Raw genomic sequence first — 56,907 nt, forward strand, 5'->3', positions numbered from 1 at the left:
TACTCCTCCCGGCCGATTTCGGCGGCTTCGAGGACGGCGAGGGCGTCGGGGACGAGGACGGCGGCGGAGTAGTAGGCGGAGACGAGGTAGGAGATGATGGCTTGTTCGTTGATGCCCATGAAGCGGACGTTGAGGCCGGGTTGGTATTCGTCGGGCAGGCCGGTTTGGTGGAGGCCGACGACGCCTTGGGCTTGTTCGCCGGTGCGCATGAGCAGGATGGAGCTGGTGCGGGTTTCGGTGACGGGGATTTTGTTGCAGGGCAGGATGGGGATGCCGCGCCAGGCGGGGACGTGGTGGCCGCCGTAGTCGACGCTTGCGGGGTAGAGGCCGGCTTTGGTGCATTCGCGGCCGAAGGCGGCGATGGTTTTGGGGTGGGCGAGGAAGAAGCCGGGGTCTTTCCAGACGAGGGTGAGCAGGTGGTCGAGGTCGTCGGGGGTGGGTGGGCCGGTGCGGGTGGGGACGCGTTGGGCGAAGTCGGCGTTGTGGAGGAGCCCGAAGTCGGTGTTGTTGATCAGTTCGTGTTCCTGGCGTTCCCGCAGTGCCTCGACGGTGAGGCGGAGTTGTTGTTCGATCTGGTTCATGGGCTGGTTGTAGAGGTCGGCGACGCGGGAGTGGACGCGCAGGACCGTCTGGGCCACCGATAGTTCGTATTCGCGGGGGCGGGCTTCGTAGTCGACGAAGGTGGAGGGGAGGACGGGTTCGCCGTCGTGGCCGGAGGCGAGGGAGATTTCGGCTTCGCCGTGGTCGTTGCGGGCGGTGTCGCTGTTGCGGGCGAGGTAGCTCGCCAGGTGGGTTTGGAGGGTTTGGGAGCGGGCGAGGACGTCGTCGAAGTCGTGGCGGGGGAGGGTGAGGACGGTGGTGGTGGTGACGGCTTTGGCGGTGAATTCCCAGATGCCGTCGTGTTGGGTGAGGGTGGTGTCGCCGAAGTAGTCGCCGTCGGCGAGGGTGCCGAGGACGACTTGGTCGCCGTAGGCGCCGGTGCCGGTTTTGGTGATTTTGCCGTGGGCGATGAGGTGGACGTGGTCGGCGGGGGAGCCGAATTCGACGAGGGTGTCGCCGGGTTGGTAGTCGTGTTGGGTGAAGCGGGCGGCGAGTTCGGTGAGGACGTCTTCGTCGTCGTAGCCGCGTAGGGGGGCGAGTTCGCCGAGTTCGGGGGGGATGACGCGGACCTGGGCGCCGGTGGTGGTGAAGGTGACGCGGCCGTCGCCGACGGCGTAGGAGAGGCGGCGGTTGACGCGGTAGGCCCCGCCGGAGACTTCGACCCAGGGGAGGAGTTTGAGGAGCCAGCGGGTGGAGATGCCTTGCATTTGGGGGACGGATTTGGTGGTGGTGGCGAGGGTGCGGGCGGCGGCCCGGCTCAGGCTCGACGGCGCCTGTTCGTCGGTGTTCAGGGCATCCACCGGGTCGGTGACAGTCACAGCGAAAACCACCCAATCAGTTCGCTTCGGCACGCGCCCGTCCCGCGGGCGCGCCGGTCAAGACGTGCTATTTCTCGATTTCGCGCGGTGACATGGCGCCGCGAAATCAACATAGCAACCGCGCCGGGCCGCACAATGACACGATCGGGTCACCGGGATAAGCGCCGGGAGCCGGGCTTGATCATTCCGGGACGGCCCGGTCACCGGCTGTTCCCGGTCGTCACTCGGTCGTGAAGATCGCGCCCCGGCCGCGTAATACGTGGTCGCGGGGGGTGCGGCGGAACCGGTCCGCGGGCGCCGGAACTGGGCCGAACCGGCGATTCGGGGTCCGATGTGCGGCCACCAGGATGAATTCGGCAATTGCCGGTTGTCCCGCCGGAAATTGGTCGCTAACTTGAGCGTTCCCCGGCGGTGGAATGCGCCGGGTGGACTTCCCGCGCGCACCGCGGGTGAAAGGACCCGGATGAACATCTTCGTGGCCGGCACCCTCTGGGTGGCCGGCGCGGCCGTGGTGGCGGGCGTGGTCGCGTACCTGGTGCGCCGGTTCGGCTGGGACGAGGGCCGGCCCGACAACAACGACGCGGCGGGTCAGGTGTTCACCATCGTCGGCGGCCTGCACGCGGTCCTGGTCGCGTTCGTGCTGATCTCGCTGTTCGACTCGGTGAGCGATGCGAGCCAGAACGCGCAGACCGAGGCCGACAGCCTCGTCGCGGCCACCTGGGCGGCCGACGCGCTGCCGGCCGAGACGAAGGACCGGGTGCACCAGCTCGCCGCCGCGTACGCGCGGACGGTCGAGGAGCAGGAGTGGCCGCGCCTGGCCGACGGCGGCCCGGTGCCGGCCACCGGCGCGACGCAGCTCGACCAGATGCGCCAGGCGGTGGCGGCCGCCCCGGCCGACGACGACTGGCTGCTGGACCGCAAGACCGAGGCGAGCAACCAGCTCTGGTCGGTCTACCAGGCTCGCGAGCAGCGGCTGTCCCACTCGGGCGCCGGCGGGGTCGGCGCGGTCGTCTGGTTCGCGCTCATCCTCGGCAGCCTGATCACCGCGATCCTGCTGCCCAACCTGTTCGGCGGCACCCGGCTCGCCGCGCACATCATCATCGTGTCCACCCTGGCCGGCACGATCACGTTGCTGCTGTTCTCCATCTACCAGCTGCAGAACCCGTTCAGCGGCGGTGCGAAGGTGGCGCCGGAGGCGTTCACCTCGGCACTGGAAAGGCTGGTTTGACCGGCACACGGGCCCGCTGGGCGGCGATGCTCGGCGTGGCCGCCGCGGTTTCGGCGCTGCTGGCGGCGACGGGCTGGCTCGCGCCGCCGTCGGCCGAATCACCGGCGGCCGCCCCGCGCGGCTGCACGATCCTGCAGGCGGAGAACGTCCGCGAAGGCGCGCCGACGACGCTGCGGCTGCTGGCGCTGCCCTCCGGAACCACCCGGCGGCTGACCCAGGCCGGGTACTGGATCAACGCGATGGGCTACTCCGCCGCGCAGGACGTCGTCTACGGCGTCGCCGACGGCACCCGCGCCGGCCGGTACAACTACGGCGCCCACGCGGTCCGGATCGACGCCGCCGGCGTGGTCACCGACTTGGGCGTGATCGGCCGGGCGGGCGCGCGGCGTCCGGTGTGGAGCCTGGTCACCGGGGCCACCGCGGGCGCGATCGACGGCGACCGCTGGTACGTGCGGCAGGGCAGCGATCTGTACACAGTGGACATCCGCCCCGGTGGGCCGGACTACCTGCGGGTGGTGCACCGGACGGCGTTGCGGCCGGTGTCGCTCGCCGTCGGCGTCGACGACTTCGCGTTCGACCCGGCGGACGGCCTGCTCTACGGCGTCTCGGTGACGTCGTACGGCGACAGCCGGGTGGTCACGCTCGACCCGGCGACGGGCAAGGTCGCGGTGGTCCCCGGGCTGGAGTTCCCGCGCGGGGGCGCGTACGGGGCGGTGGTGCTGGGGCCCGGCGCGCTCTACGCCACGGCCAACCAGGACGGGCAGCGCAGCGTCACCTACCGCCTCCCGCGCGACGGCTCGGGCCAGGCCGTCGAGGTCGCGTCGGGCCCGCCGCTGGTGAGCAGCGACGCGGCCGGGTGCTACACCGAGGCAGCTCCCCCGCCGCCTCCACCGCCCCCGCCGCCGTCGTCTCCGCCGTCCTCGTCCTCGCCCTCGCCGTCCCCGACGCCGTCGCCCACGCCGTCGTCGAACCCGCCCACGCCGGCCCCCGAGCCACCGCCGCCGTCGCGGCTGCCGCCGGTGGAGCGGCCGGTCGTCGTGCCGCCGTCGCCGGTGCCCCCGCCGCCGCCGGTGGTGGTCACGCCGCCACCGGCCACCCCGGAGCCGCCACCGCCGACGCCGTCGCCCGCACCGCACGTGCGTCCGACGAAGAAGGCCGAGGTGGTCGCCTCGGACAGTGGGCACCGGACCCAGCAGAAACGCCGCTGGGGCCTGACGGCCCTGATCCTCGTGCTCGGCGGCGGCGCGGCGGTGTCCCACGTCCGGCGGCACCGGTGACGGGCGGGGTCAGTACTTGAACTGGTCGACGTTGTCGGCGGTGATGAGCAGCGGATCGCCCAGCAGAACGGTTTTCGACGGGGCGTCGTACTTCACCGCCGGCAACTCCAGGCTGACCTTGTTGACCGGGCTCAGCGGCTTGCCGTCGGCGACCTGCTTCGCGGTCCACGCGGTCAGGTAGCCGAGCGACTCGACGTTCCACAGCACCGACTGCGAGCAGGAGCCGTCGAGCAGGTACGGCTTGATGGCCTGCGGCGTGCCGACGCCGACGGTGAACACCTGGCCGATCTTCTGCGCGTCCCCCACGGCCTTCGCGACACCGGGCGCGGACGTCGTGCACTCGCCGACCAGCCCGGTCAGCCCGGGGTGTCCGCCGATGAGCTGCTTGGCCAGCGCCGTCGCAGCGTCTTCGTCTTCGCCGGCGTACACGGTCTCGACGAGCTCGGCCTTCGGGTAGCGCTTGGCCGCGTACTCCTTCTGGACCGCAATCCACGAGTTGAGGTTCGCCGCGGCCTGACCACAGGAGACGATTGCGTACTGGCCGGTGCCGCCGGTCTTCGCCATCAGCGCGTCGACGAGGGCGGTGCCGATGCCCCGCGCACTGGCCTGGTTGACGAACACCTCGCGCTGCGTGCCCGGCGCGTCGGTGTCCGAAGTGAGCACGTGGATCCCCTTCGCCCGCGCCTCGGCGATCACCTGCGCGAGCGCGGCCGGGTCGTTGGGCGCGACCACGATGACGTCGACCTTCTTCGCGATCAGCTCACGCAGGATGGTCACCTGCGCGGCCGGGTCGGTCGTCGACGGCCCGGTCGTGTGCCACACGACGCCGAGCTGCTTGGCCGCCTCGAGGCCGCCGGTGTCCATCGCCTCGAAGTACGGGATGCCACGCACCTTGGGCACGAACTCCACCCGGGTCGGCACGGGTGCGGAGGTGCTGCCCAGCTGGTCCGAGCAGCCCCCGAGCGCGAGCGCCGCAACCAGCGGCAGCGTCGCGACCAGCCGGGAGGTCTTCGTCGGCCCTCGCATCCCCACCCATTCCTCGATGCCTTCGATCGGTCTGCGCACGGTGAAGACCAAGGGCGAACGTAGGGCCCCGGGTAACTGTGGTCAACGGGATGTGCGCAAAGGGTTACGGAAGTGAGTTCTGCCTCGGGGGTCTTCGGTGGAAGATCCCCTGGTCGGCCGCGTTCGCTACGTTGAGTGACGGGCGAGCGTCCATCCGTGTGCGGGCATCGCAGCACGCCGCAAGCCCCGAGTGATTGCACTAGCCGGTGGGGCTTTGTGACGCACGGAACGAGCGCGTGGTACCCCCCAGGGGTATAGTCCCCGGTATGAACGAACAGCACGGGGCTTCGTGGGCGACAGCGATCCAGGCGACACTGCACTGCCTGACCGGCTGTGCCATCGGTGAGGTGCTCGGCATGGTGCTGGGCACGGCGTTCGGCCTGCACAACGCGGCGACGGTCGTCCTGTCGATCGTCCTGGCCTTCGTCTTCGGTTACGGCCTGACCATGCGGGGGGTGCTGAAGTCGGGCCTCGGCCCGGCGGCGGCGTTCAAGGTCGCGCTGGCCGCGGACACCGTGTCGATCGCCGTCATGGAACTGATCGACAACACCGTGGTCGTAGCGATCCCCGGGGCGATGGACGCCGGGCTGGCCAGTTTCCTGTTCTGGCTGTCGCTGGCGCTTTCACTGGCGATCGCGTTCGTCGTCACGGTGCCGGTCAACAAGTGGATGATCGGGCGCGGCCTCGGCCACGCCAAGGTGCACGCACACCACCACCACTGAACGGCAACTGGTTGGCGAGTACCGCCGCCGCCACTGAACGGCAACTGAACGGCAACTGGTTGGCGAGTACCGCCGCCGCCACTGAACGGCAACTGAACGGCAACTGGTTGGCGAGTACCGCCGCCGCCACTGAACGGCAACTGAACGGCAACTGGTTGGCGAGTACCGCCGCCGCCACTGAACGGCAACTGAACGGCAACTGGTCGGCAGCAGCGCCACCGCCACTGAACGGCAACTGGTTGGCAACAGAACCGCCGCCACTGAACGGCAACTGGGTGACAACTGAACGGCAACTGGAAGGCAAGTAAGGGCAAGTATCAGGCAACTGTGTCCGGGGAGGTGGCGGCCTCCCCGGGCGTCGCTACACGCTCGAGAGGTCGATCGCGCGGTCGACCCGGCGCCGGTCGAGCACCCGCAAAATCCCTTCCAGCAGGTAGTAGTCGGCGTAGGGCAGGGACACCTCGATGCCGTCCTCGGCCGGCCGGTTGCGGGTGCAGCGCGCGACGATCGCTTCGGCCCGGGGCGACTTCGTGGTCAGGCACGTCCGCGACACCGCCGTCAGGATGCGCAGCGCACTTTCCCGGTAGTGCGGACGGTGCGTGAGCTCGGCGAGGTCGAGCAGGCCGCACGCCATGATCACGCCCGCGGAGGCGTCCTTGACGTCGTCCGGCGCCTGCGGGGCCAGGTAGTCCCACACCGGCACGTGGTCGGGAGTGAGCCGGGACAGCGCGTAGTCCGCGAGCCGCCGGGCCGTGGTCAGGAACTCGGCGTCGCCGGTGCGGCGGTGGATCGTCGTGAAGCCGTAGACGCCCCACGCCTGCCCGCGCGACCAGCACGACGCCGGGCTGTAGCCCTGCACGGTGTTCGGCCCGATCGGTGCGCCCGTGACCGGGTCGAAGTCGAACACGTGCGGCGTCGACCCGTCCGGGCGGACGAAGTTGCGCTGCGCCGTCTTCGCGTGCGCGACCGCGATCTCCAGGTATTTCGGGTCCCCGGTTTGCTGGCTCGCGAACGCCAGCAGGTCCAGGTTCATCATCGTGTCCATGATGACGCGGCCCGCGTTGTTCGGGTCGGTGAGCGAGCCCCAGGCGCGGATGAAGCCGCCCGCGGGGTTGTAGCGCTTGATGAGCGACGACGCGGCCTGCACCGCGCCCGCCCGCCACTTCTCGTCGCCGGTGAGCCGCCAGGCCGTCACCCACGAGGGGTAGAAGAGGAACCCGAGGTCGTGCGTGCTCGTGTCGTTCTGGCGCGGCGCGAGTTTCTCCGCGGACGCCAGCGCGAGGGTCTTGAATTGTTCCTCGCCACTGTAGAGCCAGGCCAGCCACAACTGACCGGGCCAGAATCCGCCGACCCAGTCGCCGTTCTGCGAATAGGTCCATTTCTCGAACTTCGTGCCGACCGGAAACGCGGTGACGCCGGGGGCCACCGCGCGGAGCTTGGCCACCGCGTAATCGGCCGCTTGGCGGAGCGTCCGGGTGGCCGATGCCTGGTCGGAGGCATCGGGGGTGACCGCGGACGCGGCCGTCGACGTGCTGGCGCCCACCGCCACCGCGGCGCCGGCCGCGGTGGTCAGCAGGGTTCTCCGGGAAACGCTCACAGTGCCCGCCATTCCGTGATTCCGTGGGGAAGGGAAGTGTCCGGAATTTTTGCACGGCGGGCGGGCGCTTGTACACCCGGCGGACATTCGTTCATGGTTGTGAATTGTGTGCCGGTCAGTGGAATACCACTGGAAAAGGGCGAAGGCCCGGCGGGGGACACCGGGCCTTCGCTGTTATCGCGGGGGTGAGGGCAGTCATCCACGCGATGATCGGGGTGGTGCTCAGCAGTGCGGGGCGACCGGGCCGTCCGAACCGGTCTGGAGGTAGGTGTCCGAGACGTAGTTGTTCGGGCCGATCCGGTCCCAGATGTTGGTGGTGCCGAACTTGCCGGCGACCGTGTCACCCTCGACGTAGCACTCGATGTTCACCTTGGCGTAGTTCGCCGCGAGACCCTTGACGGCGGCCGAGGTGCTGGCGCTCGCCCGGACGTTCATCGGGTCGCCCGCGGTGCTGACGACGCCGGTCGGACCGGAGCCGGTCCACAGGTAGGTGACGTTGACGTTGCCGTTGTCCGACATGCCGAGGCCGTCGTAGAAGACGCCGTCGCCGAGGTCGATGCCGGCCGGGTTGCCGACCTTGTAGCCGAGGTCGTCCCTGCCGCCGTTGTAACCGTTGTGGTAGGCGGCGTACGCCTCCGGCTGGCCCTGCGGGAGGTCCTTGTACTCGGCGCGCACCGACGCCGGGTTCCAGTAGTCGTCCTTGGTGTTCCACGGGCCGACGTCCCACACCGGCGCGTACTCGCACCGGCTGGCGTCGGTCTTGCAGACGCGCACGGTGTAGGTGCCGGAGCCCTTGCCGGACAGGCCGCGCCCGGACGGCAGCGCGACGAAGTGGTCGCGGCTGGTGATGACGTGGCCGTTGGCGGTCGTCTGGCCGGTCAGGCCCTCGCGGGTGGCGTAGATCTTGTAGGTGAGCGCGGTCGTCGCGGCCAGCGCGTTCGCCTGCGGGACGCTGTCGGCGCTCAGCGCGACGCCCTTGACCGCGGGCCGCGCGCCGTCGGTGGTGCTGTGCAGGCTGATCCGCACCTGCACCTCGCTCACGGCGCTCTTCAGCGCGGTGCCGGCGGGCGTCCACTCGGTCCAGTCGTTCACGCCGGTCCGGCCGCGGACGTCGACGTCGACCGACGTGCCCTTGGGAGTGTCGGCGGACAGTTCCGCGCTGACGCGGTTCGACGCCGAGCCGAGCTTGTGCACGGCGGTGGTCAGGCTGCCTTCGCTGCCGGCGAAGACCCGTTCGGTTCGGTGCCACGCGGCGTCGGCCAGCGTCAGCGTGCCGCCCGCGCCGGTGACGTTGACGTCATCGGTGTCCACACTGGACAGATCGGCGGTCCAGTTCGGGCCGGCCGACGGCGCCGTCGCGGCCTGGGCGGGGCCTCCGGCCAGCGCCGTCAGCGCCCCGGCGGCCAGAACGGCCGCGGTCACGCGGCCGGTCATCTTGATCCGGATCATCCCCGGTTCTCCTCTCGCACCTGTTCACTCGAAGGTGTGAGAAGACTGGCGGGACGGCGTACATGATCCGTACAAGCAGATGGTGCGTCAGGCGGAAACGATGTGCGGCCGCTCGTCGAGGACGGGCAGCGGTTCCTTCGGCCGCGTCGATAGCTCGCGCCAGATCGCCAGCGCGCGCTCCGAGTAGTCCCGCGACCGTTCCGGCTGCGCCAGTGCCCGGTGCAGTTCCCCGAGCAGTTGCGACACTTCGGCCTCCGACCGGCGGTCGCCGTTGCGGCGGTGCACCGCCAGCGAGTTGACCAGCAGCAGTTGCGCGTGCGCGAAGTCGCCACTGTGGAGGCACAGTTCGCCGAGGTTCTGGTTCGCGTACCCCACGCAGTGGTCGTCGCCGAGGTCGGTGAAGATCGCGATCGCGCGGTCGACGTGCTCGCGGGCCGCCGCCAGGTTGCCCTGGTGCTGGAACAGCAGGCCCAGCCGCTTGAGGGCGTGCGCCTCGCGGTGGCGGTCCCCGATCGACGCCGAGAGCTCCAGGGCGTCGGTGATCCAGCGCTTCGCCGCCGCGTAGCAGCCGCGGGCCATCCAGACCGCGCCCGCGCCGAGGCGGGCCACCGCTTCGCCGTTCGGGTCGTCCGCTTCGGCGAACAGTTCCAATGCCTCGTGGCAGCGGTCGAGCGCCAGGACGTCGTCGCCTTCGATCCGCAGGGTCGTCGAAAGCCCGGTCAGCGCGACGCCGACGCCCTGGGCGTCGCCGAGGGTGTCGAACAGTTTCCTCGACTCCTCGAACGCCACCCGCGCCTCGGCGTACTCGTCCTGGTAGAGCAGGTACTGCCCGAGGTTGCGCTGGACGATCGCCTCCGCCCGCACCGAGCCGGTCCGGCGGGCTGCGGCCAGGGCGATCAGGTGGGTGCTGTGCCAGTCGTCCTGGGGGCCGCGCAGGTCGAAGTACGGGGTCAGTGCCGACGCCAGCTGCCAGGCCAGGTCGTCGAAACCCTGCTGGGCGGCCAGCGAAACCGCGGCGACGGTGGTGTGCCGCTCGGCCGCGAACCACGCGGCCGGGTCTTCGGGCAGCACACCCGCGGGCACCGCGGGGCGCGGCAGTTCGTCGTCGCAGTACATGCCGAAGAAGTGCAGCGGCATCCGGCGCGCCGCCTCGAGCGCGAGCCCGAGGTAACCCTCCAGGACCCGGCGCAGGCCGGCTCGCGTCTTCGCCGCGTCACTGCGCTCCGCCAGTTCCACCGCGTACACGCGCAGGAGGTCGTGCAGCCGGTAGCGCGGCTGGCCGGCCGAATCGGAGCCGACGAGCTCGACGAGGTGGCCGTCGACCAGCACGTCGAGCACATCCTCGGCCTCCCGGCGGCCCAGCACCGCCGCCACGGCCCACGGCGGGAACTGAACCGGCCCGAGCAGGCCCAGCCCGCGGAACGCGGTGGCCGCCGACATCGGCAGCAAGTCGTAGGACAGTGTCACGCTCGCCCGGACGGCGAGGTCGCCGACGCGCAGCTCGTCGAGCCGGCGGCGCTCGTCGGCCAGCCGGTCGGCCAGCAGCCGCAGCGTCCAGCCCGGCCGGTGCGTCAGCTTCGCGCCGGCCACCCGGATCGCCAGGGGCAGGTGCCCGCACTGGCGCAGGATCGCCGCGGCGCTCTCCGGCTCGGCCGCCACCCGCTCGGCGCCGACGATGCCTTCCAGCAGCCGCGCGGCCTCGGCCTCCGGCAGCAGGTCGACGTCCACCGGCATCGCCCCGGCGAGCCCGGGCAGCCGGATCCGGCTGGTCACCAGCACCGCGCAGGCCCCGGCGCCGGGCAGCAGGGGCCGCACCTGGGCCGCGCTGCCGGCGTCGTCGAGCACCACGCACATCCGGCGCCCGGCCAGCCGCGACCGCAGCAGCGCCGACCGCTCGGCCAGTTCCCGCGGCAGGCCGGCGTCGGGGATGCCCAGTGTGCGCAGCAGTTCCGCAAGGACACTCATCGGCGCCCGCGGCGACGACGACGTGCCGGCCAGGTCGACGTGCAGTTGCCCGTCGGGGAACTCGTCGCGCACCGCGTGCGCGACCCGGACGGCGACCGCGGACTTGCCGACGCCGGGCGCGCCCGACAGCACGATGACGGCGGGCGTGCCGGAGTCCGCGCGCTTCTGCAGCAGCGTGACGATGTCGTGGATCAGGGCGTCGCGGCCGGTGAAGTCCGGCAGGTCCAGGGGCAGCTGGCAGACCGGGGCGACGTCGGCGGGCCGCGGGACGGCGACGGCTTCCGGCACGAGGGTCGCGCGCAGCTCGCGCAGCCGGGCGCCCGGTTCGGCGTCGAGTTCTTCGCGCAGGACCCGCTCGGTCGACTCGTACGCCTCGATCGCGTCCCCGGTCCGGCCCGCGGCGCGCAGCGCGACGATCAGTTGCGCCCACAGTTCCTCGCGCAGCGGGTGCTCGGTGACGAGCCCGCGCAGCTCGGCGATGGCCTCGCCGGAGCGGCCGAGGCCGATCCGGGCCCGGAGCCGCTGTTCCTGCACCGACAGCCGCAGTTCGGCGAGCCGGGCGACGGTCGCGCCCCAGCTGTGGTCGTGCGGCAGCCCTTCGAGGACTTCGCCGCGCCACAGTGCGTCGGCGCGGTCCAGCAGCTTGAGCGCGGTTTCGGGCTCGCCGCTGTCGAGTGCTTCCTGCGCTTCACCGGCCAGTGCAGCGAAAGTGAGGTGGTCCAGTTCGTCCGGTTCCGCGGTCAGCAGGTAGCCGGACGCCCGGCTGCTGATCCGCTCGCCGAGGTTCGCGTCGATCTCGGCGAACCGCCGCCGCAGCGAATGCACGTACGTGCGGATGTTCGCCGCGGCCGACCGCGGCGCCGATTCCGGCCACAGCACTTCCACCAGCACGTCGGTCGAGACGACGACGTTGGGCTGCAGGGCCAGCGCGGCCAGCAGCAGCCGGGGCTTCGGGCCGCCGAGGGCGATCACCCGCCCGGCGGCGGTGACCTCCAGCGGACCGAGGACGCGGATGGTAAGCGAGGTGGTCTCAACCTGCCCGATGAGTTCCCCCATAACCGGACTCTAAGACCCGTCCGGCCGCAGGGGATAGATCCATTCGGAGTGTCTGTGCGCACACGTGCGCGCTTTGTACGGGACGTGTACGGCCCGGGGTCACGCTGCCGTCATGAAGCGTTCGAATCTCCGGCGTATCGCCGGTGCGGGAACGATCCTGGCCGCGGTCGGCGCACTCGTGGCGGGTGGCGCCGTCGAAGCGTCGGCGGCGGCGAGCGGAACCGTGAAGACCGCGGGTGACCCGCTCAACGTCCGCCGGGCGCCCACCGCGGGGGCCACGGCCGTCAAGACCGTCGCGAACGGCGCCGCCGTCACCATCGACTGCCAGGTCAACGGCTCGTCGGTGACCGGCACCTACGGCACGAGCACGTTGTGGGACTACGTACCCGCACTGGGCGGGTACATATCGGACACTTACGTCTTCACGAACTCCGACACGCGCGTCGCCCCCGACTGCGGCGTCGGCTCGGGCAGTGCCCAGTGCGCGGACAGTTGCGCGGCCGAGGGGCAGTACCGCTCGGCCGACTCTCACTTCCTGGTCTACGACACGAACGCCGACGGCTATTCCGCAGTGGTCGCCTACTGGCTCAAGGGCGGCGCGGGGCCGTTCTACGTGTGGAACTCCGGCGGCGAAGGCACGAAGGCGGACAAGGCCGTCTCGGTTCCCCACGGCGGCTGGGTCTTCTACAAGGTGTGCGTCGTCAACTACACGACGGGCAAACCCGACCTCAAGTCCTGCAGCGACGGCATCACCGACTTCGCGGCCTGACCGCGTCCACCACGAGAAAGGGCTTTCCCATGGGTCAGGTCAACCGGCGCAAGGTGCTCCTCGGCGGGCTTGCCGCGGTCACCGTCACCGCGGCCTCGGCGGCGCTGCCGTCGTGGGCGAACGCCCGCACCGCGGCCGCCGCGCCCGCCATCCACGATCCCTTCCAGCTCGGCGTCGCCTCCGGTGATCCGCTGCCCGACAGCGTCGTGCTGTGGACGCGGCTGGCGCCGGCGCCACTGAACCCCGACGGCTTCGGCGGCATGCCGGACGCCACTTATCCGGTCGAGTGGGAGATCGCGGACGACGAAGCGTTCAGTTCCGTCGTGCAGCGCGGCTCGGCGAACGCCGTCCGCGCGTCCGGGCACAGCGTCCACATCGAACCCGCCGGCCTGCAGCCGGCACGCGAGTACTTCTACCGGTTCAAGAGTTCCGGATATGTTTCGCCGGTCGGCCGGACGCGCACCGCGCCCGCCGCCGGTGCCGCGGTCAACCAGCTCAAGTACTGCTTCACTTCCTGCCAGCACTGGGAGGAGGGCTACTACCACGCGTACAAGGGCGTCGTGGCCGACGACCCGGACCTGGTGCTGTTCCTCGGCGACTACATCTACGAGAAGAAGTCGGGCCGCGCGGCGCAGGAGCGCAACCCGCGCAGCCTGGCCGTCCCCGACGACGCGACCACGCTCGCGCTGTACCGGGCCCGCCACGGCCAGCACAAGACCGACCCCGACCTGCAGGCCGCGCACGCGATCGCGCCCTGGATCGTCGTCTTCGACGACCACGAAGTGATGAACAACTGGAACGGCACCACCTCGCCCGCCCCGGCCGCGCGCAAGGCCGCCGGTTTCCAGGCGTTCTGCGAGAACACCCCGATCCGCTCGACGGCGAAGCCGAACGGCGCGTCGATCCAGTTGTACCGGCAGTTGACGTGGGGCAACCTGGCCCGGTTCCACATGCTCGACACGCGCCAGTACCGCAACGCCCAGGTGGCCGACCCGTCCGGTTCGGCCGGCCCGGCCTGCACGGACATGCGCAGCACCTCCCGCAGCATCCTCGGCGGCACGGAGGAGGCGTGGCTGCTCAAGCAGTTCGAGTCGCACCCGGCGACCTGGGACTTCCTCGGCCAGCAGGTCTTCTTCGCCCAGCGTGACGGCGACGGCAACAAGGCCACGTGCGAAAGCCCCGACTCGTGGCAGGGCTACGAGGCTTCCCGCGACCGGATCGCGAAGGGCTGGGTCGACCGGAAGGTCGCCAACCCGGTCGTCCTGACCGGCGACGTCCACCGGCACTGGGCCGCCGACCTGCGGCTCGACTACTACGACCACAGTGACCCGATCATCGGCTCGGAACTGGTCACGACGTCGGTGACGAGCAACAGCGACGACGCCGCGCCGCCCAGCGCGGCCTGGTACGCGAACAACCCGCACGTCAAGTACTGCAGGGGCGAGCGCGGGTACGTCCGCGTCACGACCACGCCGTCGCAGATGCGGGCGGACTTCATGACGACGTCCGACACGAGCGTGTACGACCCGGCCTCGGTGGTGATCAAGAACGACGTCAGCTACGTGGTGCAAGCGGGCAAACCGGGCTTGCAGAAGGTCTGAGGCCCGGGCGCTACGCTCCGTGACATGACCGATGAACCGGGCCTGCGGGAGCGCAAGAAGCTCCGCACGCGGGCGGCGATCTCGACGGCGGCGATCGAGCTCTTCCTCGAGCGCGGGTTCGACGCCGTCGGGGTCGCCGAGGTGGCGCGGGCGGCCGAGGTGTCCAAGCGCACGCTGTTCGCCTACTTCCCGACCAAGGAGGACCTGGTGCTGCACCGGTTCGCCGACCACGAGACCGACGCGGCGGACGTCGTCCGCGCCCGGCGGGCCGGCCAGGGGCCGCTCGCCGCGCTGCGGGAGGCGTTCCTGCGGGGCCTCGAGGCGGGCGAGCCGGTGACGGGCCTGAGCGACGCCCCGGCCGTCCTGGCGGTGTTCCGGCTGGTCACCAGGACCCCGGCGCTGGTGGCGCGGCTGGCGGAGTTCGCCGGCGCGGGGGAGACGGCCCTGGCCGCCGCGCTCGGCGAGGCCGGCGTCCCCGCGTTGGACGCGAGCCTCGCCGCGGCCCAGATCGTGGCGGTGCGGCGGACGCTGGCCACGGCCAACATGGACGCGGTCGCGGCCGGGGCGCCCGCGGCCCGGCGGCTTACGGAGGCCCGGGCGGCGGCCGAACGGGCGTTCACCCTGCTGTCGTCCGGAGTAGGGTTCGCCTGACCAGGCGATCATGCTCGATTCACGCTGTCGACCATGAAAAACGCACGGGGCACCCGGGCCCGGCGAAGGTAGACTCCGAGAATCCTGAATGGACAACGGAACCACCGACCACGGGGACCCGCGCCCGACTGGGGGTGCGCGGGTCCCCGGGTCCGGCGATCTTGACATTCTGTTCGCAGTACTCGTAATCTGGCTGTTCCGCCGTCATGCCGAAGTTCTCTTCCATGACAAGGCGGTTCCACGTGAAGAAATTCTTGCTGATCTCCTGCGCGGTGGCGGGACTGGTGGTGGCGGGGGCCGGAATCTCGGCCGCGGCGCCCGGCGGCGTTTACGACGTGAAGGACTACGGCGCCAAGGGAAACGGCTCGGCCAACGATTCCGGCGCCATCGACAAGGCGATCACGGCGGCCAACGCGGCGGGCGGCGGCACCGTCCGGTTCCCCTCGGGAAACTACAAGTCGGCGAACACCGTCCACCTGAAGAGCAACGTCACGATCCAGCTCGACGCGGGCGCGACGATCACCGGGTCCGGCGCGGACACCTACGACAAGCCCGAGCCGAACCAGTGGGACTCCTACCAGGACTACGGCCACAGCCACTTCCACAACGCGATGTTCGCCGGCGACAAGCTGACGAACATCGGCTTCACCGGCTCCGGCACGATCGACGGCGGCGGCAACCTCATCACCGGCAACCCGAAGTCCGGCGAGGCCGACAAGATCCTGTCCCTCACCCGGTGTGACGGGCTGACGCTGTCCGGGATCAAACTGCGCCGCGGCGGCCACTTCGCGGCTCTGATCAACGGCTGCAAGAACGTCGTTTCCGACCACCTGACCATCGACACGGCGAGCGACCGCGACGGCTGGAACATCATCAGCACGACCGGCGTCACGATCACGAACGCGACCATTGCGGCCAACGACGACGCGCTCGTGTTCAAAAGCGACTACGCGCTCGGCGCGAAACTGCCGAACGGCAACGTCACGGTGACCGGCGCGAAACTGTCGGCGGTCTGCTGCAACGCGCTGATGTTCGGGTCCGAGACGTGCGGCGACTTCACCGGCTACCAGTTCTCGGGCATCACGATCACCGGCGCCCACAAATCGGGCATCGGCATCGTCTCGATGGACGGCGCGAAGATTTCCGACGTCCACTACCGCGACATCACGATGTCGGGGACGTACTCGCCGGTCATGATGAAGATCGGCACCCGGAAGCGGTGCGGCAACACCCCGGGCGTCGGCTCGATCAGCGGCGTTACGTTCGACAACGTCACCGGAACGCACACGGGCACGAACTTCAGCCCGACGATCTGGGGCGCGGACAGCGGCCACCGCGTCTCCGACGTCACGTTCACCGGCGTGAAGCTTTCGGTGCCGGGCGGGAACGACACGATGGGCACGGGCGTCCCGAGCAACACGGCGACGGACTACAACCCGAAGAGCATCGGTACCCGCCCGTCGTACGGCTGGTACGTCCACTACGCGGCGGGTATCCGGTTCGTGAACAGCTCGGTGGAGTTCGCCAAGGACGACGGCCGCCCGGCGAGCATTGTCAACAACAGCTCGGACGTCACTTTCGAACACTTCACGGCGGAGAAGGGCTCGAAGAGCCCGTTCGACGTGGGTTTCCAGTCAGTGACGGGTTACTGCGTCAAGGACTCGGCGACGACTTCGGGTGCCGCCCTCCGCCTCAACACCACGAGTTCCACCTCAAGTTGCTGATAAGTTCTCCGAGGCCCCTTCCCGCCCAGGCGGGGAGGGGCCTCACCCGTCCGGTACGACGAAGGGGCCCCGGCCGGTCGGCCGGGGCCCCTTCTGCGGCGTGCGCAGGGTCAGTGGGTGTACTGCTCGTCCATGATCAGGAACGCGCCGAGGCCGTGGAAGTCGTTGGTCTTGCGGGCGCGGGCGTAGTAGTACGACAGGTCGCCGACGTTGGTGCCTTCGCAGATGTCGGTGATGTTCGTCAGGCCGTCCGAGCCGAGCGAGACCTTCTTCAGCACGCCGGCGTAGCCGCGGTCGGCCACCGCCTGGTACGACGCCGGTAGGTAGCCGCGCTGGACGCCGCGGGCCATCGTGAACGTGTACATCGACGATGCCGACGTCTCCAGCCAGTTCTTCGCGTCGCCGCCGCGGTCGACCACCTGGTACCAGCGGCCGGTCGACGCGTCCTGGTACCGCTGGTAGCCGGCCGCAAGGAACTTGACGACGTCGATCAGTGCCGCCCGCCGCGGGTGGTTCGGCGGGAGGACCTCGAGGATGTCGATGGTGGCCATGCCGAACCAGCCGATCGCCCGCGCCCAGTGGTACTTCGAGTGGTGGCCCGACCCCGACGCCCACGACTCGGAGCCGTCCTCGTCGTAGGCGTGGTACAGCAGGTTCTTCGCCGGTTCGTGCAGGTGGCCGAAGTACACGTCGATGTTCTTCGCCGCCTCTTCGAAGCAGTAGTCCCCGTCGCCGAACGCCGCCCCGTACAGCGCGAGGAACGGCTGGGCCATGTAGACGCCGTCGCCCCACAGCTGGCCGACCTTGCTCGTGGCGTGGAACATGCCGCCGTCGGACGTTCGGGGATAGGACGGGAACCGCTTGCGCAACTGGTCGGCCGCCGTGCGGTACTTCTTGCGGCCGGTCTCCGCGTACAGCAGCGGCAACATCTGGCACGAACGCATCGAGTCGAGGTTGGTGAAACTGTTCGAGATGCCGCTGTCGGTGATGAAGCGGTCGTACCACGCGACGATGTAGTCGAGGTACTTGTGCTCGCCGGTGCGCTTGTAGAACAGGTACTGCCCGTAGAGGTACAGGCCCAGGGTGTAGCCCCAGCCGCCGATCTTGTCCGGCGTGTAGCGCCGCATCGTCGAGTCGATCACCGCGCGGGACCAGTCCGGCGGCGGCGCCGCGCCGCCGATCGGGGGCAGCCGGTCGGCCGCCCGCGCGACGGGGCCCGCCGCGGCGAGCGCGCCCAGGGCGCCGAGGGTGCCGGCCAGGACCGCGCGCCGGGTCGGGCGAAGGGGATGTTCGGACATGCGTCGTCCCTTTCGTGCACTGGCCCCGCGACGCGGTGGAAGGGTGGCCGGGATGCCGATCCGCCGTCCGTCGGCATCCCGACCAGCTCTGGGGGGCGCGGCGTGCTGCCCGTGTCGCCGGAGCGATGGTCTCGAAGCGAAAGCGCTTCCGGGGAAACATCTACTCTCCTTCCGGAGGCTCAGTCAAGAGAGATCGGATCTCTCGCGTCATATATCAGATATTTAACCCGAACGGTCGCAACCATGATGTACCGACCAGCGAAACTCCGCGGAAAGGTCGGATCTAAACCTTGACCGCCCTTGCTGCCAGGAGTACACCACCGGGTGGACCAGACCACTGGAGGTCGTTCATGGCAGACAGGTTCCTCCGCCGGGTGCTCGTCGCGTGCGCGGCGGCGCTGGCGGTGTCCGGGCTCATCGCCGCGCCGGCTTCGGCCGACCTGCAGAAACCCTCCCAGCAGTGGCTGCGCGGCAGTCAAGCGGGACTGTTCCTGCACTGGGGCATGCGCACGTCACCCGGCTACACCAGCTGCAGCGCCTGGGAAAAGGCGATCACCGACGGCGGGTGGAGTCCCGCCTACTGGGTCACCGAGGCGAAGAAACTGCACGCGTCCTACCTCGTGCTCGCGTCCTTCCACAGCCGCCTCGGCTACTCGCGGGCGTGGCCGTCGAAGATCCCGGGCAGTTGCAGCACCAAGCGGGACTTCCTCCGTGAGCTGATCGCCGCGGCGAAACCCCAGGGGCTCAAGGTCATCCTCTACATGACCAACGACGCCCAGTGGCACGACGAGGGCGGCCACGAGTGGCTCGACTCGGCCGGCTACTCGAAGTACAAGGGCAAGTCCGTCGACCTCGACGGCCAGGACGGCTTCGGCCAGTTCAGTTACGACAACTTCTTCGAGGTCATGAAGAACTACCCCGACCTCGGCGGCTTCTGGATCGACAACGACAACGCCTACTGGGAATCGCACGACCTCTACCAGCAGATCCACCAGCAGCGCCCGGACTACCTGCTCAGCAACAACAACGAAGACACGCCGATCATGGACACGATCAGCAACGAGCAGAAGACCGGCATGACCCCGTCCTACGACTACCCGCAGGCGACCTACACCGCGATGCCGCGGCTCACCGAGGCGTGCTTCAAACTGCCCGACACCGGTTCGTGGTGGTACGGCGGCAGCAACTCGGCGGTCGACAAAATGCTCAACATCGGCCGGTTCGTCACCAACTCGGGCTCGTCGATCAAGTCCCTGATGGCCGAGACGGCGATGGTGAACGGCAAGTTCCCGTCGAACCAGGAGGCGTTCAACAACTTCGCGAACAGTTACCTCGGCGCCATTTGGGAGTCCCTCGGCGGCACCGAGGGCGCCGGGTACATGTACGGCGGGATGCAACCGGGCTTCTGGAACGACGGCGCCCACGGCGTCATCACCATCAAGGGCGACGCGCAGTACGTGCACGTCCTGACCAAGCCGTCGGGGAGCACGCTCAAGATCCGCGACAGCGGCTACCGCGTCCGCCGCGTCACGAACCTCCGCACCGGCGCCGCGATTTCGTTCGGCCAGGGCGGTGGCAGCCTGACCCTGACCGGACTGTCCGGCTGGGACACCTACGACACCGTGTTCAAGGTCGAGACCGCGGGCCGCACCGGCACCTACGACCCGAAGACCGTGACACTGAAGGCAAGTGCTTCCGCAAGTGGTCACGGTGGGCAGTCCGCGAGTGACGGCGACTACCTCACCTACTTCGACAACAACAAGACACTTCCGGTCAACCTCGACTACGACCTCGGCTCGGCGAAGAAGGTGCAATACCTCGGGATCAACCAGCGGGAGGACTCGGTCAGCTACGCCCGGTCGGACACCGAGCAGTCGGCGCGAATCAAGGCGTACAAGGTGTTCGTCTCCAGTGACGGCAACAATTGGGGAAGTGCGGTGAAGTCCGGGACACTGCCGAGCCACCGCGGCGTCCAGTTCGTCGACCTGTCCGCGGTGACGGCCCGGTACGTGCGCCTCCAGGTGACGAGCACGTACGCGGCATCGAGCGACAGTTCCCGCTACAAGCGGCTGCGGATCGACGAAACCTGGCTGGGCTCGGACTACGCGACCGCGGCCGGCTGAGCCGACAGGAGGTCCACGGTCAGCGCCGCGGTCCAGCTGAACGACCGGGTGCCGTGCCCAGCGCCGGTCAGCGGGTCGCAGTACTCGGCGAAGCCCGTGCGGGCGGCGATCTCGACGAGGTCGCCGCCCAGAGCCTCGGCCAGGGCGAACTCGCCGTGGTGCAGCAGTCCCCGCCGGACCAGCCAGCCGACGTTGGCCCACGACGGCCCGCGCCAGTAACGGCCCGGGTCGAAGCTCGGTGACGTCAGGTCGTGGCTCGGGACGCCGTGCACCCGGCCGAGCCGGAACCGCGGACCGGTCGCGGTGGCCAGCAGGGCCGGCGCGACCGCGAGGCCGGGCAGCACCAGCGGCAGCAGGCCCGCGCAGGTGTACTCGCGGGTCAGCGTGCCGGTGCGGACGTCACGGGTGAAGAAGAAATCGTGGTTCCACAGCGTTTCCTGCAACGCCTTCTCGACACGCGCGGCGGCTTCGCGGTGCGCGTCCGAGGGCAGGCCGAGCTCGTCCGCGATGCCGGCCAGCGCCAGTTCGGCGTCGGCCAGCAGGGCGTTGAACCCGGGGTCTTCCACGACGAAGTCCCCGAAGTCCCGGTAGCCGCTGTCCCGGTAATCGGCGGCGAGCCGGACGTACCGGCCGTAGTCGTCGTCGCCCGGCCGGTCGCCGGCCTCGCCGTGGGCCAGGTCGCGGCGGACGAACCCGGTGGCGGGTGTGACGCGCGAGAGCGGGCCGTCCCACGCCGGGCTGTTGTCCATTCCGGACTCCCACGGGTGCACGATCGCCACCAGCCCGCGCCCGCCCGCGTCGCGGCGCGTCCGCAGGTACTCGTGCCAGGCCACCAGTTTCGGGTACAGCTCGGCGAGGAACCCGTGGTCCGGCTCGGCCTCGTGGACCGCCAACACGGCCCGCGCGTGCACCGGCGGCTGGACCAGCCCCGACGTCCGCCCGGCCCGCCAGAACGACGGCCCCGGGAAGTACGCCTCGGGCGGGGTGTCCGGGTCGAACACGATGTGCGGGACGCGGCCGTCGCGCCACTGGGCGGAGAACAGTGTCCGCAACTCACCGCGGGCGCGCTCGGGGGCCAGGTGGCGCAGGCCGAAGGCGATGAAGGCGGAGTCCCAGCTCCACTGGTGCGGGTACAGCCCGCGCGAGGGCACGGTGGACGAGCCGAGCCAGTTGCCCGCCAGGACAGTGGCGGCGCGCCCCCGTGTTACGTTCATATGTCCAATCTATCTCCAACTTGTGTCTTGTCAATGGACAAAAGTCCGAAGGGGGCCGGGATGACCAGCGCCGGAGAGCTGTTGCGGCTGGTCCGGACGGGTGAGGCCAACACGCGGAAGGCCCTCCGGGAACGCAGCGGGCTGTCGCGCTCGACACTGACCGCGCGCCTGGAGCAGCTCCAGACGGCGGGCCTGCTCGCCGAAGGTGTTCAGGAGGACTCCACCGGCGGACGTCCGGCGCGGCAGCTGCGGTTCGACGACCGCCACGCCGTCGTCCTCGCCGCGAGCATCGACACGATGCACGGCGAAGCCGCGGTGACCGACCTCTCGGGCCGCGTGCTGGACCGCCGCGCCGGCGCGCTGCGGGTCGCCGACGGCCCGGAACCGGTGCTCGGCCGGATCGCGGAGTGGTTCGACGCGATGCTGGCCGGGGCCGGACGGCCGGTCTGCGGTGTCGGCGTTTCCGTGCCGGGCCCGGTCGAACCCGGCCGCGGCCGGGTCACCCGGCCACCGATCATGCCCGGCTGGGACGGCTACCCGATCGACACGCACCTCGGCGCGCGGTTCAGTGCCCCGGTACTGGTCGACAACGACGCGAACCTGATGGCCCTGGGCGAGCACCGCGCGCGCTACCCGGACTCGGCCGCCCTCGTCGTCGTCAAGGTGTCGACCGGGATCGGCGCCGGCCTGGTGCTCGGCGGCGAGGTGTACCGCGGCATCGACGGCGGTGCCGGCGACATCGGGCACATCCGGCTGCCGGAGCACCCGGACGCGCGCTGCCTGTGCGGGTCGCACGGCTGCCTCGCGGCCGTCGCGGGCGGCGGCGCGCTGGCCGCGCGGCTGACGGAACTGGGCCTGCCGACGGTGTCGGGCTCCGGCGTGCGCGACCGGATCACCGCGGGCGAGCCGGCCGCGATCCGGCTCGCCGAGGTCGCCGGCCGCCAGGTCGGGGAGGTGCTCGCGACACTGGTGTGCGTGGTCAACCCGGGCGTGGTGGTGATCGCCGGCGACCTGGCCGAACCGCACTTCGTGGCCAGTGTCCGGGAAGTGCTCTACCGCCGGGCGCTGCCCCGGGCGACGCAGAACCTGCGGGTGGAGATCGGCGGCCGCGGCGAAGGGCTCGCGGGCGCGGTGGCCATGGTCGTCGACGCGGTGTTCGCCCCCGCCGAGGTGGACCGGCGGCTGGCCGCACGCGCGTGACGGCCGAAGTACCGACACGCCCGGACTGTCCCGAGTGGACAGAGCAACCGACTTTAGTAGGTGGCGCACGCCGTGTCCGCGTGGTCCGTGATACCCCGGCGAACCGGACCAACCGCGCATAAAACCGCATTCCTCGCATTTTCTCGGCGACAAATCGGATTTCCGTACCACCGTCAACAGCACGCGAATTCCCGTCCAGATAACGGTTCCGCAGGCACTTCCCGCGAGCGGAACACCGATCTAGTCTCAGCCGGTGTTCCAAGGCCCGTTTCTGGGGGCCGCTTTCGAAGAGGGAGATTTCTGTGCGAAGAAGCTCCACCCTGCTCCTTTCGCTCGCGGTGGTGGGTGGCCTGACCGGCGCCCTGCCGGCGACGGCGTCCGCGCAGGGGCGTCAGGACATTCCGCAGTCGCACCCGTTGTGGGCGAACGCGCAGGCGAAGGTCGCCGACCAGGCGCCCGCCGCGAAGCTGAGCTTCCGGGTCTACCTGAACCAGCGCGACAACGCCGGCGCCGAGGCGCTGGCCCAGGCCGTCTCCGACCCGGACAGCGCCACCTACCGGCAGTACCTCAGCCCCGACCAGGTGCGCGACCGCTTCGCCGCCAGTGACGCGACCGTCAACGCCGTCAAGTCGTGGCTGACCGGGAACGGCTTCAGCATCGGCGAGGTGCCGTCGAACCGCGCCTACGTCGAGGCCACCGGCACCGCCGCCCAGACCGAGAACGCGTTCGCGGTCGACCTCGGCAAGTACCGGGTCAAGGGCCAGACGCTGCGCGCCGCCGACAAGAACCTGTCGGTGCCGGCGAACCTGGCCGGCGACGTCCTCGGCGTCGTCGGCGTCGACCAGGCGACCAACCTGTTCAAGCCGGACCACGCCACCGGTTCCGGGACGCCGTCCGACGTCCCGCCCGGCCCCGGCTTCCGCAACGCCCGGCCGTGCAGCGCCTACTACGGCGAGAAGATCGACACCACCGATCCGGCCTACAACGGCAAGCAGCTGCCGTACGCCCCCTGCGGCTACACCCCGGCGCAGCTGCGGTCGGCCTACGGCATCGACAAGGTCGGCGCGGACGGCAAGGGCACCACGATCGCCATCGTCGACGCGTTCGCCTCGCCGACCATCTACTCCGACGCGAGCACGTACGCGAAGAAGAACGACCCGCAGCACCCGCTGAAGCCGAGCCAGTTCAAGCAGCACGTCTTCCCGGCGAACCCGGTCCTCGAGCCGCCGGACCAGTGCGACGCGGCGGGCTGGTACGGCGAGGAAACCCTCGACGTCGAGGCCGCCCACGGTCTCGCGCCGGGCGCCGACATCCTGTACGTCGGCGGCGAGTCGTGCGAGGACAACGCCCTCGACGTGGCGCTGAACTACGTCATCGCCGGCCACAAGGCCGACATCGTGTCGAACTCCTACGGCGACACCGGCGAGGACATCCCGGCCGACGAGGTCAAGGTGTTCAACCAGATCTCGCTGCAGGCGGTGCTCGAGGGCATCGGCGTCTACTTCTCCTCGGGTGACAACGGCGACGAGGTCGCGCGCCTCGGCACGCCGTCGCCGGACTTCTCCGCCTCGGCGCCGTGGATCACCGCGGTCGGCGGCACGTCCATCGCCATCGGCAAGGACGGCAAGAAGATCTTCGAGACCGGCTGGGAGACCAGCAAGTCGACGCTGACCAACGGGGTCTACGGCCCGGCCAACTACACCAGCGGTTCCGGTGGCGGCACGAGCCGGCTGTTCGCGCAGCCCTTCTACCAGAAGGGTGTCGTGCCGGACGCGCTGGCGAAGAAGAACCAGACCGGCAACTCCAAGGGCCGCGTCGTCCCGGACATCTCCGCGGTCGGCGACCCGAACACCGGCTTCCTGGTCGGCCAGACGCAGACCTTCCCGGACGGCGCCTACTACGACCAGTACCGGATCGGCGGCACGAGCCTCGCGTCGCCGGTGTTCGCCGGCATCATGGCGGTGGCCGACAGCTTCGACCACTTCCACCACGGCTTCATCAACCCCGTGATCTACAAGCTGACCTCCCGGACCCCGGCGATCAGCGACGTGAAGCACGTGGACGCCGCGGTAGCCCGCGTGGACTACGCGAACTCGGTCGACGCCTCGGACGGTCTGCTTCACTCGGTGCGGACCCTCGACTACCAGGGCCTGACCATCCACACCACCCCGGGCTACGACGACGTGACCGGCCTCGGCACCCCGAACGGGTTGCTGTTCCTGTTGCTCGTCTAGTTCCTGTTCTGTTCCTGTTCCGTGAGGGGCACTTTCCTGGCTTCGAAGCCGGGAAGGTGCCCCTCACGGCTTTTCGGAGTCCAGGGGGATGACCGCGGTCACCGTGGTGCCGCCCGGGGCGCTGGTGACGGAAAGGTCGCCGCCGAGGGCCTGCACGCGGTCCCGCAGCCCGGCCAGCCCGGAACCGCCTTCGACGTCGGCGCCGCCGACACCCACGTCCGTCACCTCGACCCGCAGCCCGGCGCCCGTCACCGCGATCCGGACGTCGGCGCGCTCGGTCCGCGCGTGCTTCAGGGCGTTGGTCAGCGCCTCCGACGTCACGAAGTACGCCGTCGCCTCCACCGCCGCGTCGAGGCGGGGGACCGCGCCGGCCGCCAGCGCCACCTCCATCGGGATCCGGTCGGCCAGCGACCGGACCGCCGCGAGCAGCCCCGCTTCGGTGAGGATCGCCGGGCGGATGCCGCGGGCCAGCTCCCGCAGCTCGGTGATCGCCGTCTGCAGCTCGTCGACCGCGCCGGCCAGCAGGACCCGCAGCTCCGGCGGCAGCTCGGCGCCGGACCGGCGGCCGGCCATCCGCAGCAGCAGCACGACGCTGACCAGCCGCTGCTGGGCGCCGTCGTGCAGGTCGCGCTCCAGGCGGCGGCGCTCGTCGTCGCCGGCCGCGACCAGCCGCGCCCGGGACGCGCGCACCTCGGCCAGCCGCTGCTCCAGCTCCGCGGTGAGCCGCTGGTTGTCCAGCACCAGCCCGGCGGCCGCGTTGAGCGCGTCGATCGACCGGCTGTCCTTCCACACCTCGTCGTCCTGCACGAGCGCGGCCAGGCCGGTGCCGTCGCGTTCCAGCAGCAACCGGATCATCTCGGCGTTGCCGACGCGGGCGCGCATCACCCCGGCCAGGAACGCCAGCGGCCACAGGCAGAACAGGATCCGGTACGCCTGCAGCAGCGGCGCGGACAGCGGGTGGGCGTCGCCCAGGGCCGTGCCCGCGCCCGACGTCAGCGCGCCGGCCAGGGCGATCACCACCACCGGCGACAGCAGGCGCCGCTGCGGCAGCCGCCCGGTCAGCCACCGGTAGAGCAGCACGACGATCACGCCCGCGCTGATCGCCGTCGCGCCGAGGTCCAGGGCGCGGTCGGCGAACGCGCCGCGGCCCGGCCAGAGCGCCAGCAGGTCGCGCGGGTCGTCGTCGACGAGCAGCCCGACCACGCCCGAGCCGAGCACGACCAGGTAGGCCGCGGCCACCAGCAGCCGCTCCCAGCGCGAGCGGAGCCGGCCGTGCGGGAAGGCGAGCACCAGGTGCGCGATCACCGGGCTGGACGCCGCGCGCAGCGGCACGGCGACCGTGTAGAGCACCGCGTTGCCGGTGAACTGCAGGTCCTCGAGGAAGAGGGCGACCCCGGCGAGGGTGATGAGCACCCCGATCGGGTTGGCCGGGCGCCGCACGTGCGCGACCGCGCCCGCGAGCAGGAACAGGAACCCGGTCGTGGTGCTGAGCGCGGTGTCGAGCGCGGAGTGGGAGCCTTCGCCGGCTTTCAGCGTCAACGCGACCACGCCGAGCGCGCACCCGGCGGCCAGCAGGCCGGTCATGGCCGGCGTCCGCAGGTGCTGCACTTCGCGACCCCCCTCCCGATGGGTCTTGGCCGGCAGGTGGTGCGGTCCGGTAACGGCTAACCGTGATTCGTCCGTTCGGGCCGTCGCGTTACACCACGCGGCTGCGCTTTAGGGTGATCGGCGACAGGAGGCACGACATGAGCGGACACGGCCTGGACGCCGAGGTCTTCGGCGGGCGGATGCCCACCGGCGGCGGGGACCTGGCGATCGAAACCCACGGCATCGCGCCGGTGCCGGCGGACAACCGGTTCGGCCGCCCGTGGCGGCTGTTCAGCGTCTGGTTCGCGCCGAACCTGACGATGACGGCGGTGTTCACCGGCACCCTCGCGGCGTCGCTCGGTCTCGGGTTCTGGACCGGCCTGGCCGCGATGCTCGCCGGCACCGTGCTCGGGTCGCTGCCGGTGGCGTACCTGTCCACCTGGGGTCCGCGCACCGGCACCGGCCAGCTGCCGCTCGCCCGGCTGCCCTTCGGCCGCGGCGTCGTCCTGCCCGGCCTGGTGCAGTGGCTCGGCTCGATCGCCTGGGACGCGCTGGTCGGCCTGTTCGGCGGCGAGGCCCTCGCCGAGCTGACCGGGCTCCCGTTCTGGGCGGCGGTGCTGATCGTGCTCGTGCTTCAGTGCGCGCTCGGCGTGTTCGGCTACGCCCTGATCCACCGTGTGCAGGCGGTGATGAGCGTGCTGCTGGTGCTCGCGTTCGCCGCGCTCACCGTGAAGGTCCTCGCCGGGCACCCGATCGCCACCGCCGACACCGCTTCGGGCGCCGACCTCGCGGGCGGCGTCGTCCTCTTCACGACCGTGACGCTGTCGCTGGCGATCTCGTGGGCGCCCTACGCCTCGGACTTCAGCCGGTACCTGCCCGCTTCGACGTCGTCCCGCAGTGTCTTCCTGGCCACGCTGCTCGGCCTCGTCGTGTCGTACGCGATCGGCGAGGGGCTCGGGCTCGCGCTGGGGTCGTCGCTCGGCGACCAGACGGCGAAGGGCGTCGCCGAGCTGCTCGGCGGCGGGTTCCTCGGTGCGCTGGCGCTGGCCGTGATCGCGCTGGCGGCGGTGTCGTCGAACGCGATGAACGACTACAGCGGTTCGCTCGCCCTGCAGACGGTCGGCGTCCGGCTCCGGCGCCCGGTGTCGGCGGTGATCGTCACGGTGCTCGCGTTCGCGCTGATCCTCTGGATGCACAGCGGCGAGCTGTCGGCGAAGTTCCAGAACGTGCTGCTGTTCGTGAGCTACTGGATCCCGCCGTTCCTCGGGGTCGTCGTCCCGGACTGGCTCGCGCGCACCCGCGGCGGCGGTCGCGTGGACGTCCTGGCCGCGGTTTCCGTGCGCCCGTGGGCGGCGGTGGTGGCCTTCCTCGCCGGTTTCGGCGCGGCGGTGCCGTTCATGAACACGACCCTCTACACAGGACCGGTCGCGACCGCGCTGCACGGCGCGGACCTCGCGTACTACGTCGGCCTGGTCGTTTCGCTGGCAGCGTACTTCGTGCTGCGCGGCCGGCCTACCGTTGACCTCAAGTAATGTAGAGGTTTCACGATGGTGTGGTACCCCTCGAAGGAGGCACCATGCCCACCGCACTCGTCACCGGCGCGTCCGCCGGGCTGGGCCGCGCGCTCGCGGCCGCCCTGGCCGGTCGCCAGTGGACGGTCATCGGCACCGGCCGTGACGCGGCCGCCCTGGATTCGGCGGCGCGCGAGGCCGGCTTCACGGCCATCGCCGGCGACGTCACCGACCCGGCCCACCGAGCCGCCCTCGCCGACGCCTGTCCCGCACTCGACCTGCTCGTCAACAACGCCAGTTCACTCGGGGTCAGCCCGCTGCCGCCCCTTGCCCGTTATCCCTTGGCGGAGCTGGAAGACGTCTACCGCGTCAACGTCTTCGCGCCACTGGCGTTGACGCAACTGTTGCTGCCGGCGTTGACGGCGGCCCGGGGCGTCCTGATCGACATCAGTTCCGACGCCGCAATCGAAGCGTACGAAGGCTGGGGCGGCTACGGCTCCGCGAAGGCCGCGCTCGACCAGGTGACCGCCGTCCTCGGCGCGGAACACCCAGCCCTGTCCGTGTACGCGGTCGACCCGGGCGACCTGCGCACGGCCATGCACCAGCGGGCGTTCCCGGGCGAGGACATCTCGGACCGGCCGCTGCCGGAGACGGCCGTCCCGGCGTTCCTGCGGCTGCTCGACGAGCGCCCGCCGAGCGGCCGTTACCGCGCTGCCGACCTCGTGGTGCCGGCATGAACGTCCGGTTCGACCTGCCGCCGGACCTTTCGGCGTCGGCACCCCCGGAGGCCCGCGGCCTGGCCCGCGACGGCGTCCGCCTGCTGGTCGCGTCGCCGTCGGGCGTTCACCACACGGTGTTCTCGTCGTTGGGCGAGCACCTGCGGCCCGGGGACCTGCTGGTCGTCAACACGTCCGGCACGCTCCCGGCCGCCGTCGACGCCCGCCGAGCCGGGCGGCCGGTGGTGGTCCACTTTTCGACGTCGCTCGACGACGGTTCCTGGGTCGTCGAGCTGCGCGCCCCCGGCGGCCCGCTCCTCGACGGCCGCCCGGGGGAGCGGCTGGACCTGCCCGGCGGCGCGTCCCTGACGTTGCTGGCACCGGTGGTCCCGGGCGCGGCACGGCTGTGGCGGGCGGAGGTGCCGGCCGAGCTGACCCGGTTCCTGGCGGCGGCCGGCCGGCCGATCCGCTACGGGTATGTCCCGCGGGCGTGGCCGCTGTCGGACTACCAGACGGTGTTCGCCCGCGAGCCGGGCAGCGCGGAAATGCCTTCGGCGGCGCGGCCGTTCACGCCGGAACTGGTGACCGGCCTGGTGACGCAGTGGGTGTTGTTCGCCCCGCTGCTGTTGCACACGGGGGTGTCCTCCCCGGAAGCGGGCGAGCCACCCCAGGCCGAGCGGTTCCGCGTCCCGGCGACGACGGCGGCCCTGGCCACGTGGGTCCGCAGCCGCGGCGGCCGGGTGATCGCGGTGGGCACGACGGCCGCCCGCGCGCTGGAGTCGGCAGCGTCGGACGGTGCGGTCCACGCGGCCGAAGGCTGGACGGAGCTGGTGCTCGGCCCGGACCGGCCGGCAACTGCGGTGGACGGCATCGTCACCGGCCTGCACGCCCCGGACGCGTCACACTTGTTGCTGCTGGAGGCGGTCGCCGGGGCGAGCGTGGTCCAGCGGGCGTACGACGCGGCAGTGGAGCAGCGATACCTCTGGCACGAGTTCGGCGACGTGTCCCTACTGCTGCGCAACTGAACGGCAACTAAAGCGCAACTGAACCGCCAGTGGGCCCGCTCCACCCACCGCAACTGGACCGCAACTGAACCGCCAGTGAATCGCAACTGAGCGGCAACTGACCCGCCAGTGGACCGCAGTTACCGCCGGCGGGCCGCAACTGACTTGCAACTGAAGCGCCATTGGCCGCCAGTGGACCGCAACTGAGCCGCAACTGCCGCCAGCGGGCCGCAACTAAGCTGCAACTGGAGCGCCATTGGCTGCCAGCGGGCGCAACTAAGCGGCAACTGGTCCGCCACTGGGCCGCCCGTGATCCGCAACTGGCGGCCAATGGCGAGCAACTGAAGCGCAACTGAACGCTACTGACCCACCTCGGCGCGGCGGCGCGACCGGAGCAGCCCGGAGACCGTCACCACGGCCACCCCGAGCCCGACGCCACTGACGATCGACGCCACCAGGCTCGCCGTCCCGGTGGCCAGGCCGAACGCCCCGGCCAGGTACACCGGGATGGAGATCGCCACCGGCAACCAGTTGCGCAGCGTGAACGCGCGGTCCGACGCCACCCACAGCACCAGCGTCACCGCCGCCGCCGTGACGACCGGGATCGCCCACACCACCAAGCTCGTCACGGGGTCCATGCCCAGTGACCTGAGCCACTCGAACGACGCCTGGCCCAGCCCGACGAACAGCAAGACCAGCGCCACCCGGACGCCGGTGGCCCCGTGGCCCCGTCGGTGTGCGGTGCTCGTCATGACTTCCTCCCGAATCCGTGGTCACTCCTACCACGTCCGGGTAACGCGAGTGGTTGCCCGCGCCGGCGACTTTCTCACCGGCCGTAAGCCTCAGGGCCGTCGATGTCAAGAAATCTCACGAGGTGTCCCGGGATGCGGATGGCTATGCGCCTGAGTGGGTGACCGTGCGAACCTCGCCCCCACATCGACCCGAAAGGCGACGCTGACGTGCGCACCCACCACAGAACCCGCATCCTGGCCTCGGCGCTGGCCGCCCTGACCGCCGTGGGCGTGCTCGTCGGCTGTTCGCGGGCGGACAGCAGCACCGCGCCGGCCGCCAACCAGGGCGCCGCCGGCGAGGTCCGCGTCGGGTTCTTCCCGAACGTCACGCACGCCCCCGCGCTGATCGGCGTCAAGAAGGACTTCTTCAAGACCGAGCTCGGCTCGACCAAGCTCACCACCCAGACCTTCAACGCCGGCCCCGAAGAGGTCAACGCCCTGCTCGGCGGCTCCCTCGACGTCGCCTTCCTCGGCTCCGGCCCGGCGATCAACGCCTTCACCAAGTCCAAGGGCGCCATCCAGCTGGTCTCCGGCGCCGTCTCGGGCGGCGCGCAACTGGTCGTCAAGCCGGACATCACCAGTGTCGACCAACTCAAGGGCAAGAACATCGCCACTCCGCAGCTGGCCAACACCCAGGACGTCGCCCTCAAGAAGTTCCTCGCCGGCAAGCAACTGACCGGCCAGGTCAAGATCACCAACCTCGACAACCCGAAGACGCTCGACGCGTTCAAGAAGGGCGAGGTCGACGGCGGCTGGCTGCCCGAGCCGTGGGCGTCCCGGCTGGTCCTCGACGCCGGCGCGAAGGTACTGGTCGACGAGAAGGCACTGTGGCCCGGCGGCCGGTTCCCGACCACTGTCGTCATTGTGCGCAGCGAGTTCCTGCAGCAGCACCCGGACACCGTCCGCGCGATCCTCAAGGGCGAGCTGGCCGCCATCGACTGGGCCAAGGCGAACCCGGCGGACGCGAAGACCGTGGTCAACGGCGCGCTCAAGGAGCTGGCCGGCAGTACCCTGAGCGCAGCGGTCCTGGACCGCGCCTTCTCCGGCATCGAGCTGACCACCGACCCCATCGCCGCCGAATTCCCGCAGCTCGCGCAGGACTCGGTGACGGCCGGCGTGGTGAAGTCGGCCGTGGCGCTGAAGGGCTTCGCCGACTTCGGTCCGCTCAACGAGGTGCTGAAGGCCAAGAACCTGCCCGCCGTCGACGCTCCCGAACTGACCAAGTGAAACCGGGGTTCCACCCCGGGCCGGGGGCTCCGCCACCCGGAATTGCCGAGAAAAAGAGAGTGATCCGGAGAGGCAGCCAGCGATGACCACGACCCTCCCGACCGGCCGCACCAATTTCACCGGCGCGACCGCGGTGCGTCTCGACGGCGTGCGCAAGGTGTTCGGCACGGCCGGCCGCGCGGTCGTCGCGCTCGACGGCGTCGACCTGACCGTCGCGCCCGGCGAGTTCGTCTGCCTGCTCGGCGCGTCCGGCTGCGGCAAGAGCACGCTGCTGAACCTGGTCGCCGGCCTGGACGCGCCGTCGGCGGGCGAGATCACGCTGAACACCTCCCGGCCCGCGGTGATGTTCCAGGAAGCCGCGCTGATGCCGTGGCTGACCGCGGCCCGCAACGTCGAGCTGCCGCTGCGGCTGGCCGGCTTCGGCCGGACCGAGCGCCGCGAAAAGGCCGCCGAGCTGCTGGAGCTGGTCCGGCTGAACGGCGCGGGCGGCAAGCGCCCGCACGAGCTGTCCGGCGGCATGCGGCAGCGCGTCGCGCTGGCCCGCGCCCTGGCCGCGACCCTGCGCGTCGGTGGCGACCCGGAGCAGTCACTGCTGCTGATGGACGAGCCGTTCGCCGCGCTCGACGCCATCACCCGCGACGTCCTGCAGGGCGAGCTGCTGCGCGTCTACCGCAGCACGGGCACGTCGGTGCTGTTCGTGACGCACGACGTGCGCGAAGCCGTCCGGCTGGGCCAGCGCGTGGTGCTGCTGTCGTCGCGGCCGGGCCGGGTCGTGCGCGAGTGGACGGACGTGCCGCTGGCCGACGCCGAAGAGCTGACCGAGGAAATCACCGGGCACCTGCGTGAGGTGATCAGCACCCATGCCGCAGCTTGACCGGTCCGCCGAGCCCGACCTCGACGCGGTCGGCGCCGGACTGGACTCGCTCGACGCCCCGGTCGGCGAGCGCCGCCCGGGGTTCTGGAAGCGGTTCGCCTGGGGATTCCTGCCCCCGCTGGGCGCGCTGGTCCTCCTGGTCGTGATCTGGCAGGTCCTCTGGGCGGCTGCGTTCTGGCCGGAGTCGCAGCTCCCGGCCCCGGCGGCGGTGTGGAACGAGTTCTGGAGCATCGTCGTCGACGGCCAGGTGTTCGGCTTCGTCTGGACGTCGGTGCACCGAGCGGCGCTCGGCTTCCTCGCCGGTGTGCTCATCGGCACTCCGCTCGGCCTGGTGGTGGCCAAGGTCCGCGTAGTGCGCGCGGCGATCGGGCCGTTGCTGACGGGCCTGCAGAGCCTCCCGTCGGTCGCCTGGGTCCCGGCGGCGATCCTCTGGTTCGGCATCAACGACGCGGCGATCTACTTCGTGGTCCTGCTGGGTTCGGTCCCGTCGATCGCGAACGGTCTCGTCTCGGGCATCGACCAGATCCCGCCGATCCTGCCCCGAGTGGGTCAGGTGATGGGCGCGAACCGCCTGTCGTCGGCCCGCCACATCCTGCTGCCGGCGGCCTTGCCGGGGTTCCTGGCGGGGCTCAAGCAGGGCTGGGCGTTCTCGTGGCGGTCGCTGATGGCGGCGGAGCTGATCGCGCTGTCCCCGCAGCTGGGCATCGGCCTTGGCGCGTACCTGAACCAGGGCTCATCGTTCAACAGCATGGAGACGGTGATCGCGGCGATCTTCCTGATCCTGCTGGTCGGCGTGGGGATCGAACTGCTGGTGTTCCGTCCGTTGGAGCGCGCGGTGCTGCGAGCCCGGGGGCTCACCTCGTCGCTGTGAGACTCGCTCGGCAGCCGACGGGAAGTCGGCTGCCGAGCCCGAACTCATCGCGGCCGGCGCGCTCCGGCCCGGCTACCGGACGAAAACGCCGCCGCCCCACCGGACGACCCGGTGCGCCGCTCACCAGCGGCTCCGCCGGCCCGGCCGTGGCCCTTCGCCGCTCCGCCGGCGGCCGTACCTCGACGGCCACCACCGGATGCCCGGCGACCGGACTCCGGCTTCGCCGTCCGGTTCGGCTCTTCGCGCCGCGCCTGACCGTTGGCCCGGGAACGCTGACCGCCCCGGTTCTCCTTCGGCGCCGCAGCGCCACCACGGCGGCCGCGGCCGCCGCTACCCGGGGCCGCGCCCGTCGCCGACACCTTCTTCGGGCGGTTGTCCACCGCCGGGGCCTTCGAGAACGTGCGCTCGCCCGGGGCCAGCTCCGCCAGCAGCGGGTGACCCGGGCCGAGCTGGGTCGTCGTCGGCTTGATGCCCGCCTTGCGCGCCAGGTCACGCACGTCGCGGACCTGTGCGTCCGTCATCAGTGTCACAACAGTGCCCGACGCCCCGGCGCGGGCTGTGCGGCCCGACCGGTGCAGGTACGCCTTGTGCTCCACCGGCGGGTCCGCGTGGATGACCAGCCGGACGTCGTCGACGTGGATGCCCCGCGCCGCGATGTCGGTTGCCACCAGTGTGCGGGCAGTTCCCGAGGAAAACGCCTCGAGGTTGCGCGTGCGGGCGTTCTGGCCCAAGTTGCCGTGCAGTTCCACCGCGGGAACGCCCGAGGCCACCAACTTGCGCGTCAGTGCCTTCGCCCGGCTCTTGGTCCGGGTGAACACCAGCGTGCGGCCCGGCGCGGCCGTCAGGTCGACCAGCACCGGCAGCCGGTGGGTCTCCTCCAGGTGCAGGACGTGGTGCTCCATCGTCGACACCGGCGACTGCGCGGAGTCGACGCTGTGCGTGATCGGGTCGTTCATGAAGCGCTTGACCAGCACGTCGACGCCGTTGTCCAGGGTCGCGGAGAACAGCATCCGCTGCCCGCGGGACGGCGTCGCGTCCATGATCCGCCGGACCTCCGGCAGGAAGCCGAGGTCGGCCATGTGGTCGGCCTCGTCCAGGACGGTGATCTCGATGGCGTCGAGCTTCACGTGCCCGGAGCGCATGTGGTCGGCGAGCCGGCCGGGGCAGGCGACGACGATGTCGACGCCGTCACGCAGCCGCGTGATCTGCGGGTTCGCGCTGACACCACCGAAGATCGTCGTCACGCGAAGGCCAAGCGGCTTCGCCAGCGGCAGGATCGACGCCTCGATCTGCGTCGCGAGCTCGCGCGTCGGCGCCAGGATCAGCGCGCGGGGACGGCCCGGCTTGCGCCGCGTCGGGCCGGCCGCGAGGCGGGCCAGCACGGGCAGCACGAAGCCGTACGTCTTGCCGGAGCCGGTGCGGCCGCGCCCCAGCACGTCACGTCCGGCGAGGGTGTGCGGCAGGGTCGCCGCCTGGATGGGGAACGGCTCGGTGACGCCCTGACCGGCCAGTGCGGCCACGAGGGGAGTCGGCAAGCCAAGTTCGGCGAAAGTACTCATAAGTGCATGCGGGCACGTGAAATGCCCTGGTCTCCGTAACCTGAGAAGGGTTGTCCTGCCCGGCGCAGACCGGTCAACGGCCGCGGCGCGTGGTAGTCGACAACAGCAGCGGGCCGAGGCAGAACTGAGCGGCCCGCATGATCAGTATAGCGGGAGAGGGTGACGTACTCCCAGTGAGATTGCCCGCACTCGGCGGACCTTGCTAAGTTACCGGTCGGTAATCGAGGAGGACCACCATGCTGCTGAACCCGCGCGAGTACGACCCGGCGCACTTCGACGCCGAGACGCGGCGCCTGCTGCGCGCCACCATCGACTGGTTCGAACAGCGCGGCAAGGCGAAACTGACCGAGGACTACCACAACCGCACCTTCTACGCGGACTTCATCGAGTTCGCGGGCAAGGAGGGGCTGTTCTCGACGATCCTGACCCCGGCCGCGAACGCCGGCGGGAACCCGGACAAGCGCTGGGACACCAGCCGTGTCGCCGCGCTGTCGGAAATCCTCGGCTTCTACGGGCTCAACTACTGGTACCCGTGGCAGGTCACGATCCTCGGCCTCGGCCCGGTGTGGCAGAGCGGCAACGACGTCGCCCGCCGGCGCGCCGCGGACGCGCTGGACGCCGGCGGCGTCGGCGCGTTCGGACTGTCCGAAAAGGACCACGGCGCCGACATCTACTCCTCCGACATGGTGCTGACGAAGGACGGCAACGGCTACCGCGCCACCGGCTCGAAGTACTACATCGGCAACGGCAACTGTGCGCGCACTGTCTCGGTCTTCGGACGCATCGACGGCGTCGAAGGCCCCGACCAGTACGTCTTCTTCTACGCCGACTCCGAACACCCGAACTACCACGTGGTGAAGAACGTCGTGCCGTCGCAGATGTACGTCGCCGAGTTCCGGCTCGAGGACTACCCGGTGCAGGCCGAAGACATCCTGCACGTCGGCGCCGAGGCGTTCAGTGCCGCGCTGAACACGGTCAACATCGGCAAGTTCAACCTCTGCTTCGGCGGCATCGGCATGGCGACGCACTCGCTGTACGAGGCCATCACGCACGCGCACAACCGCGTCCTCTACGGCAAGCCCGTCACCGACTTCCCGCACGTCCGGCGCGAGTTCGTCGAGGCGTACGCGCGGCTGACCGGGATGAAACTGTTCTCCGATCGTGCGATCGACTACTTCCGCAGCGCGAACCCGGACGACCGCCGCTACCTGCTCTTCAACCCGATCACCAAGATGAAGGTGACGACGGAGGCGCAGAAGGTGATCGGCCTGGTCGCCGACGTCGTGGCGGCCAAGGGCTTCGAAGCCGACACTTATCTGGCAATGTCGAAGAACGACATCGACGGCCTGCCGAAACTGGAAGGGACAGTGGCCGTCAACTTGGCCCTGATCGCCAAGTTCATGCCGAACTACCTGTTCGCGCCGCAGGAGTACGCGCCGGTGCCGACCCGCACCGACGCCGCGGACGACGAGTTCCTGTTCCGCCAGGGCCCGGCGCGCGGGCTGTCGAAGGTCCGGTTCCACGACTGGAAGACCGCCTACGCCGAGGCTGCGCGCATCCCGAACGTCGCGCTCTTCACCGAACAGGCCGGCTACCTGGTCAAGCTGCTCACCGAGGCGGCGCCGGACGAGGCCCAGCAGGCCGACCTCGACTTCGGGCTCGCGCTGACCGAGCTGTTCACGCTGATCGTCTACGGCCAGCTGATCCTGGAGCAGGCCCGCATCACCGGACTGGCCGACGAGGTCGTCGACCAGATCTTCGCGGTGCTGGTCCAGGACTTCAGCGCCGCCGCGGTGGACCTCAACGGCAAGGCGAGCTCGACCGAAGCCCAGCAGGCGATCGCGCTGGCCGCGCTGCGCAAGCCGGTGGTGGACGCCGGCCGCTTCGAGAACGTCTGGGCGCGGGTGCGGGACCTCTCCGGGGTCTACGCTATGCACCCGTGATGGCGCGGAAGTACCGGCTGGGCGTGGCCCGCAAGACCGTCAACGTGCTCGTGAAGGCGTTGCTGGCGCGCGGGATCCCGGCCGCGGGCGGCACCGGGTTCCTGCTGACGACCCGGGGCCGCAAGAGCGGCGCGGACCGGACCACGCCGGTCAACGTCATCGAGGTGGACGGCGACCGCTGGCTCGTGTCGCCGTACGGGCAGGTCGGCTGGGTGCACAACCTGCGCGCCGACGCCACCGCCCGGCTGTGGCGCGGCCGGCGGCGCGAGACGTGGGAGGTCGAGGCGGCCGACGCCGCCACGGCGGGCCCGGTGCTGCGCGCGTACGTCCGCAAGCTCCCGGTCACGGCGCCGTTCTTCGACGCCAAGCCGGGCGACCCGGCCGAGGCGTTCGCCGCGGAAGCCGATCGACACCCGGTCTTCCGGTTGGCAAGATCGCGGGCGTGAACCGAGCGCGGGCGGCGGAACTGATCTGGGACGCGTGGCTGACCGGCAAGCGGCTGGACGGCCTTCCGGACGACGTCCGCCCGCGCGACCTCGCCGAGGGCATGGCGGTGCAGGCGGCGCTCGCCGAGCTGGCCGGGCCGGTGTCGGGCTGGAAGATCGCCGCGACCACCGTGTACGCCCGGCAGTACCTCGACGTCCCCGGACCGCTGCCGGGCGCGATGTTCGAGCGGTTCCACCACGCCGAGGGCGATCCGGTGCCGGCCGACACGATGACGATGGGCGTCGCCGAACCGGAGTTCGCCTTCCGGCTCAAGGCCGACCCGGGCCCGTCGCCGTCCCTGACCGCGGTGCTCGACGCGGTCGACACGATGTTCCTGGCCATCGAGTTGCCGGACAGTCGCTACACGGACCACCGGCACGCGGGCGGCCCGCAACTGCTGGCCGACGTGGCGTGCGCGGGCCGGTTCGTCGAAGGCCGGCCGGTGCCGGGCTGGCGCGACCTCGACCTGCCGCGCCGGCCGGTGGTCCTGCACGTCGACGGCGAGGAGTTCGCCCGGGGCAGCGGCAGCCTGGTCCTGGGCGACCCGCGGCTGGCCCTGCACTGGCTGGCGATGGAACTGCCCCGCCACGGCCGCGCACTGCGCCCGGGCGACATCGTGACGACGGGAACGGCGACGCCACCGTGCCCGATCCACGCCGGGGGCCACGTGGTCGCGGACTTCGGCGCGCTCGGAAGCGTGGAGGTGAGGTTCGTGCCGCCCCCGCTAGGGTGACCGGGTGATGACGTTCCGTGCTGGTTTCGTCGTGCTGGCGGTGGTCGTGACGGGACTCGACGCGGGCTTCTGGTGGTTCACCCGCGGCCACCACCAGACGGCGCGCGTCGGCTTCCTCGTCGGTTTCGTGCTGCTGCTGGCCGTGCTGACGGCGGCCGCGGGGCTGGTGCGCTGGGAGATCGCGGCGCCACTGGCGGCGGCATCGACGTCGGGGCTGTTCGTGGTCGGCGCGGCGGCGATCTTCAGTGCCGGCTTGGGTTTCCTGCTGGCGGCTGTAGTGGAGGCGGCCCTGGTCCGCCGGCTGGTCCGGGCCGCGTCGCCGGCCGGCTGGCGCGACGGCACGGGCGTGGTCAGCGCGGCCGCGGCGGTGGTGCCGGTCGCGCTTTTCGTGGCCGCGTTCCTCGTCCTGCGTTGACGCGGCGGCCGGTCACTCCTTCCGGGCCGCGCCGGCCAGGACGATGGACTGCTTGACGTCGTCCAGCTGCGGCCGTTCGTCGGTGACCGTCGCCTCGTCGGGGTGCCACTCCGGCGTCCACACGAGGCCGGGGTCGACGATCCGGAAGTTGCCGAACAGTTCCCGGATCTCCCGCGCCGTCCGCCAGATGACCGGGCTGCCCGACTCGTCGTACATCGTCTTGATGCGGGTCAGCATGGCAGCGAAGTCGGCCGGGATGCCTTCGTCGGTGACGTGGGAGATGCCGAGGTAGGAGCCGCGGGGGAGCAGTTCCCGATAAGTTTCGACCAGTTGCGGGCCGAGGTCCTCGGACGGGGGACTGCCGGGCGACGGCAGTTGCTGGATGTGCAGGACGGCGATCATCAGCAGCCCGACGGGCTGGTCCAGGTCGATCACGCCGGTCTCGGCGATCTTTTCCCACAGGCCCGCAGGATCGCGCAGGTCGGCGTGGATGGCCGTGTGCCGGTTTTCGTCGCCGTACTGCCGCAGCAGGCTCCGGGAGTGCGCGACGGCCACCGGTTCGTGGTCGACGTAGGCGACCCGCACTTCCCCGGGCGCGACCTGCTCGGCGACTTCGTGGGCGTGGCCCATGGTCGGCACCCCGGACCCGAGGTCGACGAACTGCCGGATGCCCTGTTTGGTGAGGTACCGGACGAGCCGGTGCAGGAACAGCCGGTTCGACCGGGCGATCGGGCGCAGGATCGGAAAATCGTCCAGCAGTTTGTCTGCGAATTGCCGATCTATTTCCCAGTTGGCGTCACCACCGAGGAAATAGTCGTAGATCCGGGCAATGCTCGGCCGGCTCAGATCCACACCGGCCGGCGGGAACGGTTCGCGCCCCGTGGTGGTCATTGTGCGCTCCCCGATAGCGTTGCGGCTGGAACATTCTATTGGGCGGCTTCGCCGGTCACAGGCGGCATCAGGGTGACCTCCGGTGCCGATCGAGGGCTTTTTCCAGAACAGCGCGTGTCTGCTCGGAAGTGTAGGCGGACCGGTGCAGGCGGTCCCAGTGGTCGTAGAGGCGGCCGAGGTCGAGGCCGTCCGGATCGGTCGTGATCAGGGTGCCCAGGAGGTCGCTGTAGCCGAGCGTGGGTTCCGGCTCCGAGAATTCCATGATCGTGAAATCCGGGTCGACGTGCAGCCGGTTCGCGAAGGGCACCACGCGGATGTCGATGTTGGGATTCCGCTTCACCAGGTCGAGCAGGTGTTTCAGTTGGTCGATCGCCACGTATTCGTTGACGGTCACGCACTGCACGACCCGTTCGACCGCACTTTCGCTGATGAGGAATTCGTAGCGGCAGCCGGGATTTTCCGTGAAAGCCCGGATCGTGCGCGCCGCGCGGCCGGTGACCGCGTCGGCGATGTCGTCGACGTCGTGCTCGAGGAACTGCGCGATCATGTAGCTTTCGGCTTGCAGGAGCCCCTTGAGGCGCTCGCCGGTCCAGCTCCGGATCCGGGTCGCGGACGGCTCGCACGCCAGAATCCGGCGGAACCACCGCGCACCGGACTCGGTCAGGTCGTGGTTCCGCTTCTCCCGCCCGCGTTCGTTGACCCCGTTCAGGCGCCGGAGTTCGGCCAGTTCCCCTTCAGTTGCGTCGAGTCCCGGCAGGATTTTGTGCAGGACACCGGAACTGAGCCGGTAACCCTTCTCCAGGCGGCTGATCATGGTCTGGTGGTAGCAGACCTTCTCGGCCAGCTGTTCCTGGGTCAGCCCGGCTCGTCTGCGCAGGGTGCGCACTTTGAGCCCGAGCTGCAGGCGCAGCTCAGTGTCGTCCGGTGAGGAGTCGTCCGGTGAGGAGGAGGGCGGCCGCGCCACGTCAGGTCGTCCAATCGGGAGGCTGGAGCCCCGATCATAGTAGCCGTCGGGGCGGAACTCCCACGCTCAGTTGACCGGGCGACCGCCCATCAGCTGTCCGGGTTCACCGCGGCGTGTGCAGTCCTCGCGTGAAGGTGTCCCACTCGGATGCGGAAAACACGAGGACGGGGCTGTCGGCCAGTTTGGAGTCCCTGATCGCGACCAGGCCGGGCCGCTCGAGGTTGATCTCGACGCAATCGCCCTTGTCGGGGCCGCACAGCGGGCTTCGCTCCCAGGTGTCCGCGCTGTACGCACCCGCGACGGTCATCGGGTCGTAGCTGTTCATCTCCATGGCTCCCCCTTGCGTTGCTGTGTCAAGTGCCTTGCTGACGTTCGGAATATCCGGCTTATTCAGCCTTAGATCTTGAATATTCCATTGGCAAGGGTGCGGCCGCGGACGTCGTCACATGGGGTGAGTTTTTCACTCGATCAGCGCCGGACCAGTGCACGTGCGCATGCGGGTGCTCCCGCGTGGCTACCCTGGTTCGTCCGGTGTCGGCGAGACTTTGTCTGGTGTGCCCGTTACTGTCATCCTGTTGGCGGACGGCCGTCCAGAAGGCGTGGACACCACGCCAAGCCGTCCCGCAACGCCTGCATATTCCGGCCGAAATCTGGAATATTGCCCAGCGGTCGAGCCGGCGGACGTCGGCGCAATTCCCGCTAGGCCGTTGGGCTGAGCGTCTGAGCCCAAAGGTGGTACGGACGGTGAATTGCGACCGCCGAGTTGCGCGGGCAACTGTCGCGAAAGTGTGACACCTTACATCATCTGGGTGAACAGTCAGCGCCACAAATCTTCGCCCGGCAGTCGGCCGGGGACCGGCCCGTCCTCGCGGCAGGACGGCTAGCTTGGGTTTCCGAGCAGAAATCCGTTTCCCGTCCCTTGGAGTGCAGACATGCGACCCACCGTTCCCCCGCCGGCCGCCGGGCAGCGAACCCGCGCGCCGAAGCCGGGGAAGCGTGAGCCGGCCGGGACGACCTGCCCGAACCCGAACGAAAGCCGAGGTGCCGCACCACGAGCGCTCCGCCGCCGGGTGCCGACGCACCGGAACTTCAGGAGAACATGATGAGCATCCGCAAGCAGCGGCGAGGTCCGCGGACCAGAGGACGCACGGCACTCGGCCGGCTCCCTTCGACCGACGCCTTCGACACCGAGAGCAAGAAGTCGCCCCTGACGCTCGACGAGCGCAAGCTGGTGCTGTTCCTGCTCGTCGCCCTGGCTGACGACCGGGGCAGCCTCGCCCAGACGCGCCAGTGTCTCATCGAGGCCTTCGGCAGCCGGGAAAGACATTGGTGCGCGGGCAAGACCGAGGACGCCCTCCTGCACCTGCTGGCCAAGTCCATCGGCCAGGGTGCAACCGGGCCGCCGCCGTGGGACCGGATCGTCGACATGGTGAACGTCGCGGTACCGCGCACCCGCCGTGTCGTGGTGCTGGGCCAGGCTGCGGCGCTCTTCGCGCGAAGCGTCGGCTGGGACCGGCCGGCCGAAGGCTACGACGGGCCGTTTTCGGTGCCGGATTGGATCGACGAACCGGTCGTCACCATCGAGATGATCACCGCCGGCTGGGTAACGGAGGTGGCAGAGCCCACCCGGGACGCACGGCAGGCCGAACCCGGGCCGGTGGTTCCCGCACCGCGTGAGCCACCGGTGCCGGAGGGCTCGACCGAAGGCCGGTCGCCCCGCAGCGCTGTCCGATGGGTGGCGGCTTGCGCGCCGGGCAACCCGATCGACGACCCGGCTGCCCTCCGGAAGGTCATGCTGGCCATTGCGGGAGCGGCCCGCCGCCTCGACGAGGAGGTCGAAACCCTGAGGAGGTCGTTGAATTCGCACCAGATCGCGAACTGGAAGCTGCGCTCGGAGAACCAGCGCCAGCGAAGCCTGCTGGAGCAGCTCCTGCGCGAGAAGTACCCCGGAGCATCCACCGACACGATCCGTCAGCTGATCACCGAGCAGTTGCGCTCGATCACCGCAGCCAGCCCACCGGAAACCCGCCCGTTGCACGGCTGACCCGCCGACCTGGAGGCAACTGAACGACAACCCATCGGTCACTGAACGGCCCACTGATCGGCCAGTGAGGTGCGGGCACTGATGGGGCACTGAACGGCCACTGATACGAAGCCACTGAACGGTCACTGGCCGGGCACTGATGCGAAGGCACTGAACGGTCACTGGTCGCGCACTGATCGGCAAGTGAACGGGCACTAACGTGCGGCCGGCAGTTGGATCAGTGTCCGTTCACTTGCTTTCCAGTTTCCGATTAGTGCCCGACCAGTTGAAGAACAGTGTCCGGTCAGTTCCATGATTCGGATGCGGAAGAAACTGAATGGATACATACGCGCCACTGGTCGCGGCGAATACCGGTCGTCGCGAGCTTCGACCGTTGGTCGCGGAATGGTTTCCCGGCGAATTGATCACCGGCTACGCTCGAATGCGTCGCTGCGCTCAGCAAAACCCGGAAAGGTACCTGGAGGTGCTCCATGTTCGACGACCCGGAAGCTTGCCGGTCGGTGGCTGCGACCTGGCGTCCGCTGGCCGGCCTGCCGTCCAGCCTTGCGGGGTGCTTGGCGGGCGAGCGGGAAGTCCCTGGTAGCACCATCTCTCGATCGACCTCGGCGCGCTTCGATGCGCCGGGGCTCCTGCCGCAAGGAGGAGCCGTGGGGCTGTCAACGCAGCCCGGAAAAACCAGGAGGTCAAATGGCCGGAAAGCACCGGAAAAGGGAGGCCAGCAGGGCTGGGTGCGTCGTAATCTTCGTCTTCACGACGCCCCTGCTGATCCTGCTGACCACCCTCGCTGATCAGGCTCAGCACCTGATCGGCTGAATCCGGTCCCTCTCCTGAAGAACCGCGGCGCGGGGCCGGAACACCCGGTCAGCACCCGGCCGGTCCCGCGCCGCTCAGTATCGCATCTTCGTCGCCACCTGGGAACCGTCGCGCCCCTATGGGGTGGCCCACAACGATGAATGGAACAGTCATGCCTTCCGAACGCCACAAATCGAACTGCCGCTTCGTCGCCGCCCGGATCCGGCTCGGTGTTCCCCGCGCGGACGGCCGGCGAGTGGGCGAGCGCGACCGGCAAGTCCACTTCGTCTCCCTGCCCGACGACCGGCCGGCCCCCTTGGTGCTGAAAACCCTCTGCGGCGATCCGCTGGCCCGGGACGTGACAGAGTTGCTCGACCACATCGCGGGGATGCCGTGCGTTCGCTGCCTGGCACACGTCCCCGACGCCGCCCGGCCGCCCCACGAGCACCGTCGTTCAGCGTAGGCCGCCGGTGCCCAAGCTGCGGCGCCGACGGCAAGGCGGACGGGCGGGGCCTGGCGGCGCTGCGGTGTACGGGGCCAGCGGCGCTACGGCCTGCGGGGGCCGACGGCGCTGCGGAGCTGCGGCGCCGACGGCACGCGGGAGTGTGAGGCCGGCGGCGCCACGGACCTGCGGAGGCGGCGGCGCTACCGAGCTGTGGAGGCGGTGGCGCTACCGAGCCGCGGGGGCGGCGGCGCTACCGAGCCGCGGGGGCGGCGGCGCTACGGACCTGAGGAGGCGGTGGCGTTGCGGACCGGCGGGGGCGGCGGTGTAGGGGTGCTTGGGCCGACGGCACTGTTGCGCAACAAAGGCGGGCCACCCGACTCAGCTGGGTGGCCCGCCTTCACTGGAGCTCTACTTGCCGAACCCGGCCCGTCGGAGCGCGTCGGCCATCGAGCCGCTCGCGTTGCCGCCGCGGTCCCGGGCGCCGCCGCCTCCACCGCCGCGACGGTCGGCGCCGCCGCTGCCGCCGCTGCCTCCTCGGCGCCGGCCGCCTCCGCCCTGGCCGCGGTCGCGGCGGTCGCCGCCGCCACTGCCGCCACTGCCGCCGCGGGAGGAGGCTGCGCCTGGCTCGTCGTCCAGGCGCAGGGTCAACGAGATGCGCTTGCGCGGTACGTCCACGTCCAGGACCTTGACCTTCACGATGTCGCCGGGCTTCACGACCTCGCGGGGGTCCTTCACGAAGTTCTTCGACAGAGCCGAAACATGGGCCAATCCGTCCTGGTGCACGCCCACGTCGATGAATGCGCCGAACGCTGCCACGTTCGTCACCACGCCCTCCAGGCGCATGCCCGGCTTGAGGTCCGAGATCTTGTCCACGCCCTCGGCGAACGTCGCCGTCTTGAACGCCGGGCGGGGGTCGCGGCCCGGCTTGTCGAGCTCCGACAGGATGTCCGTCACCGTTGGGAGGCCGAACGTGTCGTCGACGAAATCAGCGGGGCGCAGGGCGGTCAGTGCCCTCGAGTTGCCGATCAGTGTGCGCAGGTCCGTGCCGGTCGACGAGAGGATGCGGCGGACCACCGGGTACGCCTCCGGGTGGACCGCCGAGGAGTCGAGCGGGTCGTCGCCGTCCGGGATGCGGAGGAAGCCTGCGCACTGCTCGAACGCCTTCGGGCCTAGGCGTGCGACCTCTTTCAGGGCCGTGCGGGAGCGGAACGGGCCGTTCGTGTCGCGGTGGGCCACGATGTTCTCCGCCAGGCCCGTCGTGATGCCCGAGACCCGGGTGAGCAGCGGCGCCGAGGCCGTGTTGACGTCCACGCCGACCGCGTTCACGCAGTCCTCGACCACCGCGTCAAGGGACCGGGACAGCGAAACCTCGGACAGGTCGTGCTGGTACTGCCCGACGCCGATCGACTTCGGGTCGATCTTCACCAGCTCGGCCAGGGGGTCCTGCAGCCGCCGGGCGATCGAGACCGCGCCGCGCAGCGAGACGTCCATGTTCGGCAGCTCCGCCGAAGCGAACGCCGATGCCGAGTACACCGATGCGCCCGCCTCGGACACGATCGCCTTCGTCAGCTTCAGTTCCGGGTGCTTCTTGATCAGTTCGATGGCGAGCTTGTCGGTCTCGCGCGACGCCGTGCCGTTGCCGATCGAGATCAGTTCCACCTTGTGCCGCGCGCACAGGGCCGCGAGCTCGGCGATCGACTGGTCCCACTTGTTGGCCGGCTGGTGCGGGTAGATGACGTGCGTGTCGACGACCTTGCCGGTCGCGTCCACGACCGCCACCTTGACGCCGGTCCGGAAGCCCGGGTCGAGGCCCATGGTGGCGCGGGTGCCGGCCGGCGCGGCCAGCAGCAGGTCACGCAGGTTGGACGCGAACACGTGGACGGCGTCGTCCTCGGCGGCCTGGCGCAGCCGCATCCGCAGGTCGATGCCCAGGTGCAGGAGGATCTTGGTGCGCCACGCCCAGCGGACGGTGTCGCCGAGCCACTTGTCGGCCGGGCGGCCCTGCTGGGCGATGCCGAACTTCGCGGCGATGCGCTGCTCGTAGTCCGTCGGCCCGACCTGCGGCTCGTCCGAGGGCTCCTCGGGCGCCATCGTGAGGTCGAGGACGTCCTCCTTCTCGCCGCGCAGCATCGCGAGGATGCGGTGCGAGGGGAGCTTGGTGTAGGGCTCGGAGAAGTCGAAGTAGTCGGCGAACTTGGCGCCTTCCTCCTCCTTGCCCGCGCGCACCTTCGCCACCAGGTGACCCTGGCCCCACATCTTCTCCCGCAGGTCACCGATAAGGTCGGCGTCCTCGGCGAAGCGCTCGACGAGGATCGCGCGGGCACCGTCGAGGGCGGCCTGGGTGTCCGCGACGCCCTTGTCGGCGTCGACGAACACCGCCGCGGCGGCCTGCGGGTCCGTCGTCGGGTCGGTGAGCAGGCCGTCGGCCAGCGGCTCGAGACCCGCTTCGCGCGCGATCATCGCCTTGGTGCGGCGCTTCGGCTTGAACGGGAGATAGATGTCCTCCAGCCGCGACTTCGTGTCCGCGGCGAGGATCGACGCTTCGAGGGCCTCGTCGAGCTTGCCCTGGCTGCGGATGGACTCGAGCACGGCGAGCCGGCGCTCGTCGAGTTCCCGCAGGTAGCGCAGCCGCTCTTCGAGCGTGCGCAACTGCGCGTCGTCGAGCATGCCGGTGACTTCCTTGCGGTAGCGGGCGATGAACGGCACGGTCGACCCGCCGTCGAGCAGCTCGACGGCGGCCTTGACCTGTCCTTCGCGCACGCCCAGTTCTTCGGCGATCTTCTGCTCGACCGACACGCTCACTGCAACACGCTCCTGCTTCGCCTGGATCCGTTCCCTGCATTCTGCCGTTTCCGCCGCCCCGACTTTCGGATGGGGCTGACATCGAGCACCTTGACAACGACATTGGTCTAGTCCATTTTGTGGTGACCTGCCCCACCAGTGCCGTGGAGGTTCCGTGGTCCCCAAGGTCCGCTTCGCTCTGCTTTCTTTACTTTCCGTGGTCACGCTGTGTCTCGGCGTGACGTTCGTGCTCGCCGGCAGCGCTTCGGCGGCCAACATCCTGGCCAACCCCGGCTTCGAAGCCGGCGCCACGGGCTGGACGTGCACCTCCGCGCCGGCCGTGGTCAGCACCCCGGTGCACGGTGGGAGCAAGGCCCTGAGCGTGACGCCGACGTCGTCGGACAACGGCCAGTGCGCCCAGACGCTCACCGTCTCGCCGAACACGGCCTACAAGCTGTCGGCCTGGGTCCAGGGCAGCTACGTCTACCTGGGCGTCTCCGGCGCGGCGACGACCAGCACGTGGACGCCGGGCGCCAGCGGCTACCAGCAGTTGTCGCTCAGTTTCACGACCGGTTCGAGCACGTCGCTGACGGTCTACCTGCACGGCTGGTACGGCCAGCCGACGTACTACGCCGACGACGTCAGCCTCGACGGCCCGGGCACCCCGCCGACGACCACGCCGACGACGCCGACCACGCCGACCACGCCGACGACGCCGACGACCTCGACCACGCCGCCCACCACGACCACCCCGCCGACGACGACGACCAGCACGCCGCCGACCCAGGGTGACCTGCCGAAGCACGTCCTGACCGGCTACTGGCAGAACTTCTACAACGGCGCCAAGGCACTGAAGCTGGCCGACGTGCCGACGAAGTACAACATCATCGCCGTGTCGTTCGCCGACGCCACCGGCTCGCCGGGCGCGGTGAGCTTCACGCTCGACTCGGGCCTGTCTTCGCAGCTCGGTGGCTACACGGACGCGCAGTTCAAGGCCGACGTCAAGACGGTCCAGGCCCGCGGCCAGAAGGTCATCATCTCGGTCGGTGGCCAGAACGGCACGATCAGTGTCAGCGACTCCACCTCGGCGAACAACTTCGCGAACAGTGTGAAGACACTGATCGCCAACTACGGCTTCGACGGCGTCGACATCGACCTGGAGAACGGCATCAACGCCACCTACATGGGCCAGGCGCTGCGCAGCATCTACAACGGCGGCGGCAAGGTCATCACGATGGCGCCGCAGACGATCGACATGCAGTCCACGCAGGGCGGCTACTTCCAGCTCGCGCTGAACATCAAGGACATCCTGACGATCGTCAACATGCAGTACTACAACTCCGGTTCGATGAACGGCTGCAACGGCAACGTCTACTCGCAGGGCACGGTCGACTTCCTGACGGCGCTGGCCTGCATCCAGCTGCAGGGCGGCCTGCGCGCGGACCAGGTCGGCCTCGGCCTCCCGGCTTCGCCCCAGGCCGCGGGCGGCGGCTACCAGGCCCCGGCCAACACGGTGTCGGCCCTGAACTGCCTGGCCCGCGGAACGTCGTGCGGCAGCTTCAAGCCCTCGGCGACGTACCCGACGATCCGCGGCGCGATGACGTGGTCGATCAACTGGGACGCGTCACAGGGGTACGCGTTCGCCAACACGGTGTCGGCCGGCCTCGCGGGCCTGCCGTAACCAGCCGCCGAACGGCCCTCCCGGCGGCGCGGTCCGGGAGGGCCATTCGGTTACTGCGGCGGTGGACCCGGGTACCCGGTGGTGCGGTCACGGGCGACGATCACGTTCGTGCCCTCCGGTCTCCTCGGCGACTGGCCACGGCAGTTCCTGCCCTGAGTCGCCGGGAGGCGGCGAAGTGCTACGACCGCGTCAGTCCCGGGGCACCACCGGCAGCCGCAAGGCGCCCGGCGCCTCCGACGGGACCGCCGGGTTCTTCGGCGCCACCGCCGCCACCCGCCGGTACGCCGCACCCAGCGGCGGCCGCGGATCCGCCTCACCGTGATTCGGCCAGAACGCCATGGCCCGCTCCGCCTGGGCCGTGATGGTCAGGGACGGGTTCACGCCCAGGTTCGCCGAGATCACCGAGCCGTCCACCACGTGCAGGCCCGGGTGCCCGTACAGCCGCTGGTACGGGTCCACCACGCCCGTCTCCGGGGAGTCGCCGATGGCGCAGCCGCCGATGAAGTGGCCCGTGATCGGGATGTTCGCCAGGTCCGTCCACGCGCCCTGGGGGAGGCCGCCGATCTTCGCCGCCACGCGGCGGGTCACCTCGTGGCCCGCCGGGATCCACGACGGCGACGGCGCTCCGGCACCCTGGCGCGTCGTCATCCGGCGGCCGAGCAGGCCGAACAACCGCGGTTTCGTGTACGTCGTCACCGAGTTGTCCAGCGTCTGCATCACCAGCAGGCCGATCATGCGCTCCGACCACCGGCGCGGGTTGTGGATGCGCAGCAGGTCGCGGCGGGACCGCCACAGCTCGCGCAGCCCCAGCACCCAGCGGCGGCGCCCCGGCACCCCGTCCACCAGCACCGTCGCCAGCAGGCCCAGCACGTTGCTGCCGCGCCCGTACCGCACCGGCTCGACGTGCGTGTCCGCGTCCGGGTGGATCGACGACGTGATCGCGACCCCGCGCGTGTAGTCCGTGTCCGAGCGCAGTGACCGCGCCGCCAGCACGGCTTCGGAGTTCGTGCGCGCCAGCAGTCCCAGCCGGGGCGACAACGAGGGCAGCGTGCCCGTGTCCCGCATCCGGTGCAGCAGCCGCTGCGTCCCCAGCGCAGCCGCGGAGAACACCACCTGCGTCGCGGTGAACGTCCGGCGGGCCCGGCCGCCGGTCCGCCGCGTGTCCACCGCGTAGCCGCCCGCGATGGGCCGGACGGACACCGCGGTGGTCAGCGGGTGCACCACCGCACCCGCCTGCTCGGCCAGGTAGAGGTAGTTCTTGACCGTCGTGTTCTTCGCCCCGACCCGGCACCCCGTCATGCATTCGCCGCAGAGCGTGCAGGAAGTGCGCAACGGGCCCGCGCCGCCGAAGAACGGGTCCACCCCGGACTGTCCGAAGTAGACGCCGACCGGGGTGCGCCGGTACGTGTGGCCGATGCCCATGTCCTCGGCCACCGAGCGCAGGACGCGGTCCGCGGCCGTCGTCGCCGGGTTCTCGACCACGCCGAGCATCCGCTTCGCCTGGTCGTAGTACGGCGCCAGCTCCGCCCGCCAGTCCGTGATGTGCGCCCACTGCGGGTCGGTGTAGAACTTGCCCGGCGGCTCGTACAGCGTGTTGGCGTACACCAGCGAACCGCCGCCGACGCCGGAACCGCTCATCACGAACGTGTTCTTCAGCACGGTCAGCCGCTGGATCCCGAAGCAGCCCAGTGCGGGCGCCCACAGGTACTTCCGCAGCCGCCACGACGTCTTCGCGAACTCGTCGTCGGCGAACCGGCGGCCGGTCTCCAGCACGCCCACGCGGTAGCCCTTCTCGGTCAGCCGCAGCGCCGTGACGCTGCCGCCGAACCCCGAGCCGATCACCAGGACGTCGTAGTCCATCACGCCACCACCCGGAAGTCCGCGACGTCGAGCCGGCGCGTCCGGCGGTCGTACTCGGTGACCAGGCCCGGCCAGTTGGTCGTCACCCGGCCGTCGGCCTGGCGGTACCAGCTCGTGCAGGCGCTCCACACGCTGTGGCCCAGCCGCCGCTGCACCTCCCGGTCGTACCGCTCCTCGACCTCCGGCCGGACGTCCAGATAGGACACGCCGGGCCGCGCGAGCTGCTCGACCGCCTGCCGGATGTACCGCGCCTGGCGCTCGATCATGTAGATGATCGACCCGGCGCCGAGGTTCGTGTTGGGCCCGTAGACGCAGAACAGGTTCGGGAAACCGGGTACGGCCATGCCCAGGTACGCCCGCGCGCCGCCGGACCACTCCTCCTGCAGTGACCGCCCGCCGAGGCCGCGCACTTCCATCCGGTGCAGGAACTCCGTCGCGGCGAACCCGGTGCCGTAGATCAGGACGTCCGCCTCGATCTCGGTGCCGTCCTCGACCCGCACGCCCTTCTCGGTGATCTCGCGGATCCGCCGCGTCTCCACGTCGACGTCCGGCTGCGCCAGCGCGGGCAGGTACTCGTTGGTGAAGAGGATCCGCTTGCAGCCCAGGGGGTAGGCCGGGGTCAGTTTCGCCCGCAGTTCCCGGTCCTTGATGTGCCGCCGGCGCAGTTGCGCGGTCCGCAACTCGAACACCTTCGCCAGCACGGGGTGGCGCGTCATCGCGTACGTGGCGTACTCGGCGAGCAGGAAGATCCGCAGCCGGCCGAGCAGCTGGGTCGGCGGCAGGTGCTCGAACAGCCAGTGCTGCCAGCGCCGGTAGCCCGGATCGGACTTCGCCATGACGTACGGCGGCGTGCGCTGGAAGACGGTGACGTGCTGGGCGCGTTTCCGCAGCTCCGGCACGAACTGCACGGCGCTGGCCCCGGTCCCGACGACGGCGACGCGCTTGCCGGTCAGGTCGACGCCGTGGTCCCACCGCGCGGAGTGGAAAGCGTCGCCGGCGAAGCTCTCCCGGTTCGGGATGTCCGGCAGCACCGGCCGCGACAGCTGCCCGACGGCGGGGACGAAGACGGTCGCCTCGAACGTCTTACCGCCGCGCGTCTCGACGCGCCAGAGCCCGTGCTCTTCGTCGAACGCGGCCGCGGTGACCTCGGTCCGGTACCGGATGTGGGGTTCGAGCCCGTACTTCGTGATGACGCGCCGCAGGTAGGCGAGGATGTCGGGCTGGTGCGAGAACCGCTTCGGCCAGCGCGGGTTCGGCTCGTAGGAGAAGGAGTAGAGCGGCGACGGGATGTCGCACGCGGCGCCCGGGTAGGTGTTGTCCCGCCAGACGCCGCCGGGCTCGGCGGCGCTCTCCAGGATCGTGAAGTCGGTGAACCCGGCCCGCTTGAGTTCGATCGCCGTCCCGATGCCGCCGAATCCGGTGCCCACGATCAGCACCGATGGCCCCTTCGCCGCACTGCTCATGCGGGAAAAGCTACGCACCGGACGCCTGTGACAACAGGCCACGAGCGGTCACACAATCGAGATTTCCGGCCAGCCTTATTCCGCTGGGTCGACCCTGACCTCGTAGGTCTCCGCGGTCGCCTCCGCCCACTTCACCAGCTCGCCCGCCGACTTCTCCAACGCCGCCAAGTCTCGCTTCGCCAGCTTCTCGAACGGCGACAGCTCGATCGCCGCCGCTTTGCGGGACGCCTTGATCTCCCAGAAGCCGCACACCCGGCCGTCCACCAGCAGGGTGCCCTTGACCAGGCCGTTGTGCGAGATCACCCGCTTGCGGTAGGCATCGGAGATGATCCGCGTCCGGTCCGCGTAGGACAGGATCATCTGGTCGAAGGGTCCCAGCAGCCGCGGCGGGGCCGGGACGTCCTCGTCCGGCACCGTCAGCTCCGGCAGGTCCAGCAGCTCGCGGCCGTCCGGGTCGCGGTAGCGGCGCAGGTCCATCGCCGCAGCCACCTCGCCCAGGCGCGTGATGCCCGCCCACGTCTGCACGTCCGCCACCGTCGCCGGGCCGAACGCGCGCAGGTACCGCGAAATCAGCGAAGCGGGCGAAGGCGGCGCCAGGGGCGCGCCCACCCATTCGTCCAGGCACGCGTACGTCGTCTGCCCGGCCTTGCCCCAGATCGCTCGCGGCGGCACCTGGACCAGGGGCAGCCGGCCTCGGGCCAGGTGGGTCAGGGACGCGGGCGGGACGTCCCAGGTGCGCGCCAGCTCGGCACCCAGCGCCGTGCTGGACAACGCCGAAACCGACAGCAGCTCCCGGGCCGCCGAGGCGACCTCGGCGTGGTCCAGGTCGGCCAGCGCCCGTGCGTGCAGGGTGTTCTGCTTCAGGTCGCGGTCGTAGAGCACCTGGAGCACCGGCCGCCACGCCAGCGCGTCCGCCGCCGTCACCAGGTGGACCGTGCCGCGCATCAGCGCGATCCGCACCACGCGCCGGCTCTCCAGCAGTTCCACGAGCTCCGCCGGGCGGAACCCCTCCAGCCGCGACCACAGCCCGAAGTAGGGCGGGAACGGCGCCTGCGCCTGGAGCCCGGCCAGGTGCTCCACCGCGTCGAACGCGGACATCTTCGCCCGGCGCAGCAGCAGCTGGCGGTCCAGGGTCGCGCGGTTCAGCGCGCGCCGGCTCAAGGTCTTCACCCGGTCACCCTAACGATCACCCCGGACAGTTCCGGTCCTCGATTGGACACCTTCTCGGCCGGTGATCCATGATTCCGGCCATGGCCGAGCTCGCCGCGCCCGCCGTCGGGGACTGGGACTTCCCCCGCGGCACCGCGAGCATCGAGCTGATGACCCGGTTCGCCGCCGAGCGCGGCCTGCCCGCGGGCCGCGTGCTCGCCGCGACCACGCTCACGCCTGAGCTCCTCGCCGACCCGGCCGTGCAGGTCGACGCGCGTCAGGAGCTGGCCGTCGTCCGGGCGCTGACCGCCGTGGACGGTTCGGACGCGGCCGCACTGGAGCTCGGGCGCCGCTACCGCGTCACCACCTTCGGCATCTTCGGGTTCGCCTGCATCAGCAGCCCGACCCTGCGCGACGCGATGCTGCTCGCCCTCCGCTACTTCGACCTGAGCTTCGCCTTCTGCATCCCGCACGTCGTCCTCGGCGGCGACCGGCTGACGCTGGAGCTCGACGACAGCCGCGTTCCTGCCGACGTCGCCCGGTTCCTGGTGCTGCGCGACCTCGCCGCGATCTTCGCCGTCATGCGCGACCTGCTGCCCGAGATCGTCCTCGACGAGCTGACCTTCCGGCACGAAACTTTTACGCCGGACGCGTACCTGGCCGCGTTCGGCGTGCAGCCCCGCTTCGGCGCGGACGCCTGCCGCGCCACGCTCGACCCGGCGCTGCTGACCCGGCCGCTGCCGCAGGCCAACGACCAGACCGTCGCCCTGTGCGCCGCGCAGTGCGAAGCGCTCGTCACCCGGCGGCGGCAGCGGTCGGGCATCTCGCAGCAGGTGCGGGAACGCCTGGTCCGGCTCGGCGGCGTCGACGCCGGGATGGACGAGATCGCCCGCCAGCTGACGCTCAGCACGCGCACCCTGCGCCGCCGCCTGACCGAAGCCGGCACGAGCTACCGGGCGCTGGTCGACGAGGTCCGCCAGACGCTCGCCGAAGAGCTCCTCGACACCGGCGTGCTGTCGGTCGAGGACGTCGCCTACCGGCTCGGGTACGCCGAGGCGTCGAGCTTCATCCACGCGTTCAAGCGCTGGACCGGGATGACGCCGGCGGCGTTCGCCCGCCGCTTCCGCGCCGCTCGGCAAGCACCGCCGGGTAGGTGAGCTTCAGCAGGTTGAGGAGCGAATCGGTGAGGAAGGTGCGCAGCGCCGCGCGGTCCAGCGTGCCGCGGATCAGCCACTCCCGCGACGCCGCGCGCAGCATCCCGCCGAACGACCGGATCATCGCGCGCAGCTCTTCGCGCCCTTCGGTCACGCCGGTCATCAGCGCGGCTTCCAGCACCCGGTCGGCGGCGACCTCGTCGGCCTCCCGCATGATCCGCTCGATCTCGGGGTCGCGCCCGGCCGCCTCCGGCCCGATCACGGTCAGCCACGCGTCCCGGTTGCGGTCCACGACCTCGATCCACCGTTCGACGCCGATCGCCAGCCGCTGCTCCATCGTGGTGTCCGGCAGCGCTTCGGTGACCGGCGCCGGCACGATCATCAGTTGCCGCACCACTTCCAGGTACAGTTCCCGCTTGCCGCCGAAGTAGTGGTTGATCAGCGGGCGCGCCACCCCGGCCGCCTCGGCGATGTCCGAAGTGGACACCGCGGCGTAGCTGGCCGCGCCGAACAGGTGCCGGGCGGCGGCGAGGATCTCGGCACGCCGCTCGGCCGGTTCGAGCCGGCGGCGCCGGGGCCGGGTCCCACTCGTCATCCGCTCAGCCTCGCCGGGGATCGGCACCCTGTCAACAAGTAGTTGACCCGTTGTCAAAAGAGTGGCTCCGGTGGCGGGCGGGGGTGTTTCGGGCCAACCTTTGTCGTTACGCAACCGGAACAACCCGCCGGTAACTTCCCGGCACCCGGATGCGACGAGACGGCAGGGGCCCGCGACCGGGGGTAGGAGCAGATGAACGAAGAAGACGCGCCGATCCGGCCGGCCGGACGCTGGGTGAGCGTCCGCCTGCAGCATCGCCACGTCAGCTTCGACGACGGCTTCGAAGCCGAAGAGCCGCTGCCCGGCGGCGACTGCGCGGACGAAGAGTCCCTGACGTACTCGGGGATCGTGATCACCAGTTACGACCACGGCGAGAAAGTGTCCGAACAGTGGATCCCGCTGGGCGTCGACCCGTCCGAAGCGGACGACGAGCGGCTCATCGGCCAGCTGCGCGAGGCCCTGCTGTGGCAGGCGGGCCGGCCGCCGCAGACCGCGGAGGACTGACCCGTCGTGAGGGGTGACGCGGGTTCTGGCCCGCGTAACCCCTCACGACCCGGTGCGCAGGCCCTCGAAGGCCACCTTGCACACCGCGTCCGCGACCTCGGCCGCCGCCGAACCCCGCCGCGGCTTGTACCACTCGATCAGCGAGTTCACCATGCCGAACACCAGCCGCGCCGTCACCGCCGGGTCGACGTCCGCGCGGACGTCGCCCTCCGCTTCGGCCTGTTTCACCAGGTCCGTCACCAGGCGGTCGAACTCGCGGCGGCGGGCCAGCGCGGCCCGCTCCACCTTCGTGTTGCCGCGCACGCGCAGCAGCAGCGTCACGAACGGGAGCCGGTCCGCCAGCACCAGCACGCTGCCCCGCACCAGGTGCTCCAGCCGGTCGATCGCGCGCCCGTCGAGCTGGGCCGTCTCGTCCGCGACCTCGAACAGGCCGTCCAGCGCGCGGTCCACGGCCAGCCGCAGCAGTTCCTCCTTGCTGGGAACGTGGTGGTAGATCGCCGACTTCGTGATGCCGAGCTTGCGGGAGAGGTCCTCCATGCTCGTGCCGTCGTAGCCGCGCTCGTTGAACAGCTTCACCGCCACCTGCAGCAGCGATTCGAGGTCGTAGCCGGGCCGCCCGCGGCGCGGGGTCGTCACGGCTTGTCCCGCTGGTCGACGATCCGCCGCATCTTGCCCATCGACCGCTCCAAAGTGTCCGGGTCGACGACGTCCACCGACACCGTCACGCCGACGCCGTCCTTCACGCCGTTGACGAGCGAAGCGGCGGCTGCCTCCCGTTCGGCCGCGGCGGCGTCGTGGCGCGCCTCCACCCGCACGGTCAGGTGGTCGAGCCGCCCGCGCGTGGACCGGACGAGCTGGAAGTGCGGGCTCAGCCCGGCCGTCCGCAGCACGATCTCCTCGATCTGCGTCGGGAAGACGTTCACCCCGCGCAGGATGATCAGGTCGTCGGTCCGGCCGGTGACCTTGGCCATCCGCCGGAACGCCGGCCGCGCGGTCCCCGGCGAGAGCGCCGTCAGGTCCCGGGTGCGGTAGCGGATGATCGGCAGCGCCTGCTTGGTCAGCGAGGTGAACACCAGCTCGCCGGTCTCGCCGCCGCCCAGGACGTCCTCGGAGTACGGGTCGATCACCTCGGGGTAGAAGTGGTCCTCCCAGATGTGCAGGCCGTCCTTCGTCTCGACGCACTCCTGCGCGACGCCCGGGCCCATCACCTCCGACAGCCCGTAGATGTCGACGGCGTCGAGCGCGAACCGCTCCTCGATCTCGGCGCGCATCTGCTCGGTCCACGGCTCGGCGCCGAAGATGCCCACCTTCAGCGACGACGAACGCGGGTCGACTCCCTGCCGCTCGAACTCGTCGAGCAGCGTCAGCATGTACGACGGCGTCACCATGATGATCTCGGGCCGGAAGTCGGTGATCAGCTGGACCTGCCGCGCGGTCATCCCGCCGGACGCCGGGATCACCGTGCAGCCCAGCTTCTCGGCGCCGTAGTGCGCGCCGAGCCCGCCGGTGAACAGGCCGTAGCCGTAAGCGACGTGGACCTTGTGCCCCGGCCGCCCGCCCGCGGCGTGGATCGAGCGGGCCATCACCGTGGCCCAGGTGTCGATGTCCTGCTCGGTGTACCCGACGACGGTGGCCTTGCCGGTGGTGCCGCTGGAGGCGTGGATGCGCCGGACCTGCTCCTGCGGCACCGCGAACATCCCGAACGGGTAGTTCTCACGCAGGTCCTGCTTGGTGGTGAACGGGAACTTCGCCAGATCGGCCAGTTCCTTGCAGTCGCCGGGGTGGACGCCGGCTTCGTCGAACTTGCGCGTGTAGGCGGGCACGTTCGCGTAGGCGTGCCGGAGTGTCCACTGCAGACGGTCCAGCTGGAGGGCGGCCAGCTCGTCCGCGCCGATGTTCGCCTCGATCATGGTCAGTCCCGTTTCGCGGAGAGGACGCGGCTGCGGCCGCGGAATTCGGCGACGACCTCGGACCCGCCGGGGGTCTCCCGGTGCACCGTGACGTCGTAGATGCCGTTGCGGCCGTAGCGGGTGCGCTCGGTGGCCGTGGCGACGAGGTGGTCACCGAGCCGGCCGGCCGCGACGAAGGAGACTTCGGCCCCCGCGGCGACGGTGACCGGGCCGTGGGTGTTGCAGGCGCAGGCGAACGCCGTGTCGGCCAGCAGGAAGACGTACCCGCCGTGGGCGATGTCGTGGCCGTTGACCATCGCGCGGGTGATCGTCATGGTCGCCACCGCCCGGCCGTCGCTCGCTTCGACGAGTTCGATGCCCAGCGCG

At 70.5% G+C, this 56,907-nt stretch carries 48 protein-coding genes (1 of these 48 only partly in view); 27 read left to right on the top strand and 21 right to left on the bottom strand.

Annotated features, from left to right (window positions below; all coding sequences use genetic code 11):
• A partial coding sequence (locus C2L59_RS21325; protein WP_103351271.1) for a family 2B encapsulin nanocompartment shell protein occupies positions 1-1,418 on the bottom strand: 1,418 nt, incomplete at its 3' end.
• A gap of 463 nt (positions 1,419-1,881) precedes the next feature.
• On the opposite strand from C2L59_RS21325, the gene C2L59_RS21330 reads away from it, so the two are divergent.
• Both C2L59_RS21330 and C2L59_RS21335 read left to right on the top strand, forming a co-directional pair.
• Complete coding sequence (locus C2L59_RS21330; RefSeq protein WP_103351272.1) at positions 1,882-2,646, top strand: DUF4239 domain-containing protein; 765 nt, start codon at positions 1,882-1,884, stop codon at positions 2,644-2,646.
• Entirely contained in the window at positions 2,643-3,923 is a 1,281-nt protein-coding gene (locus C2L59_RS21335; protein ID WP_103351273.1) for a hypothetical protein, read from the top strand. Before C2L59_RS21330 ends, C2L59_RS21335 begins: the two co-directional genes overlap by 4 nt.
• A gap of 9 nt (positions 3,924-3,932) precedes the next feature.
• On the opposite strand, the gene C2L59_RS21340 is transcribed toward C2L59_RS21335, so the two are convergent.
• Positions 3,933-4,949 carry an autoinducer 2 ABC transporter substrate-binding protein gene (locus C2L59_RS21340; RefSeq protein ID WP_199199182.1) on the bottom strand — a complete coding sequence of 339 codons (1,017 nt, stop codon included), beginning with the start codon at positions 4,947-4,949 and terminating at the stop codon, positions 3,933-3,935.
• Positions 4,950-5,254: 305 nt separating this feature from the next.
• On the opposite strand from C2L59_RS21340, the gene C2L59_RS21345 reads away from it, so the two are divergent.
• Together C2L59_RS21345 and C2L59_RS47135 are read left to right on the top strand one after the other, a co-directional pair.
• Positions 5,255-5,710 (top strand): DUF4396 domain-containing protein, encoded by a 456-nt coding sequence (locus C2L59_RS21345; RefSeq protein WP_103351274.1) that lies wholly within the window; start codon positions 5,255-5,257, stop codon positions 5,708-5,710.
• 11 nt (positions 5,711-5,721) lie between these two features.
• Entirely contained in the window at positions 5,722-6,018 is a 297-nt protein-coding gene (locus tag C2L59_RS47135; RefSeq protein WP_146060417.1) for a hypothetical protein, read from the top strand.
• Positions 6,019-6,071: 53 nt separating this feature from the next.
• Here the strand turns inward: C2L59_RS47135 and C2L59_RS21350 are convergent, their stop codons facing one another.
• The 3 genes from C2L59_RS21350 to C2L59_RS21360 all read right to left on the bottom strand — a co-directional run bounded on the left by C2L59_RS21350 (position 6,072) and on the right by C2L59_RS21360 (position 11,777).
• Positions 6,072-7,307, bottom strand: a complete 1,236-nt coding sequence (locus C2L59_RS21350; RefSeq protein ID WP_103351327.1) for a glycoside hydrolase family 88 protein — start codon at positions 7,305-7,307, stop codon at positions 6,072-6,074.
• A 222-nt stretch (positions 7,308-7,529) separates the two neighbouring features.
• Positions 7,530-8,756, bottom strand: coding sequence for a hypothetical protein (locus C2L59_RS21355; protein ID WP_103351275.1), 1,227 nt, complete (start codon positions 8,754-8,756; stop codon positions 7,530-7,532).
• Positions 8,757-8,843: 87 nt separating this feature from the next.
• Positions 8,844-11,777 (bottom strand): BTAD domain-containing putative transcriptional regulator, encoded by a 2,934-nt coding sequence (locus C2L59_RS21360; RefSeq protein WP_103351276.1) that lies wholly within the window; start codon positions 11,775-11,777, stop codon positions 8,844-8,846.
• 112 nt (positions 11,778-11,889) lie between these two features.
• Between C2L59_RS21360 and C2L59_RS21365 the strand changes: the two genes are divergently transcribed.
• The 4 genes from C2L59_RS21365 (at position 11,890) to C2L59_RS21380 (ending at position 16,522) form a co-directional block, all read left to right on the top strand.
• Positions 11,890-12,546: a hypothetical protein gene (locus C2L59_RS21365; RefSeq protein ID WP_199199179.1), complete on the top strand. Its 657-nt coding sequence runs from the start codon at positions 11,890-11,892 to the stop codon at positions 12,544-12,546.
• A 29-nt stretch (positions 12,547-12,575) separates the two neighbouring features.
• A complete protein-coding gene (locus C2L59_RS21370; RefSeq protein WP_103351277.1) occupies positions 12,576-14,147 on the top strand; it encodes an alkaline phosphatase in 1,572 nt (523 codons plus the stop codon).
• A 24-nt stretch (positions 14,148-14,171) separates the two neighbouring features.
• A complete protein-coding gene (locus tag C2L59_RS21375) occupies positions 14,172-14,798 on the top strand; it encodes a TetR/AcrR family transcriptional regulator (protein ID WP_103351278.1) in 627 nt (208 codons plus the stop codon).
• A gap of 242 nt (positions 14,799-15,040) precedes the next feature.
• A complete protein-coding gene (locus tag C2L59_RS21380; RefSeq protein ID WP_103351279.1) occupies positions 15,041-16,522 on the top strand; it encodes a glycoside hydrolase family 28 protein in 1,482 nt (493 codons plus the stop codon).
• Positions 16,523-16,632: 110 nt separating this feature from the next.
• On the opposite strand, the gene C2L59_RS21385 is transcribed toward C2L59_RS21380, so the two are convergent.
• Positions 16,633-17,820: a glycoside hydrolase family 105 protein gene (locus tag C2L59_RS21385; RefSeq protein WP_103351280.1), complete on the bottom strand. Its 1,188-nt coding sequence runs from the start codon at positions 17,818-17,820 to the stop codon at positions 16,633-16,635.
• Between the two features lie 350 nt (positions 17,821-18,170).
• Here C2L59_RS21385 and C2L59_RS21390 point away from each other — a divergent pair, with 350 nt between their 5' ends.
• Positions 18,171-19,943, top strand: a complete 1,773-nt coding sequence (locus C2L59_RS21390) for a discoidin domain-containing protein (RefSeq protein WP_103351281.1) — start codon at positions 18,171-18,173, stop codon at positions 19,941-19,943.
• Here C2L59_RS21390 and C2L59_RS21395 read toward each other — a convergent pair.
• Positions 19,922-21,157: a trehalase family glycosidase gene (locus tag C2L59_RS21395; protein ID WP_103351282.1), complete on the bottom strand. Its 1,236-nt coding sequence runs from the start codon at positions 21,155-21,157 to the stop codon at positions 19,922-19,924. The genes C2L59_RS21390 and C2L59_RS21395 overlap by 22 nt on opposite strands.
• A 60-nt stretch (positions 21,158-21,217) precedes the next feature.
• Between C2L59_RS21395 and C2L59_RS21400 the strand changes: the two genes are divergently transcribed.
• Together C2L59_RS21400 and C2L59_RS21405 are read left to right on the top strand one after the other, a co-directional pair.
• On the top strand, positions 21,218-22,357 hold the full coding sequence (locus tag C2L59_RS21400; protein WP_103351283.1) for an ROK family transcriptional regulator: 1,140 nt from the start codon (positions 21,218-21,220) through the stop codon (positions 22,355-22,357).
• A 302-nt stretch (positions 22,358-22,659) separates the two neighbouring features.
• Positions 22,660-24,591 carry a protease pro-enzyme activation domain-containing protein gene (locus C2L59_RS21405; protein ID WP_103351284.1) on the top strand — a complete coding sequence of 644 codons (1,932 nt, stop codon included), beginning with the start codon at positions 22,660-22,662 and terminating at the stop codon, positions 24,589-24,591.
• 63 nt (positions 24,592-24,654) lie between these two features.
• Here C2L59_RS21405 and C2L59_RS21410 read toward each other — a convergent pair whose 3' ends face one another.
• A complete protein-coding gene (locus tag C2L59_RS21410) occupies positions 24,655-26,199 on the bottom strand; it encodes a sensor histidine kinase (protein WP_103351285.1) in 1,545 nt (514 codons plus the stop codon).
• Between the two features lie 137 nt (positions 26,200-26,336).
• Between C2L59_RS21410 and C2L59_RS21415 the strand changes: the two genes are divergently transcribed.
• From C2L59_RS21415 to C2L59_RS21425, 3 genes are read left to right on the top strand one after another with little or no spacing between them, the layout of a single operon-like run.
• On the top strand, positions 26,337-27,710 hold the full coding sequence (locus C2L59_RS21415) for a cytosine permease (protein ID WP_103351286.1): 1,374 nt from the start codon (positions 26,337-26,339) through the stop codon (positions 27,708-27,710).
• Positions 27,711-27,754: 44 nt separating this feature from the next.
• Positions 27,755-28,426, top strand: a complete 672-nt coding sequence (locus C2L59_RS21420; RefSeq protein WP_199199180.1) for an SDR family oxidoreductase — start codon at positions 27,755-27,757, stop codon at positions 28,424-28,426.
• Entirely contained in the window at positions 28,423-29,430 is a 1,008-nt protein-coding gene (locus tag C2L59_RS21425) for an S-adenosylmethionine:tRNA ribosyltransferase-isomerase (protein ID WP_103351288.1), read from the top strand. Before C2L59_RS21420 ends, C2L59_RS21425 begins: the two co-directional genes overlap by 4 nt.
• Before the next feature lie 338 nt (positions 29,431-29,768).
• Here the strand turns inward: C2L59_RS21425 and C2L59_RS21430 are convergent, their stop codons facing one another.
• On the bottom strand, positions 29,769-30,161 hold the full coding sequence (locus C2L59_RS21430; protein ID WP_103351289.1) for a hypothetical protein: 393 nt from the start codon (positions 30,159-30,161) through the stop codon (positions 29,769-29,771).
• A gap of 207 nt (positions 30,162-30,368) precedes the next feature.
• Between C2L59_RS21430 and C2L59_RS21435 the strand changes: the two genes are divergently transcribed.
• The 3 genes from C2L59_RS21435 to C2L59_RS21445 all read left to right on the top strand — a co-directional run bounded on the left by C2L59_RS21435 (position 30,369) and on the right by C2L59_RS21445 (position 33,172).
• On the top strand, positions 30,369-31,427 hold the full coding sequence (locus tag C2L59_RS21435) for an ABC transporter substrate-binding protein (RefSeq protein ID WP_103351290.1): 1,059 nt from the start codon (positions 30,369-30,371) through the stop codon (positions 31,425-31,427).
• Between the two features lie 82 nt (positions 31,428-31,509).
• Positions 31,510-32,301 (top strand): ABC transporter ATP-binding protein, encoded by a 792-nt coding sequence (locus C2L59_RS21440; protein WP_103351291.1) that lies wholly within the window; start codon positions 31,510-31,512, stop codon positions 32,299-32,301.
• Entirely contained in the window at positions 32,288-33,172 is an 885-nt protein-coding gene (locus C2L59_RS21445) for an ABC transporter permease (protein WP_103351292.1), read from the top strand. The genes C2L59_RS21440 and C2L59_RS21445 overlap by 14 nt, the downstream gene beginning before the upstream one ends.
• Before the next feature lie 44 nt (positions 33,173-33,216).
• On the opposite strand, the gene C2L59_RS21450 is transcribed toward C2L59_RS21445, so the two are convergent.
• Positions 33,217-34,731 (bottom strand): DEAD/DEAH box helicase, encoded by a 1,515-nt coding sequence (locus C2L59_RS21450; RefSeq protein ID WP_103351293.1) that lies wholly within the window; start codon positions 34,729-34,731, stop codon positions 33,217-33,219.
• Positions 34,732-34,967: 236 nt separating this feature from the next.
• Between C2L59_RS21450 and C2L59_RS21455 the strand changes: the two genes are divergently transcribed.
• Genes C2L59_RS21455 through C2L59_RS21470 form a run of 4 tightly spaced genes read left to right on the top strand, consistent with a single transcriptional unit; the run spans position 34,968 to position 38,308 of the window.
• Positions 34,968-36,674, top strand: a complete 1,707-nt coding sequence (locus C2L59_RS21455; protein ID WP_103351294.1) for an acyl-CoA dehydrogenase family protein — start codon at positions 34,968-34,970, stop codon at positions 36,672-36,674.
• The gene (locus tag C2L59_RS21460; RefSeq protein WP_199199181.1) at positions 36,674-37,120 is read left to right on the top strand and encodes a nitroreductase family deazaflavin-dependent oxidoreductase; all 447 of its coding nucleotides are present in this window, start codon (positions 36,674-36,676) and stop codon (positions 37,118-37,120) included. Before C2L59_RS21455 ends, C2L59_RS21460 begins: the two co-directional genes overlap by 1 nt.
• A complete protein-coding gene (locus tag C2L59_RS21465) occupies positions 37,117-37,893 on the top strand; it encodes a 2-keto-4-pentenoate hydratase (RefSeq protein ID WP_103351296.1) in 777 nt (258 codons plus the stop codon). The genes C2L59_RS21460 and C2L59_RS21465 overlap by 4 nt, the downstream gene beginning before the upstream one ends.
• 7 nt (positions 37,894-37,900) lie before the next feature.
• On the top strand, positions 37,901-38,308 hold the full coding sequence (locus tag C2L59_RS21470) for a hypothetical protein (RefSeq protein ID WP_233223616.1): 408 nt from the start codon (positions 37,901-37,903) through the stop codon (positions 38,306-38,308).
• Between the two features lie 12 nt (positions 38,309-38,320).
• Here C2L59_RS21470 and C2L59_RS21475 read toward each other — a convergent pair whose 3' ends face one another.
• From C2L59_RS21475 to C2L59_RS21485, 3 genes are all read right to left on the bottom strand, one after another.
• On the bottom strand, positions 38,321-39,199 hold the full coding sequence (locus C2L59_RS21475) for an SAM-dependent methyltransferase (protein WP_103351298.1): 879 nt from the start codon (positions 39,197-39,199) through the stop codon (positions 38,321-38,323).
• 67 nt (positions 39,200-39,266) lie between these two features.
• Complete coding sequence (locus tag C2L59_RS21480) at positions 39,267-40,163, bottom strand: helix-turn-helix transcriptional regulator (RefSeq protein WP_158263098.1); 897 nt, start codon at positions 40,161-40,163, stop codon at positions 39,267-39,269.
• A 103-nt stretch (positions 40,164-40,266) separates the two neighbouring features.
• A complete protein-coding gene (locus C2L59_RS21485; protein WP_103351329.1) occupies positions 40,267-40,488 on the bottom strand; it encodes a DUF397 domain-containing protein in 222 nt (73 codons plus the stop codon).
• A 777-nt stretch (positions 40,489-41,265) separates the two neighbouring features.
• Between C2L59_RS21485 and C2L59_RS21490 the strand changes: the two genes are divergently transcribed.
• From C2L59_RS21490 to C2L59_RS21495, 3 genes are all read left to right on the top strand, one after another.
• A complete protein-coding gene (locus tag C2L59_RS21490; RefSeq protein ID WP_103351300.1) occupies positions 41,266-42,207 on the top strand; it encodes a hypothetical protein in 942 nt (313 codons plus the stop codon).
• Between the two features lie 687 nt (positions 42,208-42,894).
• The gene (locus tag C2L59_RS49875) at positions 42,895-43,020 is read left to right on the top strand and encodes a hypothetical protein (RefSeq protein WP_255410277.1); all 126 of its coding nucleotides are present in this window, start codon (positions 42,895-42,897) and stop codon (positions 43,018-43,020) included.
• A 151-nt stretch (positions 43,021-43,171) separates the two neighbouring features.
• A complete protein-coding gene (locus C2L59_RS21495; protein ID WP_103351301.1) occupies positions 43,172-43,462 on the top strand; it encodes a hypothetical protein in 291 nt (96 codons plus the stop codon).
• Between the two features lie 390 nt (positions 43,463-43,852).
• Here C2L59_RS21495 and C2L59_RS21500 read toward each other — a convergent pair whose 3' ends face one another.
• On the bottom strand, positions 43,853-46,246 hold the full coding sequence (locus C2L59_RS21500) for a Tex family protein (protein ID WP_103351302.1): 2,394 nt from the start codon (positions 46,244-46,246) through the stop codon (positions 43,853-43,855).
• 154 nt (positions 46,247-46,400) lie between these two features.
• Between C2L59_RS21500 and C2L59_RS21505 the strand changes: the two genes are divergently transcribed.
• Positions 46,401-47,906 carry a chitinase gene (locus tag C2L59_RS21505; protein WP_103351303.1) on the top strand — a complete coding sequence of 502 codons (1,506 nt, stop codon included), beginning with the start codon at positions 46,401-46,403 and terminating at the stop codon, positions 47,904-47,906.
• A 189-nt stretch (positions 47,907-48,095) separates the two neighbouring features.
• On the opposite strand, the gene C2L59_RS21510 is transcribed toward C2L59_RS21505, so the two are convergent.
• The 3 genes from C2L59_RS21510 to C2L59_RS21520 form a co-directional block, all read right to left on the bottom strand.
• The gene (locus C2L59_RS21510; protein WP_103351304.1) at positions 48,096-49,766 is read right to left on the bottom strand and encodes a GMC family oxidoreductase; all 1,671 of its coding nucleotides are present in this window, start codon (positions 49,764-49,766) and stop codon (positions 48,096-48,098) included.
• A complete protein-coding gene (locus C2L59_RS21515; protein WP_103351305.1) occupies positions 49,766-51,229 on the bottom strand; it encodes an NAD(P)/FAD-dependent oxidoreductase in 1,464 nt (487 codons plus the stop codon). Before C2L59_RS21515 ends, C2L59_RS21510 begins: the two co-directional genes overlap by 1 nt.
• 75 nt (positions 51,230-51,304) lie before the next feature.
• Entirely contained in the window at positions 51,305-52,399 is a 1,095-nt protein-coding gene (locus C2L59_RS21520) for a winged helix DNA-binding domain-containing protein (protein WP_103351306.1), read from the bottom strand.
• 80 nt (positions 52,400-52,479) lie between these two features.
• On the opposite strand from C2L59_RS21520, the gene C2L59_RS21525 reads away from it, so the two are divergent.
• On the top strand, positions 52,480-53,535 hold the full coding sequence (locus C2L59_RS21525) for an AraC family transcriptional regulator (RefSeq protein WP_103351307.1): 1,056 nt from the start codon (positions 52,480-52,482) through the stop codon (positions 53,533-53,535).
• On the opposite strand, the gene C2L59_RS21530 is transcribed toward C2L59_RS21525, so the two are convergent.
• Positions 53,456-54,127, bottom strand: a complete 672-nt coding sequence (locus C2L59_RS21530; RefSeq protein ID WP_103351308.1) for a TetR/AcrR family transcriptional regulator — start codon at positions 54,125-54,127, stop codon at positions 53,456-53,458. The two genes, C2L59_RS21525 and C2L59_RS21530, sit on opposite strands and share 80 nt — an antisense overlap.
• Before the next feature lie 192 nt (positions 54,128-54,319).
• On the opposite strand from C2L59_RS21530, the gene C2L59_RS21535 reads away from it, so the two are divergent.
• A complete protein-coding gene (locus C2L59_RS21535; RefSeq protein WP_103351309.1) occupies positions 54,320-54,631 on the top strand; it encodes a hypothetical protein in 312 nt (103 codons plus the stop codon).
• 42 nt (positions 54,632-54,673) lie between these two features.
• On the opposite strand, the gene C2L59_RS21540 is transcribed toward C2L59_RS21535, so the two are convergent.
• The 3 genes in view from C2L59_RS21540 to paaI are tightly spaced (at most 2 nt apart) and all read right to left on the bottom strand, a layout consistent with a single transcriptional unit that may run on beyond the window.
• Positions 54,674-55,267 carry a TetR/AcrR family transcriptional regulator gene (locus C2L59_RS21540; RefSeq protein WP_103351310.1) on the bottom strand — a complete coding sequence of 198 codons (594 nt, stop codon included), beginning with the start codon at positions 55,265-55,267 and terminating at the stop codon, positions 54,674-54,676.
• Positions 55,264-56,541: a phenylacetate--CoA ligase PaaK gene (gene paaK, locus C2L59_RS21545; RefSeq protein ID WP_103351311.1), complete on the bottom strand. Its 1,278-nt coding sequence runs from the start codon at positions 56,539-56,541 to the stop codon at positions 55,264-55,266. The genes C2L59_RS21540 and paaK overlap by 4 nt, the downstream gene beginning before the upstream one ends.
• Positions 56,542-56,543: 2 nt before the next feature.
• A protein-coding gene (paaI, locus tag C2L59_RS21550) for a hydroxyphenylacetyl-CoA thioesterase PaaI (protein ID WP_103351312.1) crosses the window boundary here: on the bottom strand, positions 56,544-56,907 show its 3' portion. The gene runs 47 nt beyond the window's last position; 364 of the gene's 411 nt are visible here — the last part of the coding sequence; its start codon lies beyond the right edge, outside the window; the stop codon is at positions 56,544-56,546.

The organism is Amycolatopsis sp. CA-128772 (assembly GCF_002904295.1).
In the GTDB taxonomy this organism is placed as follows: domain Bacteria; phylum Actinomycetota; class Actinomycetes; order Mycobacteriales; family Pseudonocardiaceae; genus Amycolatopsis.

Excerpts from the sequence above, each read along its gene's own strand:
- C2L59_RS21395 (WP_103351282.1), bottom strand. The coding sequence starts at position 21,157 with ATGAACGTAACACGGGGGCGCGCCGCCACTGTCCTGGCGGGCAACTGG.
- C2L59_RS21400 (WP_103351283.1), top strand. The coding sequence starts at position 21,218 with ATGACCAGCGCCGGAGAGCTGTTGCGGCTGGTCCGGACGGGTGAGGCC.
- C2L59_RS21515 (WP_103351305.1), bottom strand. The coding sequence starts at position 51,229 with ATGAGCAGTGCGGCGAAGGGGCCATCGGTGCTGATCGTGGGCACCGGA.
- C2L59_RS21340 (WP_199199182.1), bottom strand. The coding sequence starts at position 4,949 with ATGCGAGGGCCGACGAAGACCTCCCGGCTGGTCGCGACGCTGCCGCTG.
- C2L59_RS21475 (WP_103351298.1), bottom strand. The coding sequence starts at position 39,199 with ATGACCACCACGGGGCGCGAACCGTTCCCGCCGGCCGGTGTGGATCTG.
- C2L59_RS21355 (WP_103351275.1), bottom strand. The coding sequence starts at position 8,756 with ATGATCCGGATCAAGATGACCGGCCGCGTGACCGCGGCCGTTCTGGCC.
- C2L59_RS21385 (WP_103351280.1), bottom strand. The coding sequence starts at position 17,820 with ATGTCCGAACATCCCCTTCGCCCGACCCGGCGCGCGGTCCTGGCCGGC.
- C2L59_RS21490 (WP_103351300.1), top strand. The coding sequence starts at position 41,266 with ATGAGCATCCGCAAGCAGCGGCGAGGTCCGCGGACCAGAGGACGCACG.
- C2L59_RS21415 (WP_103351286.1), top strand. The coding sequence starts at position 26,337 with ATGAGCGGACACGGCCTGGACGCCGAGGTCTTCGGCGGGCGGATGCCC.
- C2L59_RS21460 (WP_199199181.1), top strand. The coding sequence starts at position 36,674 with ATGGCGCGGAAGTACCGGCTGGGCGTGGCCCGCAAGACCGTCAACGTG.
- C2L59_RS21485 (WP_103351329.1), bottom strand. The coding sequence starts at position 40,488 with ATGAACAGCTACGACCCGATGACCGTCGCGGGTGCGTACAGCGCGGAC.
- paaK (WP_103351311.1), bottom strand. The coding sequence starts at position 56,541 with ATGATCGAGGCGAACATCGGCGCGGACGAGCTGGCCGCCCTCCAGCTG.
- C2L59_RS21495 (WP_103351301.1), top strand. The coding sequence starts at position 43,172 with ATGCCTTCCGAACGCCACAAATCGAACTGCCGCTTCGTCGCCGCCCGG.
- C2L59_RS21420 (WP_199199180.1), top strand. The coding sequence starts at position 27,755 with ATGCCCACCGCACTCGTCACCGGCGCGTCCGCCGGGCTGGGCCGCGCG.
- C2L59_RS21510 (WP_103351304.1), bottom strand. The coding sequence starts at position 49,766 with ATGGACTACGACGTCCTGGTGATCGGCTCGGGGTTCGGCGGCAGCGTC.
- C2L59_RS21470 (WP_233223616.1), top strand. The coding sequence starts at position 37,901 with ATGACGTTCCGTGCTGGTTTCGTCGTGCTGGCGGTGGTCGTGACGGGA.
- C2L59_RS21525 (WP_103351307.1), top strand. The coding sequence starts at position 52,480 with ATGGCCGAGCTCGCCGCGCCCGCCGTCGGGGACTGGGACTTCCCCCGC.
- C2L59_RS21360 (WP_103351276.1), bottom strand. The coding sequence starts at position 11,777 with ATGGGGGAACTCATCGGGCAGGTTGAGACCACCTCGCTTACCATCCGC.
- C2L59_RS21450 (WP_103351293.1), bottom strand. The coding sequence starts at position 34,731 with ATGAGTACTTTCGCCGAACTTGGCTTGCCGACTCCCCTCGTGGCCGCA.
- C2L59_RS21370 (WP_103351277.1), top strand. The coding sequence starts at position 12,576 with ATGGGTCAGGTCAACCGGCGCAAGGTGCTCCTCGGCGGGCTTGCCGCG.
- C2L59_RS21455 (WP_103351294.1), top strand. The coding sequence starts at position 34,968 with ATGCTGCTGAACCCGCGCGAGTACGACCCGGCGCACTTCGACGCCGAG.
- C2L59_RS21445 (WP_103351292.1), top strand. The coding sequence starts at position 32,288 with ATGCCGCAGCTTGACCGGTCCGCCGAGCCCGACCTCGACGCGGTCGGC.
- C2L59_RS21530 (WP_103351308.1), bottom strand. The coding sequence starts at position 54,127 with ATGACGAGTGGGACCCGGCCCCGGCGCCGCCGGCTCGAACCGGCCGAG.
- C2L59_RS21375 (WP_103351278.1), top strand. The coding sequence starts at position 14,172 with ATGACCGATGAACCGGGCCTGCGGGAGCGCAAGAAGCTCCGCACGCGG.
- C2L59_RS21430 (WP_103351289.1), bottom strand. The coding sequence starts at position 30,161 with ATGACGAGCACCGCACACCGACGGGGCCACGGGGCCACCGGCGTCCGG.
- C2L59_RS49875 (WP_255410277.1), top strand. The coding sequence starts at position 42,895 with ATGGCCGGAAAGCACCGGAAAAGGGAGGCCAGCAGGGCTGGGTGCGTC.
- C2L59_RS21535 (WP_103351309.1), top strand. The coding sequence starts at position 54,320 with ATGAACGAAGAAGACGCGCCGATCCGGCCGGCCGGACGCTGGGTGAGC.
- C2L59_RS21345 (WP_103351274.1), top strand. The coding sequence starts at position 5,255 with ATGAACGAACAGCACGGGGCTTCGTGGGCGACAGCGATCCAGGCGACA.
- C2L59_RS21365 (WP_199199179.1), top strand. The coding sequence starts at position 11,890 with ATGAAGCGTTCGAATCTCCGGCGTATCGCCGGTGCGGGAACGATCCTG.
- C2L59_RS21330 (WP_103351272.1), top strand. The coding sequence starts at position 1,882 with ATGAACATCTTCGTGGCCGGCACCCTCTGGGTGGCCGGCGCGGCCGTG.
- C2L59_RS21425 (WP_103351288.1), top strand. The coding sequence starts at position 28,423 with ATGAACGTCCGGTTCGACCTGCCGCCGGACCTTTCGGCGTCGGCACCC.
- C2L59_RS21390 (WP_103351281.1), top strand. The coding sequence starts at position 18,171 with ATGGCAGACAGGTTCCTCCGCCGGGTGCTCGTCGCGTGCGCGGCGGCG.
- C2L59_RS21440 (WP_103351291.1), top strand. The coding sequence starts at position 31,510 with ATGACCACGACCCTCCCGACCGGCCGCACCAATTTCACCGGCGCGACC.